Raw genomic sequence first — 57,671 nt, forward strand, 5'->3', positions numbered from 1 at the left:
GGAAGTACCACAAAACAACTGATAGAGAAGGCCCCTTGTCCCGTACTTTCCATTCCCGCAGGAACAAGTTACAGGTTGCCCAAAACTATTGTTTATGCAACGGCTTATGAAGAGGAGGATGTGTATGCGATACGTAAGCTTGCCGAAATGGCCGAACGGTTTAAGGCCGAAATCAAGGTGGTCCATATTGCAGCAAAAGCAGAGAGCAAAGGTGAAACACAGATGGAGTGGTTCAAGGAAATGCTCCAGGAGAAAGTGACCTACGGGGATATGGATTTTGAAGTCCTTTATTCCGAGAATATTTTTGAATCCCTTAGAATTTACCTCGGAAAAACCAATGCCGATTTGGTGGTGATGCTAGAGAGGGAAAAGGTAGGTTTTGTTAAAAAATGGTTCGGTCAGGACTTGGTTAAAAAAATGGAATCTTATGGTAAGGTACCTCTATTGAGTATGAGGGGGAGCAACCATCAACTATTTTATTTTAAAAAAGCATTGTAAAATTCATCACCATGTTTAAAAGGGTTTATAGTATTTTGATCATAGTGGCTTTAGGGTTGGGATTTTATCTTTACGGTATTAGGGAAACACAGACCAATGTGTTTTTGATTATTTCCTCTGGGTTGATTTTTACTTTTTTAAGTATGGGAATCCACGGTTTAATCGCACATTCACTTAACCCGAAAGTTAAAGGTGGTATTATTTTGTATCCGCTTTTAATGGGGGTACTTTGGGCATTCCTGTTCTTCTTGTTCGTGTTTTTCATATTGCCCATATTTTGTCCGGACTTTATGCTGGGCTAGGAATGTAAAATGGTTTTCTGTTAAGATTATCATATTTCCACTTTTTTTTTCACAAGAATGACGTAGGTCATTTTCATGGATAACCTGCTATGTTATATTGTTTTTGAACCCTAAAAACATATCAATGAAAGCTTTGGCAAATATCAAAAACCTAAAATGTGAGAAAGGTAAAAACACAATCTTAAGAAATCTTAGTAGGATAATGGACATCTGTGTTATCGATATAGATGTAGAAAATGGGATGTTGAATTTTCTATATATAGATTCCATGGGATTGAACAATGTAAAACAAGAAATGGCCCGTATAGGGTTCCCTATTCAATCCTTTACTGCACCGACTTCACCTCCTTTGAGGAGCGAGCAAGATTCTATGTACACCACGGCGTTTTAAAGAACTAGCTACTTTGCGGAAATACCATAAATGGGACTTCTGTATTGAATACGATCTTGCGAATTACCGGTTCGCTCAATAATTTATGTAGGAAACCGTGTTTTGTCTTTAGTAAGGCCACCATATCCATTTTTGAATGCTCTTTTTCGAACCTGACCAAAGAGGATGTAACAGAGACATCCATTTGAACCTCATGGAAAACCGTTTTTATTTCCTTCAAGATGTTTATTAGCACTTCTTTGTTCAGTTTTTGGTCTTCATCGAGTTCTTTCTTCGAGTATATATGGATAATGGATACTGTAGCATTCCATAGTTTCGCCATTTTTATTAAGGGAGATAATTCCTCAGGGATAAAGCGATGTCTAAAATTGTTCGCAAAAGCTATTTGTTTTGGCGTGGTATTATCAAAATCTAAAGGAATGGCTATGATCGGGCAGGCGTGTACCTGTTTAATGGCCCTAACGGTATTACTTCCCATGAAAACATTCATAAGGGAAGTTGAACCTTTGGTGCCCATAAAAATATAATCAATGGCGTTGTCGATCGCAGTAACGTTCAAGGCGTTCACAACGGAGTCGACCATAAAAACAGATTTAAAACGGTGTTTCGGATGCTGTTCGTTTATACGCATGTTCTCGACCAATTGCTCCAGTTCCTTTTCCAGGTCGGTTCGGCTTTTAGGGGCCGATGGGGCATCATGATAGGCATGCAGCACGTAAAATGTACATTCTTCCTTTTTGAATAACTGAAACGCATAGTCAATCGCCTTTTGGGCATTGGCAGAGAAGTCGGTGGGAAGTAGGATTTTCAACATCTATCAATCTATTTATTCATCAAAATTAATGGGAATGCCATTCAATTTACATGATGTATGTCAGGTTCAATAAGACCGATTGTTTTTTGCCATGCACTTTGGTGTTCGATATAGCATAAGATCTAGTCCAATAAACCAAATAATGTAAAGGACGAATGTTATTTTTTGGATAACCGGTAGCCAAGAAATATATCTGCCGGACTCATAAATGTAGTAGTTCGTAAGAAAGACAAAAAGACAAATTAGGCCTAGAAAGAAAATTTTGCCGTAACCCGCCTTAAAAAGTTCGATTAAAGTTGAGGTAAAGGCAATAACACCAAAAAAACCGGCTATTCTAACAATGGTATCATGGCTGCCCAAGGCCAAGAAAAATATCGTGGCTAAGGCCAATAGGCCAGATACCTTCATTACTCGTAGGTTCGGGCTTTTTCTTATGAACAACGCAGGTAGACGAATCCATAATGTGAATAAGCCAAGACATAAAGCCAATAAGGCTGATATGGCATAGGGTCTAGCTGAATTTTCTTCGCCATTTATAGCTTGGCTATCCAATAGATCACATAAGTAATTATGCCATATGCTAAAACTTTCATGATCGGGTGAACTCCAATTGCCACCAGGGTAATTTAATGTAGCCAGAACATAACAAATAACGAAAACGCCAATCCCTATCAAAGGGGTCAGTGCCGGTATACCCATCTTTGTTTTATGATTGGTTTTTTGGTTCATTTTTTCACATAAAAAAAGACTGGTATATCGAAACACGCCAGTCCTTTTCTGATATCACTTTATTTTTGGCCGATAGCCTAACTGAAACATAATACATGTCCTTGGGGTTTTAACCCAAGATTTTCAAGTGACATCACTTTATAGCTGCTAAGACATCACTACTTAGCGGTCTTAATGATTAGTGTCAAAGAGAAAAAAACAGGTAAACGTTATGTTTACCTGTTCTTCCATAGAGAACTTGAATTCATCAATACTGTTCTTCAACCTGTTAAATCACTTTATCGCTAAAATGGCCTAAGCGATTGTCAACAGCTCAATTTCATTCTCATCCCTACTATGACCATCTTTATCTTACGATATTGATGATCGTTTTTTTAAAAGAATCCGGAATACCCAAATATCCCGGATTCCTTGAAGATGTTTTTTTGTATCGATTTTTTCCTAACACTGACCTTTACTGAAATTTAAACCTAAATCTTTTCATGGTTCTAATAGTCTATCGCTACGCAAAAAACTCTTCTTTTATGTTGGATTTTCGTATCCCCACGACCCAAAAACCCAAATTTTATTTTCAATGAACTTATTCTTTGACAAAAGTAAACTGTTCAATTACGTTTTGAAATGATCTGTATCAGTTTGATACTTTTTTTTAAGGAAAAAGAACCGGAACACCTAAATGCCCCGGTTCCTCAGAAGATGCTTTCTTATTTGATCTACACTTACACTGACCCTCTTTAAAATTTATTTCTAAACCCCTATTAGGATTCAAATGGTCTATCAAATGTTTTGCCTCTCCTTTTTTTTAAGGGTCTTAAATTCCCCCCGAAAAAGACCCGATTTCCTTGTCAATGAACTAACTCTCTTTTAAACTTGGGGCTAAAGTAAAGTATATGTAACGTGCTGGAAATGACCTAGGTCAGTTTGGGGGTTTTTATTCTTTTTTAACAGAATGGTGTTTTACCCATTCAAAGAGTCGGTCCGCATCTTTTTTGGTACAGAGTTGTGTTCCTGGGTGCAAGGTGGCGGCCGTACCACAGGCTACACCATATTTAATGGCCTCGCTTAGCGGTTTTCCCAAAGTAAGGTAAAGTACCATGCCCGCGACCATACTGTCTCCTGCCCCAATTGTACTTTTTTGTAGTACTGTTGGTGCGGGTATATGTTCAAAACTATCCTTATGGGCCCAAAAAGCCCCTTTGGCACCTAAAGATACCACGAGTATCTTACATTGGAATGTTTTCAGGAATTTTTTGGCAAGGGTTTCAAGTTCAGTGGAAGCTATAGAGGTGATGCCCATAATGGTACTAAGTTCCCCCAAATTGGGTTTCATTAAATATATGTTCGATCGCATACTGGGAAGCAAGGCGGTACCAGAGGTGTCCAGAATGAATTTCGCATTTTTCCTGTCGGTGATTTTAGATATTTCAACATAAAAATCAGGAGGCACATCTTGGGGTAGTTTACCGCTAACGATCATAAAATCATCAGTAGCCAAAGTTTCTTCCAAATAGGTGAGTACCTCTTGTAATTCTTCTTCTTTGACTTTTGGGCCGGGAACCCCGAACCTATATTGTAATTGGGTGTTGGTGTCGGTAACGGATAGGTTTTCGCGTGTCCAACCTTCAATAGGTATAACCTTTTGTGCCATATGTTCCTCGGTAACCAATTGTTGTAAATGGGTGCCTGGAGGTCCGCCCGCCAAATACATGCAAAGCGACTGGCCACCAAGTTTTTTCAAGGCCCGGGAAACATTGATGCCACCTCCACCTGCATAATAGTTGGGGGTGGCACAACGGAGTTTTTTATTGGGTACTATACCGGCGACATGGGTGTCCTTGTCAACAACAGGATTCATCGTCAAGGTGATGGTCTTTTGCATTTGATATAAATTTTAATGTCATTTTTTTATATGAGGATGATAGGGTTAAAAGTTCTTGGGCATGAATCAAAGTTCTAGGCATTTTATGTTTTTCACAATGATGCTTATCAGTTGTTGGGCTCCGAAGGTATTTGATGTCAAGGCCTTGCTAAGTTGTATTGCTGATTCATATCATTCCGGATTTATGGTGATATGGATATCTTAATCCATCTTAAAAAAGGAGAAATGAGAGGAGTATTGAAACTTGGTAAGGTATTCGGTATTAGTATCGTGGTACATTGGACATTTTTGTTCATTCTATTTTGGGTGGCCTTTTTGGAAATCCAGAGAGGAGGGAATATGGAATCCGTTTTGTTCAATATTGCCTATGTGTTGGTTATTTTTATCTGTGTGGTGCTACATGAACTGGGGCATGGTTTAATGGCCAAACGTTTCGGGATAAAGACCAAGAAGATAACCCTGTTGCCTATTGGCGGAGTTGCCAGTTTAGATGAGATTCCGGAAAATCCTAGACAAGAACTAATGGTGGCCATTGCGGGTCCAATGGTGAATTTGATCATAGCCGGGATTCTATATTTTTCAATTCCCGTTCACGGACTATTGAGATTGCATATCGTTGAATTGCTCCAAGAGCTCAGTAAACTAAACTTGGGTAATTTTTTATTCTACCTTTTTTTGGCAAATTCAGCACTGGTGGTCTTTAATCTTATTCCCGCATTTCCTATGGATGGCGGACGTGTACTAAGGGCTTTACTTGCGATGAGGACCGATCGGGTAAAGGCAACTCAGATTGCTGCGGGTATAGGGCAGTCCATCGCTATCGTTTTCTTATTATTGGGTATGCTCTTCAACCCATTCTTGGTTTTGATAGCCTTGTTCATTTTTATCGGGGCTTACGGGGAAAATAAAATGGTGCAACAATCAGAATTGTTAAGAGGGCATATCGTAAAAGAAGCCATGTTGACTGATATTAACCTTTTACATCCCGAGGATACCATGGAAAAGGTGGTTGAGTTGATCCTTTCAGGTACGGAAAAGGATTTCGTTGTTGTCAACGCAGGAAAACCCGTAGGTATTTTGAAAAATGACGATATCATTAAAAATTCCAAAAATAGGACTTTGGAAGTAAGGACAATCATGAAAACTTCCTTCAAGGAAATATATGGGCATACACCACTTAAAGAGGTATTGCGGTCTGTTGAGGTTCACAAGGAATACTTTTTTCCTGTGGTAAACCATAATGGCGTTTTGTTGGGCGCAATTGATATGGCCAATATAAATGAATTTGTTCTGTTGCAATCCAAATTGGAATATTGATTTAGGTTTCGATTCTTTCAATCTTGATAAAAATAAAACGGGTGATGTAGATCATTTGAAATACTATGCTTTCAAAGTACATTGTCAGATGTAATTAATCATAAAATATAAATATCATGGCAGTATTGAAAGTTATCGAGATTTTAGGGAATTCTACAGTTAGTTTTGAAGATGCCGTACAGAAAGTTGTCGAAGAAGCTTCAAAAACGGTAAAGGACATCAAATCTGTTTATATCCAAGATATGCAGGTTTCCGTAAAGGACAATCAAGTCACCGAATATAGGGTGAATACGAAAGTTAGTTTCGGTATTATGCAAGGTTGATGATCCGGTCTTATTTGTACAATTGTTTTTCAAAGGCATGTTTCAGTTCTGAATATGCCTTTTTTCTATCTTCTACTTATTTGTGATTTACATGAGCCTTTACTTGTTTTTTTGGTTTCTGGTTTGTTCTAGCCATTGTATGGCTTGCTTATCCGAAACCTGCGGAAACGTTTCATAGAATTGACCTACTGCCCTAAAATTCATTGGGGCCAAAAGGCAAATGATTTTATCTACACCGGGCGTTGTCTCCAAAACTTTTAGTGTGGAATTCGGGGCAACGGGAATGGCCACAATTATTTTTTTCGGTTTTTGTTTTTTCACCAATGCAATGGTAACCAAAAGGGTGTTACCCGTGGCGATACCATCATCAATGATAATGACGGTCTTGTCCTTTAGGTCGGTCGGCACCTTATTCCTGTAATACTGCTTGTATCTGTCATTAAGTATTTTCCGAATACGGGAGGTTTCATTATCGATGTATTCTTGGGAAATTCCGTTGGTTTCGGTGAGCACTATGTTTTCAAGGCTTACGGCACCAATGGCATATTCTTTCTGGTTGGGGTGTCCTATTTTTTTGGTCAAAACAATATCCAACGGGGCATTCAATGCCTTTGCCACTATGGCTCCAATGGGCAGTCCGCCACGGGGAATGGCCAAAATGACCAAGTTCTCTTTTTTAAATTGCATTAATCTGCTCGCTAATTGAATGGCGGCATCGATTCTATTTTTAAACACTATGTTTCATTTTTTGGGGTACTAGGTATTTGGCAAACCAATTTGTGGTTAAGAGGGCAACTTCCTGTAATTTGCCTGTTTCTTCAAATAAATGTGTGGCCTGCGGAATTATTTCTAATTTTCGTTCACAGGTCAATTTTTCAAATGCTTTTTCATTTTTTTCAATAACCGCTTCATCCCGACCACCAACGATCAAAAGAGTCGGGGCCATAACCTTGCTTAGGTCTTGTATGGCCATATCCGGCCTTCCTCCTCTTGATACAACAGCGGCTATTTTTGGGCCTAAAAATGCAGCGGCCCTTAAGGCAGAGGCAGCTCCCGTACTTGCTCCAAAATACCCTATCGGCAAGTTGCGGGTTTCTTTTTGTTGCCCTACCCATTGGGTTACTTGAACAAGGCGTGTGGTCAGTAATTCAATATTGAACCGGTTTTCATAATCGCGGTCTTCTTCCTCGGTCAAAAGGTCGAAAAGAAGAGTGGCCAAACCTTTTTGCTGAAGTAATACCGATACGAAGTTGTTTCGGGGACTGAGTCGGCTGCTTCCACTGCCATGTGAGAAAATAACCAACCCGATCGCATTTTCCGGTATGGTAAGGTTTCCTTTTAAATTGGTGTCTTTTAACTCGATGGTCACCGATTTGTTTGTTTTGATCTTGTTTAACATTGTGTGTTGTTTTATTACAATGGCTATATGGATTCGGGTAAAATGATCAAGACAATCATATGGGTAAATCCATGATAACCAGGATTCTTTTTTAGAATCAGTCCATGATGTTTTTTTTGTGATAGCTAAGAAGGGGAAAATGGCCTTCCGACCTCATTCTTTTTACCAAATCCCTGTGGGTGAGATTTTTGATAAGACTAAGTCCTTCGCGCTCTAACATCGCTACCAAATCGGGTTCTACTTCATGAACGTACTGTTGTAGTGTTGAGAATACGTCTTCCCCATAGCGCAGGTCAAAATGTATGTTTTCGTGTTTTACCTTATGCCGTAGCATGTTTTTGAACCATTCCAATTGGTTCTCACTGGTTTGAACGTCCCTTGAAGAAACATGAACTAGGTGCAAATCGATATTCAGTGGTTTGGAAAGGTGTATCAGTTTCTCGATGGTGAAAATATCGGCTCCCTCGAAATCTGTCGCGTAGACCATTTTGTTTAAACCATGGAAATCTACATCACTGGGTATGGCCAAGACAGGACAAGGGGCACTGTCGATCAAGGCCGTTGTGGTGCTTCCTAAGAACGTTTCCTTGATCTTATTGCCGCCTTTTGCCCCAACAATAATAAGGTCTGCCTTATATTCTATGGCATTTTTAACGATGATTTCATCCGCAGGTTTTCCTTCGTCTATGCTATAGGTTATATTCAAAGATTCAGATTGCCCCCTTAAATATTCGGAACAAAAGGCAAGTAGCCTTTCGCGTTGGTCTGCAAAAGCCCTTACTTCCCTTCGGGAATAGGTGTGCGAAACCGTACTGGCCAATGTTATCGGCAATTCAAATACATGCAATACCACAAGTTTGGCCTTAAGTTCTTGGCTAAGCGCACTTGCAAAATGTAATGCAGCAACTGAATTTTCAGAATAATCCGTGGCATATAAAAAAGTTTTCATCTGTAATTTATTACGACTCTAAAATAGTATGATCTAAAGGCCAGCGAAATGATATGCATCAGTCAACCTTAAAACCTCAGGATGATCTAGGTCATTTAGCAAATAAGAAGGTCGCGATATATTTGTTCACGGCATGAAAATCATCTCTTTGTGAATATGTATTTGCTAAAAGAAATAACATGCTCCGATTTTGAATAATTAAATCTTGAACGATGAACAATCCACAGAACATACTTACTCGAATTGCTGAATTGACTACAAAAATAGAAACAGACTATCCGGAACTATATCATTTTTTGGATGAGAACCCGGTCACCTTGCCGTCAGAAATACATCCGGAAGTACATATGAAAGAACTTCAGGATTATTTGGAAAGTTTACAACAGCTTTTGGACAAGCATATGAAAACACATACCAAGACTAACTTAATCACGTAATATAATGGGAGAGATAGCCACATCGGAAAGACAGATTACCTTATTCATACATCCACATTCCAGCAGGGCAAAACAGACCATGGCTTTTGCCAAGGCAGAAGGGTTGCCCATTTTAGCCGTTGATATATTGAAAACCCGTTTAACGGGTATGCAAATTGTGGAATTGGCCGATAGGTTGGGTATTATGGTAGAAGAACTGGTGAACCAAGAGCACCCGTCATATAAGGTGAAATTTGAACAACACGATTTTTCCTCCGAAGATTGGATAAAGATGATTGTTAAAAATCCTGAAATAATGAAGCAGCCTATTGCCCTACGAGGTAATATAACAATACTCGTAGAAACTCCATCGGACATTATTAGGATTTAAGCCCAAGTATTTGCCAAATGTCATGAGTAATGAAGTTAAACTTGAAAGGGTATTTACTGATTTAGGTCATTGGGTAAATGAATAATATAACATAGCTTGTTCTGTCAAATTTAATTTAAAACCAGTGATTATGACCATTTTAGAAGCCTATGAATCTGGGGAACATGAAAGTAATATATCGCACTTTGCCGCCATGGTGAAATTAGCAAGTATTGACGGGCCAATTAATGAGGAAGAACATATGGTCTTGAAACGTTTGGCCTTTAAACTCGATGTGTCCGATGAGGAGGTAATGGTTGTTTTGAAATCGCCGATGAACTATCCTTTAATGCCCCCGTATGCTTTGGAAGATCGTATTGAAAGGTTGCAGGATCTGTTCCAGATCATATATGCAGACCATATAATAGATGGGGAAGAGCGCGCGTTGATCTATAAATATGCCATAGGTCTCGGTTTTTCTTCCCAAGATGCGCATGCTGAAATTGAAAAATGTATGTCGTGCTTCACTAATGAGAACGTTGATTGATCTTGTCTTCAACAATTACAGCGTTTTATTCCTTAGATTTTAAAATGCTTATTTTGATGTTACCTATTGGAAGTGTTTTGCACTTTCCTCTTTGATCCTTTTATATCTTTCACTTCGTTATAGATTATAGAATCGGTATTTTTCGTAAGGTGCTTCTACCTATGTGATATACCATTGCCTATTTATATATGGGGTCTTTGGGTAGATAGGTCATGGAATTACTTTGTACGTCAGAAGGAAGTCATGCCTTTTGTATTACTAAAATTTTCGTAAGTCGCATTGTGTATTTGAATACTTTTTGCTTCCAAATACAGGAATAACATAAAAATAGGATTGTTTTTTTTATGATTATGCCATTTAAGGTCTTATTTCTAAATTATTTACGAAATCGCTTTCGAAAATTTTAGTAAGTGGGGGTTAACTTCAAAACCCCAATAAAACGGAGCTTTTCCAAAGTACTTCGCAATTAGTCAAAACTATCGGAAAAGTGTGGTGGAGATTTCAATTTCGAATAGGTTTCGTTTCGAATGTACTTTGTAATACATTTGATAAAAGGAGGTCGTCATTTGCCGTCTTTCTGAAATAAAAACCTCATTAACATAAACTTACTATGTATTATTTAGGATTGGATATCGGTAGTTCTTCGATAAAGGCAGCTTTGGTCAATATGGACACTGGAAAGAGTGTCGGCGTTGTACAGGAGCCCGAAACGGAAATGGGTATGTTGGCCGTAAAAAACGGCTGGGCTGAACAAGAGCCCAATGATTGGTGGAAACACATCTGTGCTGCAATTACAAAACTGAAGGATATTCATAAAATAGCACAATCGGAAATCAAGGGTATCGGGATTTCTTATCAAATGCACGGACTTGTACTGGTAGATGAAAAGGGCAATCCCCTTAGACCTTCGATTATTTGGTGCGATAGTCGTGCCGTGGGGATCGGAAATGATGCTTTTGAATCCATTGGGGAGGATAAATGTAATGCCCATCTCTTGAACTCACCTTCTAATTTTACCGCTTCAAAATTAAAATGGGTCAAGGATAACGAACCGGAAATTTATGAAAAGGTTCATAAGTTCATGCTTCCCGGTGATTATGCCGCCTTTAAGCTTTCCAATAAAATGACCACAACCATATCGGGACTTTCAGAAGGTATTTTCTGGGATTTCAAAAACGATGAAATCGCCGATTTTCTGCTAGGGGAGTACGGTATCGAAAAATCGATGGTTCCTGAAATCGTTGAGACCTTTGGTCTTCAGGGCAGTGTAAGTGAACAGGGAGGTAAGGAAAGTGGCTTGGATGTTGGTACGCCCATTTATTATAGGGCCGGTGACCAACCCAATAATGCACTTTCCTTAAATGTGTTCAACCCAGGGGAAGTAGCGGGGACCGGAGGTACTTCTGGGGTGTTTTATGCGGTAACCGACAGTCTATCGGTAAAGGAAAGTTCACGTGTGAATAATTTCGCCCACGTAAATTATGTAAAAGGAGAGGCCCCTAGGATTGGGAAGTTGTTGTGCATTAACGGTGCAGGTATACAGTATCGTTGGTTGTTGAATAATCTTGCCGTTGGGTCTTATGCTGAAATGAACGACTTGGCATCTGAAATTCCTGTAGGTTCGGACGGCGTTTGTCTAATTCCCTTTGGAAATGGTGCAGAGCGAATGTTGAACAACAAAGAAGTTGGGTCAAGAATCCTGAATATAAATCTTAATAACCACGGTATTGCCCATATGTGTAGGGCCGCTTTGGAAGGAATCGCTTTTTCATTCGTTTATGGCATGGAGATCCTCATATCCGACGGAATAAAAATTGATGTGCTAAGGGTGGGGAACGACAATTTGTTCCGTTCAGAGATTTTTTCCAATACCATAGCTACATTGATAGAGCATGATATTGAAATATACAATACCACTGGGGCGATCGGTGCCGCTAGGGCAGCCGGACTGCATGATGGTGATTTCGAAAAATTCGGGTCTTACATCATGGAGAACGATTATGTAAAGACCTTTAAGCCGGTTAAGGACAAAGCCCCTTATTTAAAGGCATATCAAGAATGGAAAAAAGAATTGGAACTAATAATTAATAAATAAATTAAATAGTATCATGGCGTTGATAGGTAATAAAGAATACTTTAAAGGAATCGGGGAAATCAAATTCGAAGGAAAAGAATCTGATAACCCACTAGCTTTCAAATATTACAATCCTGACCAAGTAGTGGCAGGGAAAACCATGCGCGAGCATTTTAAATTTGCCATTGCATATTGGCATACCTTCTGTGGACAAGGTTCGGATCCCTTTGGTCCAGGAACCCAGAATTTCGCATGGGACCAGTCGAATGACCCCATTCAGGCAGCTAAGGACAAAGCAGATGCGGCTTTCGAATTCATAACCAAAATGGGGTTTGATTACTTCTGTTTCCATGATTTTGATTTGGTTCAAGAAGCACCTACTTTTTCCGAATCGGAAAAAAGATTGGTAACCATAACTGAATATCTTAAAGAAAAGAAAGCGGAATCAGGTGTTAAACTTCTTTGGGGAACGGCGAATTGCTTTTCAAATCCAAGATATATGAACGGTGCATCCACAAATCCTGATTTTGATGTAGTCGCAAGAGCTGGCGGACAAATAAAATTGGCCATGGACGCCACTATTGCCCTAGATGGTGAAAATTACGTATTTTGGGGTGGTCGTGAAGGTTATATGTCTTTGTTGAATACCGATATGGGCCGTGAGTTGGATCATTTGGGACAATTCTTGACCATGGCGAGGGACTATGCACGTAGCCAAGGATTCAAAGGAACGTTCTTTATTGAGCCAAAACCTATGGAGCCAATGAAACACCAATATGATTTTGATTCGGCTACAGCTATCGGTTTTTTAAAGGAATATGGATTGGATAAGGATTTTAAAATCAATATAGAGGTGAACCATGCAACACTTGCGCAACACACTTTTCAACATGAAATGGCAGTGGCCGCAAAAGCTGGTATGTTAGGTAGTTTGGATGCCAACCGAGGTGATTATCAAAACGGATGGGATACCGATCAATTCCCTAACAATGTTCTTGAAACAACTGAGGCTATGTTGGTGTTCCTTGCTGCAGGTGGTTTACAAGGGGGTGGAGTTAATTTTGATGCCAAAATCAGAAGGAATTCTACTGATTTGGATGATGTTTTCCATGCGCATATCGGTGGAGCAGATACCTTTGCCAGGGCACTTATGGCTGCTGACAGGATCATGACTTCCTCTGATTACACAAAACTTCGTCAAGAAAGATATAGCTCTTTTGATGCAGGTAAAGGGAAAGATTTTGAGAATGGTAAATTGAGCCTTACCGATCTTTATGATTTGGCCCAGAAGAATGGAGAGCTTAAATTGCAAAGTGGTAAGCAAGAATTATTAGAGAATATTGTAAATCAGTATATCTAGTTTTCTTGATTCTGGCTACTACCAATGGATTTTTAACTAAATTTTTGTGAATTGAAAAAGATAACCTTAAAAGATATAGCTGCCGAGTTCGGTGTTTCCGTTTCGACAGTTTCGAAGGCGATCCATGATAGTCACGAAATTAGTACGGAAGTAAAAAGTAAGATTCAAAAATTCGCGAAAGCGCATCATTATAGGCCTAATAAAGTAGCCCTGAATCTTCTGAACCGAAGTACAAAATCCATTGGTGTAGTTATACCCGATATACTGAATTATTTCTTCGTTCAAGTCCTATACGGCATTGAAAAGGTGGCCAATGAGCGCGGTTACAGCATAATAAGTTGTGTTACCGATCATTCCCTTAAAAAGGAGGCTATGACCTTGGAAATGCTAAGTAGTGGTTCTGTTGATGGACTTATTATTTCTTCGGTTGCCTCAGAACGGCAAACAAAAAAGCATTTGGAGAACATTAATAATGTTGTCGACTATCAAATTCCCCTGGTCATGTTCGATCGTGTCATGGATGCTATTGAATGCGATAAGGTCATCGTAGATGATTTTGAGGCGGGGTATAAGGCTACCAAATATTTGTTGGATACCGGTTGCAAGACCATTGCTATAATAAATCCTATGAGCAAGACCAAAATTGGTAGGTTGCGAATAGGGGGCTATAAACGGGCCTTAAAAGAAAGGGATATTGATTTTGACGAAAAATTGATTACCCCCATAGAGCCCCAGGATGATCTCGACTTTATCTTGTCGTTCATTTTAAATGATAAGAATATCGATGGAATTTTGGCCTTGGATGAAATTACTGCAGTGAAAACCATGGGAATCATAAAAGCAAGGGGTTACCATGTACCCAATGATATTGCCATTATCGGATTTACGAATGGTCAATTGTCAAAATATGTCACACCGGCTTTGACCATGGTAAGTCAGCATGGTTCCTATATTGGGGAAACCTGTGCCAATCGACTGATCGATCGCATAGAAAGTATCAGTTCCCCTGGTGTTTTCGAGACTAAAGTGGTGAAGACCAGTTTAATAGTTCGTGATTCTACCCGTAAGATACCTTTGGGTTAGATTGACTGTTATTGGGTCAACCGCATAAAATGGCCATATTTTAAAGTTTCCATTGGTCTATTCCATATTTGAATAAGGATTTTGCTCCTTTAAAACCGAACAAAAAAAATCTGGAATGTTCTACGAAGTGTAGGGTATTCCAGATTCTTTTTTTTAAACGACAGTAATGATTAATTACTTTGATTTAATTCCATAATGGGGATTTGTACCCACCTTCTTTGGCCATTTTCTTTAAATCTGCCATGGCTTTTTCTTTATCACTGGCATATGTAATTCCAAACCATTCACCACCTGAAGGAATGACTTTTACACCTATTTTATTGTTTTCCAACATTTCTTGGATAACAAAAGGTAAATAGATTTCACCACTGGCGATATTGGAATCATCTTTAAGGAATGCTTTAAAATCCTCTTCGATACTTGTAAAGATAGAAGGGTTGCATACCCAGAAATTCATGCTGGCAAGCTCATCTCCGGTAAATTCAAGTCCGGAGTCCGCATCTTTGATCGTGTCCGATATTCTTTCTATTTTGGTGCGTTCATTTACCGATAATAAGTTGTTGGCTTCATCCATTTTACAAACCCCTCTAGAGACCGATCCATGCTCCGATAAGGTGTCTTTTAAGGTGTAACCGGCCAAAGCATAATCAGTGGTGTTTGCCTTGATGAAATCAGCAGCTTTTTTATAGGCCGATTTGCCGTAATAGTCATCGGCATTGATAACGACAAAAGAGTCGTCGATAACTTCGCGGGCAGACCAAACGGCATGGGCCGTGCCCCAAGGCTTTTCCCTTTCGCCATTGAAAGTGCTTCCTTTAGGTAGGTCGTTCAATTCTTGGGCAACAACGTCCAATTTAATGTTATTTGGTAGTCTTGTCGAAAGATGGTCGGTCAAGAACCCGACATTGGTTTTTTGGGTAATGACCACAATGTGGTCAAAACCGTTTTCGATAGCATCGTACATACTGAACTCCATTAGGAATTCCCCATTAGGGCCCAATGCATCGAATTGTTTTAGTTTTCCATATCTGCTTCCTCGGCCAGCGGCCATCAATAGTAGTGTCATGATTAAATTTTTAATTGGGATAAAAATAAGTCTTTTGGGTGCGAAATTTGGTCAATTTTCGATATAACCTTGATTTTTAGGGTTTAGTTAATGGCGTAAGGTCCGGTTTGCTTTTGTGTTAAATGTATACTTGAAAATAGGTTGGTCCAGTATTATTCGGTGTTGGATGTTTATGGGATATCGGCCTAGAAAACCTTAAAAAACGACCGTAAGCGCAAGAGCCCGTTCTGATAATTGTCATGTGTTTTTGACCCTATACATCGTATATTTGCGGTACACAAATTTTTCACATGAGCCATTTGATCCAGAAATATAATATTCCAGGGCCGCGATATACCAGCTACCCGACAGTACCTTATTGGGATCAGGAAACCTTTTCCAACGCGGAATGGATGAGTACCCTCAAGAAAAGTTTTGACGAGAGTAACGAAGAGGAGGGGATAAGCCTCTATATTCATTTGCCGTATTGTGAAAGCCTTTGTACGTTTTGTGGATGCCACAAGCGCATAACGAAAAGGCACGATGTAGAATCACCCTATATTAGTGCTGTGTTGAAAGAGTGGGCACTTTATTGCGACCTCTTAGGTTCTAGGCCCAAGATTAAAGAAATGCATTTGGGTGGCGGTACCCCTACATTTTTCTCCCCTCAAAATCTTAAAATATTAATCAACGGAATATTCGAATTGGCCGATAAGGCCGATGCGTACGAATATAGTTTTGAAGGTCACCCGAATAATACGACAAAAGAACATTTGCAGGCATTGTTTGATGTAGGTTTCCGTAGGGTTAGTTACGGGGTGCAGGATTATAATGAAAGGGTTCAAAAGGCAATTCATAGGATTCAACCTTTTGAGAATGTAAAAAAGGCGACCGAAGCTGCGCGGGAAATCGGGTATACATCCGTAAGCCATGATCTAATTTTTGGTCTACCACACCAAACGTTGGAGCATGTTGAGGAAACCATTTTAAAGACCAAATCCTTAAGGCCCGACCGTTTGGCGTTTTATAGTTATGCCCATGTGCCTTGGATAAAAGGGAACGGTCAACGTGGTTTTAAGGACGAGGACTTGCCAAGTCCCAATGCAAAGCGTCAGCAATATGAGGAAGGTAAGAAATTGTTGACCAAAGTCGGCTATAAGGAAATCGGAATGGATCACTTTGCTTTGGAAAGTGATAGTCTTTACCAATCTATGGTATCTGGTAAGCTTCACAGGAATTTTATGGGTTATACGGCTTCCAAAACACAGGTTATGGTCGGTTTGGGCGCATCCAGTATTAGTGATAGTTGGTATAGTTTCGCGCAAAATGTCAAGAGTTTGGAAGAATATGAGCGATTGGTCGGGGATAATGTTATTCCGATATATAGGGGCCATATCCTAACGGAAGAAGATAGGGTCATAAGAAAGCATATATTGAATTTAATGTGTCGATTTAAAACCGCATGGGGGACTGAAGAAAGTTTTTTTCCCGAGATTTCATTGGCCAAGGACAAGCTTGCCGAAATGGAACAGGACGGTTTGGTGGTATTTGGAATAGATGAATTAAGGGTCACAGAAAAAGGCCAGCCCTTTATTCGTAATATTTGTATGGCTTTTGACGTTCTATTACATAGAAAAGAACCTGGAACAAGGTTGTTTTCCATGACAATTTAAAATTTGAACTAAGTTATTAAACCTACATTATGAAAAAAATAGTAGTACCCGTTGATTTTTCCGAACAATCAGAGTATGCTTTAAGAGTGGCAGCATCATTGGCTGAAGAACATGGAGCTGAGATTTTGGCTCTGCATATGTTAGAATTGAACCAAGCTATTGTCACCTCATCAGAAGCTTTTCATCCCGAACAGACCGTTTTTCTAATAAAATTGGCAGAAAAAAGGTTTACTGAATTTCTGGATAAACCGTATCTTGATGGAATAAAGATAACGCCAATCGTAAAGCATTTCAAAGTGTTTAGCGAGGTAAACGATGTGGCTACTTCCAATGAAGCCGATTTGATCGTAATGGGTTCCCATGGGACTGATGGTTTAAAAGAGATTTTTGTCGGTTCCAATGCCGAGCGTGTGGTTCGTAATTCTGACATACCTGTATTGGTGATCAAAAAAGAGCAAATTAATTTCAAGGCACGTAAGTTCTTATTTGCAAGTGGCTTTAAAGAAGAAAGTATTGAAGCCTTTCATAAAGCCAAAAATTTTGCAGGTTTGCTTTCAGCAGAATTGAAATTAGTTTATATCAATACGCCAGGTGATGATTTCTTGAGTACCAGCGATGCGAATGAAAGAATTTCGAAGTTTTTAAGTAAAGCCGGTGTAGATATCAAAGTTGATATTTACAATGATTATAGTGTCGAAAACGGAATCTTGAATTATGGGGATGAAATAGCCGCGGATATCATTGGTATTCCTACACATGGTAGGCAAGGCCTGTCCCATTTCTTTATGGGTAGTATCGGTGAGGATATTGCCAATCACTCCAATGTGCCGGTTGTTACCTTTAAAATATAGAGAATACTTCAATTTATTGAAATAAATACGGGGAAATCAAGTTATTGGTTTCCCTGTATTTGTACCCTAAACACATTGCGGTTATATGGTCAAGAGCCGAAAATAGCATAAATAAAGTACTCTGCGTATCTTCTGATAGCCACAAGTGAGGTACTAAAAGGGGAAGAAGTTACCGATGAAAATGAGGCTAGTAGCCTGTTTTTTGAAATTGAGTTTTAGAAGAAGCATTGAAAAATATGCTATAAAAAAGGGAAGTCCGTAGTGGCTTCCCTTTTTTTAAAACACAATTATGAACAGCAATAAGAATTAAGTAGGTATTGGGGTAATAAAACTGGTTGGTTAATTGGTATTTAAGTTTATTGGTTTATAAAAAAAAGGTTTTTTATACATAATCGTGTTATAATATTTGTGATAAGGCCGTTGGTTTTATTTTTGTTTATTAGTTATTATCGTTGGAAGGTATTACCGAAAAATTTTCTATTTTTTTTCCTTTTTTGATCGTTTTGAATTTTTTGTAAAGAACAGGTGCGAATGATATGGCGACCATCATGGAACCCAATAGAACCAAGTTCAAAGCTGGAAGGAAAAAATCACTGAAAGAGAAAACCCCGATAATGAGCAACGTTGAAAAAGGTAATGAACAAGCCAGTATATTCACGCCAAAGTTAATATCGAAAGTCGGTTCTTTCTGTTCGTCTTTATCCTCCATTGCACTTACCGTACTCATATGGGCATAAGGCCAAAAACTGCATGAGCTCTGTGGAAACACCACCAAGAGTAAAATCATGGCAGGGGCAAGGCTCGGCACTAATAGAACAAAGATTCCTGATAATAAAAATGCGATTCCGGCCCGCCTGACCAATAAAGATAAGATCATACCGAATTCCCCTGGGTTGATGCGCACAGCCATACCAATGAACAATAATACCAAAGGCGTCATCAAAACTTTCATACTCAGTACGGTATTTTGAAGAAAACCGGGTAATGAGGTCAGGTTTAGCCCAAAGCTTAACATTATCAATCCTAAGATGATCACTATGTTGATCGGTTCGTTTATCAAGGACATCACTAAACTTTTAAGTTTACCACCCGTAGACGAATCAGCTTCTTTTATGGATCGTTTATGGTACCAATGCATTGCCAGCAGATACAGGAGAATAAGGCCAAATACCTTATTGCCTACATCTGCAAGGGCAGCCAAAGCAAGGGAGTCTTCCCCAATATAAACAACAAGAAATGGGAAACATGATAATCCGGGTGCTAAGGAGGGCAATAGCATCATTAAAGTTCTTTTTTTGGCATTTTCCTCTGTAGGCAATGTGCTCGCAAGAACATATTTTGAAGCCAGTAACATTAAAAGGTTAAAACAGAGTGCCAATAAAGGAAATACCAATAGTGTTCCCTTTAATTCAATTTTAAGTAAAGCGGCGAAAATTGTTGCAGGTAAGGCAACGCTAAGAACTAGGACTTTAACTCCCTTTAAGTCCTGTTTTGCGACTTTTTTCTGCAAAAATATTCCCAAACCTATTATAATAAGGAGTTCCAGGGTTTTTTGTAAGGCAAAATTCATATCTAATTAAGTTGTGTTTTAAATTTTTTCATCAATTGCCGGTAATAAAGGCCCGAAGCTAGATTTAATGTTCATCTAGCTTCAAGCACTTATGGCTACGAGCATTTTAAACTTAATCTAGACTAGAACTTTGTCCAGCGCAGCTGTAAATAGTTTCATTTCGTCCATGGTACCCATACTTACACGACACCAGGTTTTGTCCATGAATTCGAAAGCCCTGACGCCTACTTTTTCAGCGGTCATTTTTTCTAAAAAGGCCTTGCCTTCCATTTCAATAGGGAAAATCATGAAGCTTGTATAGGATTCAACTGGTTTATGTCCCATTTCCTTCAGTGCTTCAAAGACATATTTTCTAGAAGCGGTATTCAGGTCCCTAGATTTTTTTTGGAATTCAATGTCGTCCATACTGGCCAACGCGGCAAAGATCGAAGTGAACGATATTCCCATACCGCCTCTTGTTATTTTTTCGATTCTTGCCAAGGTTTCAGGTGTTGCCAAACCGTATCCTACCCTAAGGCCGGCCATACCGTGTATTTTTGAGAAGGTTCTTGCTACAATAACATTCTTGCCTTCTTTTACCAGTGGCGCCATGCTATGTACTTTATGTCCGTCTTCCAAAAAGCCTAAATAAGCTTCATCTACGAAAACCGGGACTTTTTCAGAAACCCGAGAACAAAAATCCATTAACTTTTTAGAATCCGTGATGGTTCCTGTTGGGTTGTTGGGGTTACATATATATACCAGTTTGGTGTCTGCGTCAATGGCCTTTTCCATGGCGTCCAAATCGTGGGACCAATCATCTTTTAAGGGAATGGCTTTCCATGTACCGCCTGTCGCCTGAGCAACTTTGATCAACGACATATATGAGGGATCGGCAGAAACCACATTGCCACCATCCTTGAAAAATACCATGGCTGTTTTTTCCAAGATATCCGATGAACCGGGACCCATGATAATGTTCTTGGATTCCAGGCCTTCATACTTGGCTATTTTATCCATAAGGTCGAACAGTTCTTGCCAAGCATAACGATTACCTTTATAGGCCACTTTCTGTAATGCCTCAACGGCCATTGGTGATGGTCCGTATGGATTTTCATTGGCATTCAGTTTTGCGGCAAGATCTACGGAATTGGTTACGTTATAAGGTAGGTACTCTTTGAAAAAAGGAGTGTAGGGAATATTTCCTTCTGCATCTATCGTTATGGGGCGGGAGGAAAATGCACCATGTGATAAGTAAGGTGCGGCCATTACACCGGCTGCGGTTAGCATGCCTTTTTTTAACCATTCTCTTCGGTTCACTGTTGTAGTTTTCATAATATGTGTGTTTTAATTTATTATTCTGTTAATTCGATTCCACGGGATCAGCGTTGCTGCCAATGTCGCCCGCTGCTAAAATCGTACCTGAGCTGTCATATATATTGATATGGGCATCCAACGTCATTAGGGAATCATAAAAAGAATCATCGGTGACCACATAGAATTTACTGTCACTAAGTTCACCCGTACTTCCATCTACATCATAAGTAGAGAATGATACTGAAGATTCATCACCAATTGCCCCGTTGAGTATACTGACGGGAAGCATTTCAGAATCAGGTGTATTGTATAGGGAAACCTGAATAAAGGTTTGTGAAAGGGTTGGTTCGTTCCAGAAAACCACTCGTCCGTATACATCGGAATCGTCATCTACAGAACTAATGGTGTAGGCCATGTAGCTCGTTAAAGTTCCGCCACCTTCGGCAGCTTCCAACTCAGGCTCCAATCTGTCTTGTTCGCAAGAAAAAAGCCCAACACCAAGGAGTATTATAAATATATTTCTTAAGGATATTTTCATAGTTGTGATATTTAAATTCATTTATTGACAAATCTTATAGACTAAAGGTTAACCTTCCAAAGTAGTAGGCTCCGTTAGATCCTTGCTGATAGTTGGAGTATAGATAAAACCCTCTATTTTCATTCCTTTGAATTTCTGGATATTGGTTGAAGATGTTATTTCCACCAACGGTTAAACTAAGTTTGTCCGAAAACGCATAGGTGACACCAAGGTCAACTGTGAACTCAGGTGTATAAAATTGATCGGCATAACCATAGCTGCCATCTGACAAAGTGCCTTCGTAGGAATCGAGGGCGGTAACACCTCCCCAACGAACACCTGTAAGCATGGTAGACCATTTTCCTATTTTATATGTCAAGGTTCCCAAGTATTTGGAACTTGGCGTTCCTTTTTCGAATTGGCCAATGGAACCTCTGGTAATATACTTGTCAATAAGTTCTTCTTCTGTCAATACGGTATTCAATTCAGGAACAACGGCTTGGTCAAACTTATTCTCCCTTAATGTTGCTGATAAAGTAAAATCCAATTTACCGGTCCCTATTTTGGTATCGTAGTTTGCCACTATTTCAACACCTTTGGTGCTAATGTCTCCTCCATTGATCCTGAAACTGGCTTGCCCAGCGCCGATAATCGGTTCTAAAACAGGGGCATCGCTTGAAGTGAATTGGGAGGTTGTGAAAATCCTATCCTTTATCTTGATTGAATAAGCATCGACTGTCAAGTTGAAGTTATTGGTAATCTTTGCGGTAAAACCAACACTGAGGTTTCCTGAGGTTTCTTGATCCAATATGTCCAATCCTATCGCTTTGGCGGCAGCACTACCATTACGATAAAGAACAGCATCGTAGGGGATCTCATCAATAAAATAGGTATAACCTTGAGAGTAGTTCAATTCTTGTAAAGAAGGGGCCCTATAACCAGAGCTATAAGAACCTCTTATAGAAAAGTTATCTCCGATTGAATATCTTGTAGCTATTTTTCCTGTCATTACATTTCCAAAATCAGAGTAGTTTTCTATACGCAACGCGCCACCTACGAAGAAATCTTCGGTAACATCAAGTTCTACATCTAAATAACCGGCAATGACCGAACGCCATGTGTCACTTTCATTTATTGGTGAAAAACCATTGAAACACTGGCATCCCGGAGAATATCCTTTTACTTGGTATTGGCTTATACCGGCGTACTCCAACTCTATCGGGTCACCGTTTACATCAACAATCTGGTTTCCTCCAAGATCTTCCAAAGGAAAACCATCAGGACCGATTAATGCTTGGTTATCTTCAGTTGCAGTGGTAAAACCTGCATCTCCTGAGGTGTAACTTTCAACCTGTCCGGCTTCGATGGCATAGTTTTCAACCCTGAATTCTATTCCTCCGGCAACGTTTAGTCCTTCTAAAACATCATCATAAAACTTTGAAACATCAAAATTGCCCGTATTCTGTAAGAAGCTGTGTTTACCTACGTTCATATCAGTAGGTGAACTATCCCCGAGACTTGCGTTCCAAGTGTTGAACATTCCTATGTTCATAGTGTTCTTTCCGAATGTGTTACTAAAATCAAAATCGTAATCACCTATTTTACCTGAAACCCCTGCGGTTAGGCCTAAGTTGGTCTGGTTGGTGTACATTTGAGGTCTGAAACCATTCGGGTACAAGTAATAACTTGTTCTATCTGATTGGTTGGCCCTTCTGTAGTAGCAACTGAAACCTTCGGTATATTTAAAACCTAAATCACCATAAGAATAGAAATTTACATCATCGTTTACTGGGATTTCAAGATTGAATCCTAGTCCGCCTTGGTTGATCAATGGGTTACCGGCATAGGTTGCAACATCATATTGCTCCAGTCCCCTGGCATCCATTAAACCAGACACGGTTCTGAGCTCATCGGCCAAAGCGGTGTTGCCAGCGGCAAGTGCACTTACCAATTCTGGGTTGGTTATTATTACATTACCATCGGTAGAGGTGGTTTGGTTATTCAAATAATCATCGCTATATAGTGTAAACCTGTCTTCTGGGAGTACACTGGCCCTAATGGTTCTGTCCGCTTGTTTAAACATTCCGGTAATATTCAAGTACCCTCCATTGTCAAAGGAAAATCCGTAATTGCCATCGAATTGGTAATTAAGTCCGTCTGGATCACCCGTACCGGCTTCAATAAGGCCAATTTCTTCTTCTGAAAGATCGGAATAGCTAAAATCTGGAGATTGGTTGGTGTACCCGCCAGCGGTTAAGGTTCCGGTAAATTTGTCGGTTCCTTTCTTAAGGATAATGTTAATAACCCCTGCAATGGCATCGGAGCCATATTGAGCGGAGGCCCCATCCCTTAAGATCTCAACACGTTCGATAGAACCTGAAGGGATAAAACTCATATCTACAGAGTTGGCATCGGTACCTGTTTGTGTACCTGCCAAAAGTGCCGAAGTGTGTCTTCTTTTCCCATTGATCAGTACTAGCATTTGATTTGGTGCAAGTCCCCTTAAAGAAGGAGCTATGACTTGGGAGGCCAAATCCCCACCTTGTGATTGATAGGCCGTGAATGAAGGCGCTGTTTTCGTCAGCATTTGGGAAAGATCCACTTCGGGCATATTTACAGCGTTTTCACTAATGGAAATAACATCTATTGGCACCGCGGTCTTAAGTTTTGTTCTTGGCTGCCCTCTGGAACCGATAACGATGGCCTCGGTCAATTGTTCGGCAGATTCTTTAAGAGTTAAATTAATGGTAGTTTGCCCATCTATGGCTACCTCTTCGGTAGCATAACCTATGTAAGAAAATACCAAAGTGCCTGTACTCGGGGCGTTCGGTATGGTGTAGTTTCCGTCAAAATCGGAGATTACACCTATTGTTGATCCCTTGACTCTTATGTTTACACCAGGAAGGGGGCCTGAACTATCGGATGTTGTTCCTGAAACGGAAATGTCTTGTGCATTTACCAGAAAAACTGAATTTATCAGTAGGAGTGTTAGTAAAAGAATTTTCTTCATAAGTCTTGAGTGTTAGTAGTTAAATGCTCATTTGAACCACACGGTAAAGAGGCACTAGGTATGGGCTAATGCATCTATAACATATGGTAAAGAAAAGTTCCGGACACTTTTTCTGTTGCTTTCAATGGTCGATAATCAACCAATTGTAACAGAAGCAATATTAGTTAGAGTTTGTTTGAAATAAAAACAAGGAAATTGCGAAAAAGATATAAATAATGAGTCTATATAACTAAAAGGCTGAATAAAATGTAGTAAAATAAAAAAACACTAACAATAATGCATAATGTAAAACGGTATATCTTAAAAACCTGCTTTATTGATATTTATCGTTTTTCGGGCATTTTTATCATAACTATAATCCTCCCTTTGTCAAAATGAATTATATGCATCATAAGGCGAATTATATTAATAAAAAAACACCAATAATTAAAAAAGACTAAATTATATTTACTAAAACAGAGTTAATGGTGTATAATATGTAGATATTTAAAGGTCTTGATTAACATTGTTAGGGTCATTTCATCAGAAGAGATAAAGTATAGAATATGAAGAATAAATTAGATCAAATCGATTTTAAAATCATTTCCATTTTAAGTGACGAAGCGCAAATGCCCTATACCGAGGTTGCCAAAAAACTTATCGTATCCCCTGGCACTATTCATGCCCGTGTAAGAAAAATGAAAGAGATGGGATTGATCACCGGGGCCAGCTTAAATTTGGATTATTCAAAAATTGGGTGGAAGTTAACGGTGTTCCTAGGAATCTATTTAAGTAAAAGTTCCCTTTATAAACAAGTAATGGATGATCTGGTAAAAATCAATGAAGTTGTGAAGATTCATCATACCACCGGTAAATTCGATATCTTTATTAAGATGCATACACGGGACAGTATGCATTATAGAGAGGTATATCAAAATCAAGTATTGGCCATAAATGGGATAAAAGGTGTGGAATCTTTTATTTCAGTGGAAGAAAAGCTCATTAGACACATTCAATTCGATTCCTAAAATTTTCTACTTCTTTGATGATTTCCTAGCTTATTTTCTTAATCATACACTGTTTTAAACACTTTTATTTTTAAAGCCGTATTTTCTTCCCCTCATTTTATTGTACAAAACTATAGGCAAGATAGGGTCCTTTTTTAGGAGAGGCTAATGCTTGTAGGCGTGCCAATTTGTGATGTTTGTAACTTTTTGAACAATTTGATACAAAAAAATATGATATCCATGATATTTTGCGTTAAATCAAGTTAAAAAATATCAAGTACACAATATAATAGCTTATATTTGTTATATTAATAAAAATAGATGCCTTTAATTATAAATTTACAGTTATGAAAAAATTCGGTTTACTTCTTGTGGCGATATTGTTTTTGGGCTCAGGTTATATATATGCAAATAACAAACCTATTTCCACTAAAAAATTAACTACGCAGATTTCTAAAATTTTAATGAACAATCCGATTCCGGATGATATCAAAGGTTCTGTAGCTGAATTGCGATTGGCTATCGATAGCTTTGGAGAGATTAAAGTGTTATCGATTAATACTGCAGATCAAGAACTTGAAAGTTACCTAAAGGAAAATATTGAAAATAATATGGTCAATGTAGGTACTTTTAAACCTGGCAAAGTATATCGCATCCCTGTTTTGGTGAGTGCGGATAAAGAATGATTTAATCTGGAGCACCTGATTAAGGAATATATTGAAAATATAGAAAAGCCGATGTTTTACAGCATCGGCTTTTTTTGGTCTTTGATTTAACCGGTAATAAGAATTAACCTTTAGGCTGTTATTATGGCCGTGGTATTTTTCTTGACCTCTATTTTATAAATAATTCAATATAAGTTGTTTTGACTATCAGGGTGTTGAAAGAGAATATACTAATTGGATAAAAAAATGGGCGTGTGTTAATGGCATATATTAGAATGGCAGAAAGGATTTCTCATTCTTTATATCCTTTACCATGTCTTCTATGGTTTTATGTTCAAGGTTATCAAGAAGGTTTTCTCTATAAGATGCTGCGAAATCATGTAAAGGGCATGGGTGATCACTATTGCATCGATTTATACTTAATAAGCAGGCGTTTAAGTTGCTGTCGCCATCAATAATAGTAATAACATTGATCAAAGGGGTTGCCATATTTTTTTCATTAAGGTAAAAACCTCCATTAGGGCCTCGAGTTGAAGATACAACGCCATGTTTTGTAAGGTCTTGTAATAATTTGGAGATATAGGCTTGAGGAACGTTAATGGGTTCACTGAGGTTCTTAGCCATGATTTTATTCGATTCACTGGCGTTTACAGCCAAATAGAGTACCGCCTTCAGGGCGTACTTAGAAGAATTTGAAAACATATATTTACTGGAATTTGTTTTAACAAAGATTAAAAGATATTATTATCCGAAATATGACTTTTATCATTTTAATATTGATTTAAGCACTTTAGTTTTACGGTCTAATTTAATAAAATGTTTAACATGAAAATAGTATTAAAGAGTACAGCGATTCTTTTTTCATTACTAATGCTCAGTTGTGGGGGTAAAGAAGAAAAGAAAAAAGAAGGGTTTAGTGTAAAGCAAAAAAAGGCGACCACTGAGCAGGTTGCAGAAGTTCCGGTCGCTACTGAAGCAAAAGCTTCGGAGCGTATTGATTTGGTTAACAAGGGTGTAGGGCCAATTAAATCGGTAACATTGAATGAAACCGTTGATGAGGCAATGGCTGCAGAAGGTAAAGAGGTTTATGACCAAATGTGCTTGGCTTGTCACCGAATTGGGAAAAAGTTCATAGGTCCCGCACCTAATGGCGTTTTGGAAAGAAGAACACCGGAATGGGTAATGAACATGATTCTTAATCCTCAGGAAATGGTTACAAAAGATCCGTTGGCCAAAGATCTTTTAGCGGAATTCAATGGGTCTCCAATGGCCAATCAAGGATTGACAGAAGAGCAGGCGAGAGCCATTCTTGAATACTTTAGGACACTTTAACCAACAATCATATGAAAACAACAACCAAATTTAAACTATTGTTTAGTTCATTTTCAATGCTACTATTATTTGTAGGCTGCAAAAATGAAGCAAAAACAGAAACCGATACTACTTCTTCATCAACAACTGAAGTAGCAGAGAAACAGGGCCAAGCCTTTATTGAGGACGATGGCTCTACTCCAAATGTACTGCAGATAGCCATCGGTTCGCCCGATCACACCACTTTGGTAGCGGCTGTGCAAGCTGCGGGACTTGAGAATGCACTCGTAAATGCTGGGCCTTTAATGGTTTTTGCTCCAACTAATGAAGCTTTTGAAGCCCTGCCAGAAGGTACGGTAGGGAATTTACTGAAACCTGAAAACAAGGATGCTTTGGCGAATATTCTAAAGCATCATGTTACTGCCGGAAATTATTCCAAGGATTTTTTAAAGAAATTCAAAAAACTGGGGCAAGCAAATGACCAGAATACCACAGTAGAAGTAAAAGGCGAGGATGTGTATGTTGGTGGAGCTAAAATCATAGCTAGTGTAAAAGCTGGGAATGGTATCGTACATGTCGTCGATAAGGTCATAATACCTCCGACAGAAGAATAAACAACTCAATTAAACATAAAAACAATCACAATGAAAAAAATCAATTATTCAATACTTGCCCTTTTAGGTCTTGTAATGGTTTTCACCAGTTGCAACGATTCGGGCAAGAAATCTTCCAATGGGGCACTTGCATCCAACAACGCCGAAAAGGTGTACGTTGCACCAGGAGAGCAAGATGAGTTTTATGCATTTATGTCTGGGGGTTATAGCGGAAACCTTACGGTTTACGGACTGCCGTCAGGTAGAATGTTCAAGGAAATTCCTGTTTTTTCGCAATTCCCTACTTCCGGGTATGGCTATTCCGAAGAGACCAAACCTATGTTGAACACCTCTTTTGGTTTTGTTCCATGGGATGATTCCCACCACCCAGATATTTCACAGACCAATGGTGAATTGGACGGACGATGGATTTTCATCAACGGAAACAACACTCCACGTATCGCAAGGATAAGCCTTTCTACTTTTGAAACTGAGGAAATAATAGAATTGCCAAACAGTGCCGGTAACCATAGTTCTTCTTTCATAACTGAAAACACAGAGTATGTTGTTGCAGGTACCCGTTTTTCCGTGCCGGTACCTCAAAGGGATATGCCTATCAATGAATATAAAGGCAATTTTAAAGGGGCACTTTCCTTTGTAAGTGTGGATCCTGAAGATGGTAGATTGGATCTTAAGTTCCAAATAATGATGCCTGGCTTCAATTATGATCTTTCACATCCGGGTCGTGGAAAATCCCACGGTTGGTTCTTCTTCACTACGTATAATACAGAAGAAGCGAATTCATTGTTAGAGGTAAATGCATCTCAAAACGATAAAGATTTTATCGCGGCTATTAACTGGAAGAAAATCGAAGAGTATGTGAACAATGGTGGTGGCACAAAAATGCCGGCCAATTATGCACATAACGTATATAGTGATGAGACCCACACAGCAACTTCTACCATGGAGAAAGAGGTATTGACAGTTGACCCCACCAAAGTTCCTGGTGCGGTTTATTTCTTACCGACCCCAAAATCACCACACGGTTGTGATGTTGATCCTACCGGGAATTATATTATAGGTAACGGAAAACTATCAGCTGATCTAACCGTTCATTCTTTTGATAAGATGTTGGCCGCTATTGAAGGTAAGAAGTTTGATGGTGAAGCTTACGGAATTCCTATCCTTAAATTTGATGATGTTCTTGCCGGAACGGTAAAAAGCGGAGGTTTAGGCCCCTTGCATACCGAATTTGATGGTAAAGGAAATGCTTACACAACATTCTTTATTTCTTCAGAAGTTGTTAAATGGAAATTGGGGACTTGGGAAGTAATCGACAGGAAACCTACGTATTACTCGGTAGGTCACTTGATGATCCCTGGAGGTAACTCTGCAAAGCCTTTTGGTAAGTATGTTGTTGCCATGAACAAGATCACTAAAGATAGATATCTTCCGACAGGTCCTGAATTGGAGCATTCTGCACAGTTATATGATATTACTGGCGATAAGATGGAGCTCATTTATGATTTTCCAACGCATGGTGAGCCCCATTATGCGGCCGGTATACCAGCGGAGATCCTAGCACCTAAATCCCAAAAAATATATAAGCTTGCAGAAAACAAACACCCTATGGCCACATTAAGTGTTAATGACGCAAGGGTTGAACGTAAAGGAAATGAAGTTCACGTTTATATGGCAATGATACGTAGTCACTTTACCCCGGATAATATTGAGGGTATCAAAGTTGGCGATAAAGTATATTTCCATATCACCAATCACGAACAGGATTTTGATGTGCCACATGGTTTTGCAATGATCGGAGCTAATAATTCAGAGCTTTTGATTATGCCAGGACAAACGAAATCATTGGTTTGGGAGCCTAAGGAAGTAGGGGTATGGCCATTTTATTGTACAGATTTCTGTTCAGCTTTACACCAAGAAATGCAGGGTTATGTTCGGGTGTCACCTGCTAATTCAAATATTGACCTTTCTTGGTCTTTAGGCGAATAATCTACACCGAAATTTAATATTTGATTCGATTGAAAGCGGGCAGTGAATATGATTTGCCCGCTTTTTTTTCAAAATGCCAGCAACCTTTTCAAAACCAAACACAATATAAACCATCAAATAATTTTAGTGATGAAAAAAGCAAGTGTGTTAATGATCATCGGTCCATTATTGCTATTAGGACTGTATTTTTTTCCATTATGGAATATTATGTTGGGTGCGCCCCAATATCCCGAACCCTTAGGTATGAACATTCATATTACTGGAATTCAGGGGGTTTCGGAATTTGATCTTCAAAATATAGACGGACTCAATCACTACATTGGTATGAAGGTGATTCCAAAACCGGAAGATATGTGGGAGTTCACGGTTTTTCCTTACGTAATCGGTGGTATGGTTGCATTAGGTGTAATCATAGGCATATTTGGTCTTATGCACAAGGTTAGCTATAAATGGTTTTTAGGCTGGTTTATCTTAATGAGTATTTTAGGTATCTTGGGAATGTATGATTTTAATGCTTGGCTTCTTGACTATGGCTCAAACCTTGACCCTCATGCAATTATAAAGGTGGTCAACCCGGACGGTACACCAATGACGTATAAACCGCCATTGTTGGGATATCAGAAAATGTTGAATTTCGACGTTACCTCCCTACCCCATACAGGGGCGTATATGATGTTCATAGGTATGATGTTGACGGTCGTTGCATTTTTTGTTGGGAAAAAAGCCATAAAGCCTAAAACACCCTTAAGTTAATCAGTGTAACCCAATAAAATATAAACCCATGTTAAGTAGATTCTTTCTTTTTGTCGTAGTAATTGTTAGTATGGTATCTTGTACGGTAGGTCCAAAACCTATTGATTATGGTGCTGATGGATGCCATTTTTGTTCCATGACCATTGTAGATCGGCAGCATGCCGCTGAGATAGTAACTAAAAAAGGTAAAGCTTATAAGTTCGATGCTGCAGAATGTATGATGAATCATCTCAAGGATGTTGATGTAGCTACGATCGAACTTTTTTTGGTCAATGATTATCAAGATCCCGGAGAGTTGATCAATGCACAAGAGGCTACTTTTTTAATCAGTAAAAGTATTCCAAGCCCTATGGGCGAATACCTGTCAGCTTTTAGTTCAAGAAAGGCAGCGGAGCAGATTGAAACTGAAAATAAAGGACAGTTGTATTCTTGGGAAGAATTGAAAGCAAGATTCAAAATAGAATAATGGTACTTAATTAAGGGTTGTTCGTAAGGGCAAATCACGTCCTTTTATTTCGATTGCCTTAGTATTAACAATAGATCATTCAAGATGTACGAGATAAACAGTCAAATAGCTGAACAAGGCTTTAATAAATTCCAATTACAAAAATTGGTAAAAGCTACCCATTATGAAGTCCTTAATATAAGTTTGGAAAAAGGTGAAGTTTTTCCGGAACACACCTCACCTACCCACGCCCATTTAATAGTACTTCAAGGTGAAATAATATTTCATATCAACGGAGAGAACTTTCGCTTAAAAGAACAGCAATATTTTAATTTTCCCAAAGAACAAAAACATTGGGTCGAAGCAGTGGTAGATTCTAAATTTTTGGTCGTCAGGTAATGAAGCATTTCAGTAAGCTACTCGTTTTTATATTATTGCTTATGGGAACTTCCCTTTGGGCCAAAACCATTGTGGTATGTCAGGACTGCGAGTTGGGATCCATAAAGGAAGGAATTGCGGTGGCCGTTGATTTTGATACACTTCTCATCAAAAAAGGTACTTATAAGGAATACAATATCCTCATAGATAAACCTCTGACCTTGTTGGGTGAGAATTATCCGGTTATCGATGGTGGGAAAAGAGGGGAGATCATTCGTATCGTTTCCGATAATGTTACTGTAGACGGACTTTTTCTGATCAACGTCGGTACCAGTTATACAACTGATTATGCGGCCATAAGGGTGGTTAAAAGTGAAAATTTCATCATACAGAATGTAGTGTTGGAAAAACTTTTTTTCGGTATCTATTTAGAAAAATCGAACCATGGCAAGGTGTATCATAACAAAATAATCGGTGATGCCGTAGATGAGTATAATTCCGGAAACGGAATTCAATTATGGTATTCCCACAATGTAGTGGTGGATCGCAACATTGTACAAGGGGTACGGGATGGTATTTATCTGGAATTTTCCGATCATATAACCATCAATAACAACCAAAGTACCAACAACCTAAGGTATGGCCTGCATTTTATGTTTTCCAATGATGATACGTATACCAATAACACTTTTCAAAACAATGGGGCAGGGGTTGCCGTCATGTTTTCTAAACGTATTTTAATGAAAGGCAATACATTTAGACAAAATTGGGGTTCGGCCGCTTTCGGTATGTTACTGAAAGAAATAAACGATGCCGAGATAATTGATAATACCTTTGAGGAAAACACCATAGGAATAAACATAGAGGGCTCCAATCGTATTACTTATGAAGGTAATGACTTTATTAATAACGGATGGGCGGTAAAAGTACTGGGGGCCTGCTACACCAATTCATTTGTGAAGAATAATTTCTTATATAACTCTTTTGATATTTCGTATAACAGTAAATTGAACGACAATAAGTTCGAGAACAATTATTGGAGCAATTATACGGGATATGACTTGGATAAGGATGGTATTGGGGATGTGCCTTACAGACCGGTGAAATTGTTCTCTTACATCGTGAACCGAACTCCGGAAACTATAGTTTTGTTGCGAAGCCTCTTTATGGATATTATCGATTTTTCCGAAAAAGTATCCCCGGTCTTTACTCCTGATAATCTTATGGATGCAATGCCTTTAATGAAAAAAACAGAATGATACAGATAGAGAATCTACATAAGAAATTTGGCAAGAACCAAGTACTTTCCCATTTGGATCTACGTATTGATGAAGGGGGTATTTTTGCCGTTTTGGGACCCAATGGATCGGGAAAGACCACATTGATCAAAAGTATTTTGGGAATGGTCGTTCCCAATAAAGGGAATCTTTCCGTACTTGGGGCATCCATTCGAAAAAACTGGAAATACCGGCAAGAAATCGATTATTTGCCACAAATAGCCAATTTTCCGGGAAACCTCAAAGTCAAGGAATTGATCCGGATGATAAAGGATCTACGCCAAAAACCCAGTAATGAGCAAGAGCTAATTACACTTTTAGGCCTTGAGCCTTTTTTGGATAAAAAACTAGGTACCCTTTCAGGGGGCACCAAGCAAAAAGTAAATATCGTTTTGACCTTTATGTTCGATAGTCCATTGATCATCCTTGATGAGCCTACCACAGGTCTGGATCCTGCTTCCTTACTTAAATTAAAGGATCTGATCCAAAAAGAAAAGTCAAAAGGGAAAACGATCTTGATTACGACCCATATAATGCAATTCGTTGAAGAAATGGCCGATGAAATCGTGTATCTGTTAGAGGGTAATATTTACTTTAAAGGCACTATCGACGAATTGATGGCCAAGACCGAACAAAATGATTTTGAACATGCCATAGCGGCAATATCAACCCATACAACAAATGCTTAAGATCCTTAAATATAGTTTTTACGATTTAATGCGAAGTCGATGGAGTTATGTGTACTTCTTGTTTTACTTGGCATTAGGATTCGTGCTTCTTTTTTTGAACCACGACCTTTCTAAAGCTGTGATCACCCTAATGAACGTGATCATTGTTCTTGTACCTTTGATCAGTACGATCTTTGGGGTAATGTATTTTTATAATTCTAAGGAATTTACAGAGCTACTTTTGGCACAACCGTTAAAACGATCCTCGATTTTCTTGGGACAATATTATGGGGTTGCAGGTTCCTTGACCCTTAGTCTTATATTAGGATTGGGGATACCGTTTATCCTATACGGACTTTTTCAGAGCGATGCCATCTGGGACTTTTCATTGCTATTGGTTACAGGGGCATTTTTAACCTTGATTTTTACGGCTTTGGCATTCAATATAGCTTTATCTAATGAGAATAAGATAAAGGGCTTTGGTTATGCGGTTCTTATGTGGTTGTTCTTGGCGGTTATTTATGACGGATTATTTTTGTTGTCACTGATAATTTTTGAAGAGTACCCCTTAGATTCTTTTTCTTTGGCCGCTACCACCTTTAATCCTATCGATTTGTCACGGACCTTGATATTGTTGAAATTGGATATTTCTGCTTTGTTAGGGTACACGGGAGCCGTGTTCAAATCTTATTTCGGCACTAATTTAGGATTGTTCATCTCTTTGGGTATGTTGGTACTGTGGACCGTTCTTCCTATTTGGCGATTGGCCTACAAATCCAAGCGAAAGGATTTTTAGACTATTTTCGTACTGATAAATAGAGGCTGGTCGTAATTATGAACCTGAGAAACCATATACATTTAGCGCTGGGTTATTTTATTACGGCGGCATTTCTTGGGTTGTTATTGCGGTCATTCCAAATTTTTGAGTTTCCCTTTAATTATAAATTCATAGTTCACGGGCATTCCCATATAGCGCTTTTGGGTTGGGTTTATGTGGGGTTAACTACTTTATTGTTCAAGTTGTTCTTGGTCCAAGAAGGGCTCAATCGGGAATATCGACGTATTTTTTGGTTTACCCAGATAACCTTGGTCGGTATGTTGGTGACCTTCCCCTTTCAGGGGTATGCGTTTTTTTCCATTGTTTTTTCAACCTTGTTCCTTATTGCTTCCTATTGGTTTACTTGGTTTTTCGTTAAGAATGTACCAGTTGGTTTAAAAAGGGCAAGTTCATACCAATGTATTCGTTTTTCCCTCATGTATATGGTGCTTTCCAGCATTGGTCCTTGGTTATTGGGTATTATCATGAACACTCTGGGACCAGGGTCTGTTTGGTATCGGTTGGCCATTTATTTTTACCTACATTTTCAGTATAACGGATGGATGGTGCTAGCCTTAATGGGTTTATTTTTTTATGTGCTGGAACAGCGTAATATTATTATACCCAAGAAAATGTTCACGACCTTTTTTTGGAGTATGAACTTAGGAATCGTGTTCACTTTTTTTCTATCCACCTTATGGACAAATCCCCCTGTCATTATGTTTGCTATGGGAGGGCTTGGAGCCTTTTTTCAAATTATCGCTTTTGGTATTCTTATTGGTGTCGGGTTGAAGTCAGATAAGAAACTGATTGAGGTTTTTTCTCCATTCCAAAAGAATGTCTTCCTAATGGCAACCATTTTTATAGGGATTAAAATATTACTACAGTTAATGACTGCATTCCCTTATTTTTCTAATCTGGCGGCCACAATAATTGATTTTACGATTGGGTATTTACATTGGACGTTCTTGGGTGTTGTGTCCATTTCCTTATTTCTGTTTTTCGATTATTTTAAATTGTTGAAATTACCTGTGATAGGTTATTTTATATACCTCTTGGGCTTTATAACGACCGAAGTTTTTATTTTTTATAAGGGGATTATGGCATGGCAAAGGTGGCCGTTGTTTGAAGACTATAATAGGGCCTTGGCCTTAGTGAGCTTATTGCTCCCTATGGGGCTAATTGCGATATTGGGATTTAATTTAAGGATTAAAAAAAACGAAATCTAATAATGTACGGGAATCGAAATTTATTTGGATCTATGCTGATACATGTGCATAAATAACATGGTGCTCATTTTTTGGGCCCTGTTTTTTGCAATCCATGCCGTTTCCCCTTCAAACAATTCGTCCAATGTTTGGAACCAAAGGTTCAGCCAAAACCCAAAGTGTTCCGGTGTAATGCTCTGGTTCGTTTTTTCATCAACTTCTTCATGGGCGGTTACAGGGTTTCCAAAGTATTTTCTTTTTAAAAATAGCTGAGTCTCCCAGAAATCTGTCAACAGTTCTAAATGGGCATCCCAATCGTTTATGATATTATTGAAGATTGGGCCAAGTACTTTGTCTTTTCTGACTTTTGCGTAAAACGTATTGACCAATAAAGAAACATCTTTTCTGTCTTTAATATCTGTCTTGGTAGCCATTGATTCTTGTTTTGGGATAAAGCTAAGTGAATTTTTTGTAACTCATTACGGCCAGCCCGTTCATGGCGACCGCATAGAGCAAAGTCTTTGCCAATTGGGGTAAAATATCTGTAAATCCTGCACCTTTAAGCATTACCATACGCATTACCTGAACAAAATACTTGATCGGGTTGAACTCGGTCAATAGCTGTGCCCATTGGGGCATACTTTCAATCGGGGTGAATAAACCGCTCATTAAAATAAAGATGACCATAAAGAACCAAGCGATGAACATGGCCTGTTGTTGCGTGTCGGTGTAATTGGAGATAAACAAACCTATTCCCAGTATAACAAGAATATAAACAACCGTATAACCGTACATAAGAAAGATACTGCCTATAATAGGTACATTGAACAGTAATTTTGCAATGATCAATCCTACGGTCAATAAAACCAACCCCAAAACAAGGAAAGGAAAAAGCTTGCCAATAATGAACTGGAATTTTTTGATCGGGGTTACGTTTATCTGTTCCAAGGTGCCTATTTCCTTTTCCCTGACCACATTCATCCCAGAAAGGAAAAGGGTGATCATCGTAACCAATAACACTAGGATTCCGGGTACCATGAACGTTTTATAATTCAAGGTTTCGTTGTACCAAAACAACGGAATGGTCTCTATGGTCTGTGGTCGGTCATTTACCGTGTCGTAGAGCATTAAGTCTACCTGTACGTTTTTATTGAATTGTTGTATGATCTGTGTAACATACACGTTTTCAACTCCGGCCGCAGCACCGTCAATGGCATTGATTGTTACGGATAAATCAGTTTTCTTTTCCCTTACAAGGTTACGGTCAAAATATTGGGGAATCTCCAGTATTACATCAACATCACCGTTTAACATGGCTGATTTCGCCATTTTTGCCGAAGGAAAATCTGAAAGCACGTTAAAATAGGTTGAGGCATTGAATTTCTCCACCAATTCCCTGGAATAGGGGGTTTTGTCATTGTCGATATACCCGAATTTGATGTTTTTGATTTCAAACGTTGCCGCATTGGAGAGTATGATCAGTTGTATCAATGGCATCATAAAAATGATAGGTAGCATGGCCTTATTCCTGAAAATCTGCCTGAATTCCTTTTGTATGATATATCGAATGATGTTCATGTTCCTTTTAGATGCTAGAATCTAGAGACTAGACCATAGATTTATTTTATTATATGTTTTCGCCTCCCCTGTTTTTAACTTAGTGTCCCGTACTGTCCTCTTCATTCCAATCTGATTTTATACTTTTTTATACTTATGGTTATGAAGAACAAGGTCATTCCTATTAAGATCAATGTTTCTTTCCAAATAAAGTTCAAGCCTACACCTTTTAGCATTATTCCCTTTATGATGATTATAAACCATTTGGCCGGAATGATATTACTTAAGATCTGTAAGGGTAGGGGCATGCTGCTAAGGGGAAAAATAAATCCCGATAAAAGAATCACGGGTAACATTAAGCCCATTAGGGAAGCCATCATGGCGGTCTGTTGGGAAGAGGCGATCGTAGAGATCAGTATTCCTAAAGAAAGGGCATTAATGATGAAAAGGATACTTTCGGCCCCCAATAGCATAAAACTACCTTGAACCGGCATTTTGAATACGAAAAGGCTCAATAAGATGATGACGATCGCATTAATAACGGCAAGTAGTATATAGGGCACCACTTTTCCAATGATTACTTGAAATGGTTTTAAAGGCGAGACCAATAATATTTCCATAGTACCGAGTTCTTTTTCCCGGGTAATCGATATGGAGGTCATCATGGCCGAAACCAGCATTAGGATAACCGTCATGACTCCTGGAACGAACATAAAAACACTCTTAAGTTCCGGGTTATAGGCCAACCGTACCTTAGGTTCTATTTGATAGGATAACTGAATTCCCTGATTTAGGTCTTGTTGATAGTTTTTTAAGATAGAAGTCGTGTAATTACTGATGGTGTTGGCGGTATTGGGGTCGGTAGCATCTGTTAAGATCTGGATGGTCGCCTTGTTATCGGTTATCAGTTTTTTGCTAAAATCCTTTTCAAAATTCAAGACCGCTTTGATCTTCCCTTTTTTAAATACGTTTTCGATCGATGCCTCATTGTCTATGACCTGTTTGATGCTGAAATATTTTGATGCTGAAATTTTGGCGATTATTTCTTTTGTGGTCGCATCTTTAGATTGGTCCAGGATCGCAATATCAACATTGTTTATCTCATTGGTGATGGCAAATCCGAAAAGTAAGACCTGTACAATGGGCATACCGAATAGGATGAACAGCGAGCGTCTGTCCCTCAGGATGTGGTAAAACTCTTTTTGTATGAATCCTATGAATCGTTTCATGCTGTTATTCTATGTTTCTTGCCAATTTCAGGAATACCTGGTTCATTGAATCTACTTTGTATTGGGTTTTTAGGTTTTTTGGAGAGTCCAAGGCCTCGATTTTACCCTCGACCATTATCGATACACGATCACAATATTCGGCTTCATCCATATAATGTGTGGTTACGAAGATCGTTTTGCCTTTATGGGCTTCACGATATATCATTTCCCAAAATTGCCTTCGGGTAATGGGATCTACACCACCGGTGGGCTCATCTAAAAAAATAATCTGTGGATCGTGCAGTAGTGATACCGAAAAGGCGACTTTCTGTTTCCAGCCGAGAGGTAATGAGCCCACCAATTTATTGGCTTCGTCATGTAGGCCCAGATCATTGATCAATGCTTGGGTCTTTGTTTTTATGGTTGCTTTTTTAAGTCCGTAGATACCCCCGAAGAAAGTAATGTTCTCCTTTATGGTAAGATCATTGTACAAAGAGAACCTTTGACTCATATACCCTATGTTTTTCTTTACATCATTGGCATGGCTGGTTATATCGTAATTAGCTACTTGGGCTTTGCCAGAAGTAGGTTTTAAAATACCGATGAGCATCTTCATCGCTGTGGTTTTTCCCGCGCCATTTGCTCCAAGAAAACCGAACACCTCTCCTTTGCCCACATGGAACGATATGTTGTTCACGGCAGTAAATTCACCAAAGGTTTTGGTCAGGTTTTTTACTTGTATGGCATTTGCTGCTTTCATTCTTCTTCTGGGGTCAATTGTTTAATACTTTATTCCCGTTTTAGTTTTATTTGGACAGTTCCATGAACGTATCTTCGATCGTGGCATTCGTTTCAAGGACCTCGATTTGGGTATGTTTATTTGCTTTTAGGTAATCGATTAATTCACTAGGCTGAAAATCGGATTGGGTGCTCGTAAAATGTATGTATTCCCCAAACGGATATGCACTATGTGTCTTATTATAGGTGCCTAAGTCTTGGATCAGTTTAAAGGTTTCCGAGGATCTTACCTTATAGATTTTCTTTGGGAAAGAAGCCTTTATGGCCTCTGGGGTATTGATTTGTAAAATCTTCCCGTCGGTAATCAAAGCTATCTTATCGCACAGTTCGGCTTCATCCATATAAGGGGTGGAAACGAAAATCGTGATATTCTGTTTTTGCAAGCGCTTCAACATTTCCCAAAATTCCTTCCGGGAAACGGGATCCACCCCAGTTGTCGGTTCATCTAAAAACAGTACCTTGGGTTTATGGATCAAGGCACATGAGAGGGCCAATTTTTGTTTCATACCGCCTGATAGCCTTCCGGCCCTTCTGTTTTTAAAAGGTTCTATCTGTACATAGATGTCACGGATGAGATCATAATTCTCTTTTATGGTAGTGCCGAATATGGTGGCGAAGAACCTTAGGTTTTCTTCTACGGTAAGATCTTGGTACAAAGAGAACCTTCCTGGCATATAACCAACATTGTTGCGGATGGATTTGTAATCCTTTACTATATCGAACCCGTTTACAGAAGCCGTGCCTTCATTAGGTAATAACAAGGTGGTCAAAATCCGGAATAAAGTGGTTTTTCCGGCACCATCAGGACCGATCAATCCGAACAATTCCCCAGAAGGTACCTCTAAGGAAATATTGTCCAAGGCTTTGACTTGCTTGTAGGATTTGCTTATGTTTTTTACGATGATCGACATGGGCGTAATAGACTTATTCTTTGTTGTTCAAAATCCAGATTTCGGCAGGCATGCCTATTTTTAGACTTCCATCATTTTTGACCAAGACCTTTACGGCATACACCAAGTTTACCCGTTCTTCTTTGGTTTGAATGATTTTTGGAGTGAATTCTGCCGTGTCCGAAACCCATGAAACTTCTCCTTTATATGATTTCATACAATCATTGGCATCTATCTTCACGGTTACCTCGTTTCCTATTTCTATATCTGCCAATTGGGTTTCACTTAAATACACCCTTAGTTCCATAACATCAAGATTTGCAATTTTATAGAGGGGTTTTCCGAATGCGGTTATTTCATGGGGTTCGGCATACTTTGTTAGTACCGTTCCCTTTAAGGGATTCTGAATGATGCTTTTTTTTATTTGATCTTCGATCTGCTGAATTTGCACTTCAATACTTTTAACTTCGGTCACTATTGGGGTGTTTTGGGTCTCAACACTGATCATTTGTTGTTTTAAAATTTCTATTTGGCCATTGATATCATCTAACTGTTTTTGGGTAGCCGCATTTTCTTTGATGAGGTTTTCTATTCTTTTGTGGTCGTTTTGGGCCACTTTCAATTGTTCTTTAATGACTTCACGTTGTGAAAGTACGTTTCGGGATTTTGAAAAGACACTCTTTTTATTTGCTAGAAGTTGAGCCTTTTTCAATGATAATTGAATCGTATCGACAACACCTACTATGTCATCTTTCTTGAGTAATTGCCCTTCTTCCACAGAAAAGAAAAGGAGTTTGCCATTTGCTTCGGAAGATATTGTTGTTTCGGTGGCTTCAAAGTTGCCGTAACCATCCGCTTTTTCCCCGTTTCCATTACAAGAAGTAAATAAGATTCCTGTAAGTAGTGCTAATATAAAAATGGATTTTTTCATTGTTCTGGTCTGTTTACTTATTGAGGAATTAATTGGTTCCATAGGTTCCATTAGTAATTTGGAATTTGATTTGTTGTAGTAATAATTGAATGCGGTGTAAGTTTAAATTGCTCTTAGCTTCATATAAATCGGTGAATTCCGACATATAAGCTGATGATGTAATTACCCCGTTTTTTAATTGGGATGCGGCCGATTTGACCATGTTTTCCCGGATTGGTATAATCTCCTGATCAATGGTTAGATACTCATTTAATTTATCTATTTCAGATTGTATCTGAACAAGTTCCAAGTTGTTGTTAAGTTCAAAAGTCTTTTCCTGTGAATCTATAATGTCCTTGTTTATGGCTAATGATTGCCTTTCGGTTTTGTTCTTGTTCCAATCAAAAACATTCCAGTTAAGGCGCAATCCGGTATAATAATAGGTAGTAAAGGTATTGTCGAGCATGTTTAATCCTGGGTTGCCATAACCTCCTTGTACAAAGGCATTTAATTTGGGTAACTTGGATTTTGATAATTGTTGGATGGACTTTTCTATTTGATTTTTTTGAAGACCGAACAGAGTAAGTTCTGGCCGCTGGGATAAGGGGTTGTTCGTTATTTTTACCGTTGGGGTTTGTAAAACTATATTATTATTGATTTCATTCCCGATTAGGAAAGATAAACGTTTAAGTAAACTTGATTTCGAATGGTCCAGTTCAGCATAGTTTTGTTTTATTTTTAAAAGCTCTACAACTAGGGCATCTGCAGATGTTGGGAGTAAAGTGCCGTATTCCACACCCGCCTTTACTTCTTTTAGCCGTGTTTGTAACTGTTTTTCCTTTGCTTCTAGTAATGATCGGTTTTCCTGAATAAGAAGAATGGAGAGGTATAATTCATTAATGCTCGATTTTAAGGCGTATAAATTCACTTCTACTTCTTGTAAGCCCACACTGGTATTACTTTCTTCTAATCTTGCTTTAGCATCTATCAAGCCTCCGTTATAGATAGGTAGGCTGGCATCCAAAGTGGCTTTGTATTGGTCTTTATTTGCGTAGTTGACCGTTATGTTCGGTAAGGCCACGGGTAAATGGGTCACATCCGATTGGTAGGTGGCTTGGGCATTTATGTCTAGTTGAGGTAATTTTTCTTTGTTTATCGCTTCAAGATCTAAGTTGGATTTAGTGCGTAATAGTGCGATTTGTTCCGCTATGGGGTGATTTTTGGTGACACGGTCGAAACATTCATCCAAGGTTAGGGTCTGCTGGGCAATAAGGACGAACGGGAAGAATAGTAAAAGCAGGAAACTGTTTATGGTGCCGTATTTATTTTTTGATGTGTTCATAATTTAATAGGTTTAGTGCATTATTATTTATGCGCTTATACTACTGATGAGTTGTTCTGCTATCAATGTTTTACGTTCCTTGAGCATTCGTTTGTATTCTTTGTCATTTATATCCAAAACTAATTTTAACAATGCTTCGCCAACAAAGGGAAATATTGTGAGTGACAATAAATTGAGCAATATCTGTTTTGGTGGAATGTTTTTGATTCTACCCGCTTTGATTTCTTTTTCAAATTGAATTATAAGTGGTTTTGGGTCGGGTTTGTTCGGATGTAACATAATCTTTTTGACAAAATCTGGATTGTGTTTTAACTCATGTATAATGAACAATGGTAAATAAGGATTCTCTAACATAAAGTCTATATACCCAGCGGTAAACTTTCTGATTTTTTCAAAAACATCAATTTCTGAGGCGAAAATAATGTTCATTTGGGGTGCTAATTTTTGAAAGGCGGACATTAATACGGCTTCGAACAATTGTTGTTTATTTCGAAAATAATAATGTAACATCGCCTTGTTAATATGGGCTTCATCTGCAATTTCCTGCATTCTCGCACCTGCCATACCCTTTTTTTGGAAAATGGTTATGGCTGCATTTAATATTGCTTGTTCGGTATTAATGTCTTTCATTAACTGTATGGTTTAACCAAATGGTTAACAAATGTACATAATTAATTTTTATGAAGAATGAATTTCATGTAATTCCTTAAGAATTGTGGTGCGTTCTGCTATAGGAATTTTGGCATTCGGATAAATTAAAATGGAAAATATGAGACTAAGGAGTCTATAATTATGGTTGGCACTCCATGGTGCTTGTCGTTACGTTCGTAACCGGTTTTGGCGATATATAGGGTATGCCCAGGCCCATTCCCCTTAAAATGAAAAGTACACCGATGACTACAACAAAAACAGGAATCAATTGTTGTATTCTTTGTTTCACCGAACGCTTAAGAAAACCACTCATATAAATGGCAGTGGTCATCAATGGTACGGTACCTAAACCGAAAAGAACCATGTAAAGTCCGCCCTCCAATGCATTGCCCATAGCTATTGCTCCGAAAAGGGCCATATAGACTAGTCCGCAAGGTAAAAAGCCGTTAAGAAAACCAATGGTCAAGAATGTATCAGGGGATTTTTTCTTCAATTCCTTGCCTAATCTACTTTTGATTCTTGATATGATCCTGAACAGTGGTTTTGAAAAATTGTACTTACTGAAAGTTTTATAGGGTATCAGTACAACTACGATCATCAAAATACCTATTATGATCGATAGTTTTTGTTGCATTCCAAAGACATACAGTCCTTTTCCCAGAAGTCCGAAAACCAAACCAATTAGTCCGTAAGCCAATAGGCGCCCGGTATGGTAAAGGGTAATCTGAAAGATTTTCTTTAGGTTATTGTTTCTATCAACAGGTAGCATAAAGGCAATTGGGCCGCACATGCCAACGCAGTGCAGACTTCCCATAAGACCCAATACCAATGCTGATAATAACATATTGTTCCGATATAATAGGCTAGAAGCTATTTGCCGATTATTTGTTTAATCTTACTTTTCTTTAAATGTCAATTGAGGTTCCCTTTTAATTACCCTAAATTGACTAAGGGCATTATATATCTTGCCCCTTCTTGGTTCTAATTGCTTTACCTTTTTTCTTAATAGGTAAAGCTTTTTTTGTATAAATAAGGCTTATCGAGGTATTCCCATGCGATTTTAATGTCCCAGCGACCATCCAACAAACGTTCGTCAGGTATGAGCAAATGTGTATTGGATAAACTTATGGGTAAGTCAAAATCCAAGTGTTTATTGGATGGCCTATATAGGGACACTGTGCCTTTGATTTTATTTATATCTTGTTCTTTTGGAAATTCAATTATTATTCCTTCAGGGGTTTTACGTGTACTGAGTTTGGTTGTTAGATTATTCGCATTGGTTTCTGCATCTATTTCTTTTTGATAGCCTAATTCTTGTTGGTAATATTCTTCGGTGACCAGATCATGATTGGCATGGTCGTCCATGTTCATTCGAATGACGAAAAACAATATAAAGCTTATGAACCCTATGAATGCCAATACTATTCCTGTTCCCCAATTAATTTTCATAACACGTTTTTTTCACTGTTCAATTATAGCTCCTTGGCGCTAAAAATCTTGCTGTAGTAGTTTCGATTAATTTATCGCCACTATAGACGCCGATTTTCAATTTGTCCTTATCGCCATTAAGAGCCGAATTGTTGATTTCTATAAACAAAGTGCCTTCGGCCAAATCCTGTGCGGGCACTGTAAAGTTGTCCGTGGTCACTAATTTGATGGTGCCATTATGGGATAAAAGTTTAAAGCTGACATCTTCAACTTCTTTTGTTGTCTTATTGATCAATTTATAGGTATATACATTACTGATTATATTCCCTTCTTTGTGTTCGTATAATTGACCCGGAAGCCTAAGGATGTTCGCTTCAAGATCATTACGTAAGAACAACATGCCGATAAGTACACCGGTCAAAATGAACAAAACGGCAGAGTAGCCTTTTAATCTTGGTGTAAATTTAAACTTCTCTTTTTTGGTAATTTCGTCTTCACTGGCATAACGGATCAAACCTTTTGGAAGGTTTATTTTTTCCATTACCGTATCGCATTCATCAATACAGGCGGTGCAGTTGATACATTCGAGTTGCGTTCCGTTCCTAATGTCGATGTTCGTAGGACATACATGTACACATTGTTTACAATCAATGCAATCACCATGTCCCAAGGCTTCACGATCTTCGTTTTTCCGAAATTTTTTACGTCCATTTTCGGCTTCACCCCGTTTATGGTCGTAGGCAACTATAATAGATTTATTGTCAAGCAGAACCCCTTGCATTCTTCCGTAAGGACAGGCAATGATACAGACCTGTTCCCTGAACCAAGCGAATATAAAGTAGAATACACCCGTAAATACCAATAGGGCCACCAATGTGCTCAAATGTGCCATTGGGCCATCGGTGATGTACTGTATCAATCTATCGCTTCCTATTAAATAAGCAAGGAATACATTGGCTATAATAAACGATATAAGGAAGAAGATAATCCATTTGATTACCCTTTTTCTGATTTTTTCTGCATTCCAGGGTTGTTTGGCCAAACGCATTTGAGCAGGGCGATCACCATCTATCCAAAACTCGATTCGTCTGAAGACCATTTCCATGAATATGGTCTGTGGGCAGATCCATCCACAGAAAATACGGCCAAAGGCGACAGTAAAAAGGGCAATGAAAATAACCCCGATGATCATAGATATTACGAACAGGTGAAAATCTTGCGGCCAAAATGGGAATCCAAAAATATTGAAACGGCGTTCCAATACATTGAACATTAAAAATTGGTTGCCGTTTACCTTTATAAATGGCGAGAATATAAGAAATGCCAATAAGAAATAACTTACTAACTTCCTGTACTTATAAAACCTGCCACTCGGTTTTTTAGGAAATACCCAAGCGCGTTTACCTTCTTTGCTAATAGTACCTATGGAATCCCTAAAATTCTCTTTGTCCTGTTCTGCCATTGTCTATTATCCTTTTGTAAAGAATATTATTCATTCACGGCCACTGTAACTGAATCGGTCGCTTGTTCTGGTGTTTGTTCTAATGTTTCTTCTTTTGCGGGTGCATTCTCGTCTACCCATACATCACCTTCCGGTGCTTTGGGATTGGCAGGTGTTGTTCCTTGAAAACTCAGTACATAACTTGCTATCTGGGCTATTTCTGCTGGTTTAAAGTTCGATTTCCATGCTACCATACCCTTGCCGTCACGACCTCCTTCAGAAATGGTATTGAAGACGTTTTTGATGCCACCACCCAAAATCCAATGATCATCGGTCAGGTTTGGCCCAATTCCACCACCGCCATCTGCCATGTGGCAAGCTACGCATGTAGTTTCGAATATGGCCTTTCCTGCTTTTAAATCGGAAGCGTCTGTCAATAACTCTACCGTATTGGCATCTACAAGGTCTTTAGCTGTTCTCTTGTATTCCTCAATGGCCAAATTAGCGGCAGCAACTTCCTGTTCATATTCCAATTCTTGGTCATAATCACCGTAAATCTCAAAACGTACGAGATAAATAACGGCAAATACAGCTGTTGCGTAGAACATCCAGACCCACCAAGGCGGTAAATCGTTGTCCAATTCCTTAATACCGTCATAATTATGGTCTAGAATAATCTCGCCTTCTTGTTCTATAGGTTTATTGGCCGTCATCTTGGCCCATACTTTTTTGCCCCAAGCCCATTCCCATTGTTTTGCTTTTTCGGCCAGGTATCGTTCTTTGCCTTCTTCGCTAAGTGTTTGGAACATTACACTTTCGATTGACCTCAAAATCACTTCCATGGCGATTAAGATCAATAACACCATTAACATGAAAAACTGTGTTATGGGGTATGCAAAAATTGCCAATTGCTCTCCAGAGTCTATAAAGTACTCCATCAATCCGAAAATGATGAAGAAGGTTACGGGGATCCTGATCCACCAGGGTGACATATTTTTCATAATTCTTGTTTATTGTTTTGGTTGTTATCTTCTAATGGGAGTGAGCTTACTTCGTCAATATATGCTTTACGTGCTGTGAAAACCCACCAAAAAAGCAATGCAAAGAAGACAAAGAATATAATTAACGATACCATGGGGTAGGTTGTTACCCCATCTATACTTTCTAAGTGACCTTTTATGAATTTTAGCATGGTTTACTATTTTTCAGTTAAAATCTCTCCGGTTTCCTTCACTTTGATATCGGTTCCCAAACGTTGTAAGTAAGCGATTAAGGAAACGATCTCACGATCCTTCATTTCAACAAAATCCAATCCGTTCTCTTGGGCATATGTTTTATCGGCCTCATACGATTTAACGAAATCTGGATCGGAATAGAGGTTTTTCTCTATTTTGGTGGCTTGCGCATCCATTGACTCAAAAGCATTGGCTATTTCCTCTTCTGTGTAGGGTACGCCCAAGGTTACCATGGCTTCCATTTTGTCCTGTATGTCGCTACGGTCGTGTTCGCTAAGTACCAGCCATTGATAAGCGGGCATTATGGATCCTGATGATGTACTTTGAGGATCGTACATATGGTTTAAGTGCCAACTATCGGAATATTTACCACCAACCCTTAACAAATCGGGTCCGGTACGTTTACTTCCCCAAAGAAATGGATGGTCGTATACGAATTCCCCAGCTTTTGCATATTCACCGTAACGTTCCACTTCGCTTCGGAAAGGACGAACCATTTGCGAATGGCAACTAACACAACCTTCACGTATGTAAAGATCTCTACCTTCCAGCTCTAAAGGAGTGTATGGTTTTACACTTGATATGGTAGGTATGTTGGATTTTACCATAATAGTAGGTACGATCTCGATCATACCACCAATTAAAATGGCCACTGTTGCCCAAATAGTCATTTGAACAGGCTTACGCTCTAACCAGGTGTGTAGGGTCTCACCTGCAGTTCTTCTACTGGATACACGGGCTAAGGCAGGAGCTTCGGCCAATTCATTTTCAACTTTGCTACCTGATCTTATGGTAACGATTACGTTATAGACCAGTGTGAACATACCAAGAATGTAAAGGCTACCACCTATGGCGCGCATCCAATACATAGGAATTATTTCATGTACGGTTTCCAAGAAGTTACCGTAGGCCAAGGTTCCGTCAGGGTTAAAGTCTTTCCACATTAAAGCTTGTGTGAACCCGGCAACGTACATAGGCAATGCATAGAGAATAATACCCAATGTGCCGATCCAGAAGTGGAAATTGGCCATACCTACGGAATGTAATTTGGTTTTGAACATTTTAGGAACCAACCAATAAATCATACCAAAGGTCAAGAAACCGTTCCATGCTAAAGCACCAACATGAACGTGGGCAATGATCCAATCACTGAAGTGGGCAATCGCATTAACGTTCTTAAGGGAAAGCATTGGGCCTTCGAAAGTTGCCATACCGTAACCTGTAATCGCAACAACCATAAATTTAAGCGTAGGGTCTACTCGAACCTTGTCCCAAGCACCACGTAAGGTCAATAGACCGTTGATCATACCACCCCAAGAAGGAGCGATCAACATTACTGAAAAGGCTACACCTAAGTTTTGTGCCCAGTCAGGTAGTGCCGAATATAATAAATGGTGAGGTCCTGCCCAGATATATATGAATATCAAGGACCAAAAGTGAACTATCGATAATCTGTAGGAATATACAGGTCTGTTGGCCGCTTTGGGAACAAAATAGTACATAAGCCCCAAAAATGGTGTCGTTAGGAAGAATGCAACGGCATTGTGACCGTACCACCATTGTACCAAGGCATCTTGAACTCCGGCATAAACCGAGTAACTTTTCATGAAACTAACAGGAAGTTCCAAACTATTGAATATATGTAGTACGGCGACGGTAACAAAAGTGGCCAGATAAAACCAAATAGCCACATATAAGTGTCGTTGTCTCCTTTTGAACATGGTGCCGATCAGGTTGACCCCAAAGGCTACCCATACCACTGCAATGGCAATATCAATGGGCCATTCCAATTCTGCATATTCCTTGGTTGAAGTATACCCTAATGGAAGTGTTATCGCTGCGGCCACTATGATCAATTGCCATCCCCAAAAGTTGAATTTACTTAGGAAATCGCTGAACATACGGGCTTTCAACAATCGCTGGGTAGAATAATAGACCCCGGCAAATATGGCGTTGCCCACAAACGCAAAAATCACCGCGTTGGTGTGTAAAGGTCTAAGGCGACCGAAACTTAACCATGGGATACCATCGGTTACATTAGGGAAAAGAAACATGAAGGCCAGTAATAGCCCCACGGACATTCCCACAACTCCCCAGAACATGGTAGCATAGAGGAAATTTTTTACGATTTTGTTATCGTAATAGAATTGTTGTACTTCCATAATTACAGTTTTTGACTTTGTTTTAGTTGGATTGATTTATTCTTCTTCTCTGTTTTTGTGGATTTTGCGGACGAGGTATCCTTTACTATCTCATCTTCAAATAGCATACGAACGGATGGCGTATACGAATCATCGTACTGCCCGCTACGAACGGAAATAATAAAAATGGTGAAAAAGACTATAGCCACAACAAGGCTAATAGCCAATAACACATAAATAACACTCATACCTTACCTGAAATTCGGCCCAAACATATATAATTGCCATGAGGTAAAACATGATATATGTCAGGTTTTTAAATTAATTTACTTTTTTTCCTAAAAAATTTGTTGCCAAGGTCGTGAAACCAACCACGCTAATAGAACTCAAAGGCATTAGGATTGCCGCAATAACCGGCTCTAATTGCCCGGTTACTGCAAAATACAAACCAACAACATTATAAACAAGTGATAACAGAAAACTTAGCTTAATGATTTTCATTGCTTTTTTTGATGCGATGATATATTGGTTCAGTTCCTTGAATTTGGAAGCATCGAGTATGCCGTCACAAGCAGGTGAAAAAACGTTCACGTTTTCAGAAATGGCGATTCCTACATTACTTTGCGCCAGTGCCCCGGCATCATTGAGTCCGTCGCCGACCATCATTACTTTTTTGCCTTGTTCCTGAAGTGATTTTATAAAATTGAGCTTGTCCTTGGGTTTTTGGTTAAAATACATTGGGGTAAGCGGAGGCAGTATTTTTTCTAGCCTAACTTTTTCCCCTTCATTGTCACCGGATAATATCGCCAGGTGCAGATGTTCGCCCATAGCTTTGAAAACTTCCGAAACCCCGTCCCGATAATGGTTGTGGAAAACAAAACGGCCTTTATAGGTGTTGTTGGTGCTTATGTGAACCGAGGTTGTTTCTATGTCTTGGTCCGTGGCATTCCCTACAAAATCAGCCGAGCCTACTTTTATGTGGCCTTCATCCTTTTGTCCTTCAATTCCTTTTCCCAAGTGTTCTTGGTAGTCGTCCAATGGTACAATATTATGTTCGGCCAACATGTCGTACAATGTTCTGCTCAATGGGTGGTTCGAGGCCCGTAATGTATTTTTCAATAAGGATTCTTCTGCTAATGTCAATTGCATGCCTTCATAGGTGGCACTGCTTTTTTGTGTAGTCGTAATCGTTCCTGTCTTATCGAAAATCGCAGTATCGATTTGGGCCAATTGCTCTATGGTCTGGGTGTTTTTCAGGTAAAATTTCTTACGCCCAAATATCCGTAGCATATTCCCAAGGGTAAAAGGGGCCGCTAAAGCTATGGCGCAGGGGCAGGCTATAATGAGTACCGCTGTAAAAACGTTCATGGCCTTACTGCTGTCGTAAAAAAGCCAAAAGGCCGTAGTTACGAATGCGATGGTCAAAACGGCCCATGTAAAACGTTTGCCGATACTATCGGTCAATGTTTGGAACTTACTTTCCTTGTCTTCACTAAAGACCGTACTGCTCCATAATTGGGTCAGATAACTTTGAGAAACTGATTTAAGCACGTCCATTTCTATGGCACCGTCCAATTGTTTGCCACCTGCATAGATCTTGTCGCCCGATTCTTTGAAAACAGGTTCGGATTCACCGGTGACAAAACTATAATCAATTTGGGCCCTTCCATTGATCAATATACCGTCGACGGGAATCAGTTCTTCGTTTCGGATAAGTAACCGGTCTCCTTTCTTGATATCATAGACTTGAACGGTCTCTTCCTTGTTGTTTTGGCCTATTTTTGTAACTGCAATGGGGAAGTAAGATTTATAATCCCGCTCAAAAGATAGGAATGAATATGTTTTCTGTTGGAAGAACTTTCCTAACAAGAGAAAGAAAATCAACCCCGTTAAGCTGTCGAAAAAACCGGATCCCCAGTCAAAGATGATCTCTGCCGTACTTCGTAGGAACAACACTAAAATTCCCAAGGCAATGGGAACATCAATATTCAATATTTTGGATCGTAGACCTTTAAAGGCCGAAATCAAGTAATCTTGACCTGCATAAAACACTACCGGAAGGGAAAATGCGAACATTAACCATCGGAACAGGATTTTATATTGGTCGAGCCAAAACTCCTGAACCTCAAAATATTCAGGGAATGACAAGAACATAACGTTGCCAAAAGCGAAACCCGCCACTCCCAATTTGTAGATAAGCCCACGGTCTACCTTTTTTTTGCCTTTACCAAAGTCTTCCAATGAAATGTAAGGTTCGTAACCTATTCTTGCCAATAAGACCACCAAGTCTTTAAGCCCTATCGTTTCCGGGTTAAAAACAATACGAACCGTTTTTTTGGGAAAATCTACTTGTGAGCTACTGATTGCCGGGTTCAGCTTGTTCAGGTTTTCCAAAATCCAAATACAGGAACTGCAATGGATATGGGGAATATAAAGGTTCACGATTTGAAGGTTGTCCTCATTGAATTCCAACAGCTTGTCAATAATCTCGGGGTCGTCCAGAAAATCATATTTGCTGATTACTACATTGGGGGTCGCCCCTGCGGAGGATTGTAAATCGTAATAATGGGAAAGGTCGTTGCTAGAGAAAATCTCGTAAACGGTCTTGCAGCCATTGCAACAAAAATTCTTCCCATCGTACACAACGGGATTCTTGCCACAATCGTCACCACAGTGATAACAATGTACCTTATCCATTTACTTTTGCTTATACCTATAACAAATATCCTGAACTTTCCTGAAATAATACATGATAATTGTCATCTTTTCAATATTTTTATGCGATATTTAAAGAAGTCCTAAGAGCGTAATTTATGGAGGAGGCAAATCATAACAGATGTGAAAACTGTATTATTAGACAGTTCAACTCTTTACGTGCCATGAGCAAGGCCGAATTGAAAAAGGTTTCGGACTCAAAAATCACTAAAAAAGTCAAGAAAGGTGAAGCCCTTTTCGAAGAAGGGGATAAGCTAGATGGGGTCTTCTGCGTTAGGGAAGGTATTTCCAAACTTTCAAAATTAAGTGCAAACGGAAAAGACCAGATCGTGAAACTTGCCAGTAAAGGAGAGGTAATGGGGCAAAGATCTGTAATTGCGGAGGAATATACCAATTTAAGTGCCGTTGCCGTGAGCGATATGGAAGTTTGCTTCATACCAAAGGACAGTATAGTACATACCTTGAGCAGAAACCCGGATTATGCCATTGAGATTTTACGTCATATGGCCCATGACCTTAAAGAAGCCGATGATGTAATCGTAAATATGTCCCAGAAAACCGTAAAACAGCGTATAGCTGAAGCTTTCCTATATCTAAAGAATAATTATGGGGAAGATGATCAAGGCTTCTTGGTCCTTACTCTTTCCAGGGAAGATATTGCCAATGTCGTAGGTACGGCCACGGAATCTGCAATAAGGATCATTTCTGAATTTAAGAAAAAAGGAATGATCAGGACTTCAGGTAAAAAAATTGGTGTTCTGAACGAGAAACTGCTCCAAGATTTGATAGAAGGCTTCTGATTTCTTCATTTTCCTCAATAATAATTAAGTAAATATTCCATTATAAATCCTTTGTTTTTAAGGGTTTACAGCATTTTGTAAAAACTGATATAAATCATAGTTTACGCCCTCGCCTTCAGATAATTTTACACATTATAAAACTGAATGGAATGAGAAATGTATTATTGCCCACTGACTTTTCAGAGAATGCTTGGAATGCTACCAAGTATGCTATTGAATTGTTCAAGGATGAGGAATGTGTTTTTCATTTGCTCAATACATATACACCTGCTATTGTAAGTAGCAGATTCATGGCAACCAACGTAGGGCATGTTCAGGAAAGTGCCGTTCGTGATAATTCGGAACGTGGGTTGGAAGAATTGGTGGCTATGATCAAAAAACACTATAACTATCCAAAGCATAATTATAAAACCATATCCTCATTTAGCCTTTTGGTTGATGAAATAAAGGATATAGTTGAAAGCGTGGGAATCGATATTATAATAACGGGAACCAAAGGTGCTTCTGGTTTGGATGAGGTGTTTATGGGTAGTAATACCGTTCGTATCATAAAATCCGTGAAGAATTGCCCGGTTTTGGCGATTCCGCAATATTTCGATTATGTCAGCCCTACCGAAATCGCTTTTGCAACCGATTTCAATAGGTTTTACTCCCTTTCAGAACTGCAACCGATAATAGATTTGGCCAAAGCTTTTAAAGCGGTTATTCGTATAGTCCATGTGCAGTATGAGATTAAGGCTTTGACCGAGATTCAGATGTTCAATCTTAATATGTTACGAAAGTACCTTAATGAAGTTGAGCATTACGTGCATACGGTTTCCGAGCTCAATTCGGTTTCCAAAACATTGGATGTATTCACCAAAGAACTGGATATCCATTTATTGGCGATGCTTAACTATCAGCATAGTTATATGGAGAAGATGACGCGCGAAGCGGTTGTGAAACGCATGGCTTTCCATACGCAGATACCTTTATTGGTTATTCCGGAACTAGGAATGAACATGCCTGCAAAATCTTCAATGAACAGAAAAAATGCAGTAATGGATTAATTGGATTCACCTATTGGGTGGTCCTCATAAAAATCCTTGAATGTTTTTTTGGTGGTGTAATTGTCCGTTAAAACCTTATAAACCATATAAACGACCATTGATTGGCCCAATACGGTAACGTAAAAAACCCAATTGAAAGAGAAATTCATAGCGGCCATTATCGTTACGATGACTAGGGTTATGGTGGTGTTGGCCACCCAGAACATTGCGGAGTTTTTCATGTTTTTATTTACAAAATACGAAAAAAGGGTTTTTCTTTGGGTTAAGAAAAACTAAAAAGAGGCCTTTTTTGTCTTTTATTTGGTTGTAGGTTTATATTTTATCCATAAAATTTCATATTTCTGACAGATTTTGTAACGGAATTAAACACGGGTATTATTCTCGATTAGGAATGCTTAATTTTGCATAAAAAAGCATGAATATTCCTAAGACAGAGAAGAAAAGGGTGGTGGTGATCGGAGGTGGTTTTGCCGGAATTTCATTGGCCAAACGATTAAAGGACCTCGATGTTCAATTGGTGCTGATCGATAAACAGAACTACCACACTTTCCAACCTTTGTTGTATCAAGTGTCCACTAGTGGTTTAGAACCGGATTCAATTGCCTATCCCTTGCGTAAGGTGCTGAAAAAGTTGAATAATTTTTACTTCAGGTGGGCTACGGTAACCCATGTTGATCCAAAGAAGCAGATAGTGTTTACCACAAAAGGAAGCCTTTCCTATGATTATTTGGTCATGGCAACCGGTACTAAGACCAATTATTTTGGCAATGCCGATATTGAGAAATATGCCATGCCCATGAAGAATATTCCGCAGGCACTGAATATCCGTAGTCTAATGCTCCAGAATTTTGAAAAGGCAGATGATTGCACCGATAGTGAGGAGCGTAAGGCGTTATTGAATTTTTGTATTATAGGGGCCGGACCCACAGGTGTGGAGCTTGCTGGGGCTTTTGCCGAACTTAAGAATAATGTTTTTCCTAAGGATTATCGACATTTGAACATGGCAGAAATGCAAATTCATTTATATGAAGGCGGTGGACGCGTTTTGCCTCCCATGAGCTCTAAAGCTTCTGATAAAGCATTACGGTTTTTACAAAAGTTGGGGGTAAATGTGCATTTGAATACCATTGTTCAAGATTATGATGGTGAAACCTTAACCTTGAACAACAAGGAAACCATAGCAACCAAGAACTGTATTTGGACCGCAGGGGTTACAGGTGCCGCAATCGAAGGATTCGGGAATGACGCACTTGTCGATCGCGTGAATAGGTATAAGGTAAATGAATTCAACCAAGTTGAAGGGTATACGAATATTTTCGCCATAGGTGATATAGCATTGATGCAAACAAAGGAATATCCCAAAGGACATCCGCAAGTTGCACAACCTGCCATTCAACAAGGAGAACTTTTGGCCAAAAACCTTAGGGGCCTTCTTACGGGCAATAAAATGAAACCATTTAACTATTATGACAAGGGTACAATGGCCACGGTAGGTAGGAATAAGGCGGTGGTGGATTTGAAAAAGGCGAAATTCGGTGGGTTCTTGGCTTGGTATATTTGGATGTTCGTACATTTAATGGCACTGGTCGGCTTCCGAAATAGGGTAATCGTTTTTTTCAACTGGATGTACAATTACATTAATTTTGATAAAGCTGCCCGTTTGATCGTTAGACCATTTACGCCAAAAGAATAGCTTATCGAATTGTCTGCTTCTGTAAGAGGAATTTGAAAAACCTTTGTATATTTGCCATGTTGTGTTGAGCTTCGATTTTGGTCGGGGCTATGGTGAAAATGCCTTTTGGCATAAACCAATGAAAGGCTTTCCTATACTGGGAGGCTTTTTTTATGCCCTAATGTGAATAATAAAGTCCTTTTGTATATTGGGTGCCAAACTTGTAAAATTGCCGTCGTATTTTCTTCACTAGATGGATTATCGTATTTTTAAGAGGTACAATTAAATCGTGTAACTATGCCTTTATACCATAAATTGGGAAAAATACCGCCAAAGCGACATACCATTTTTAAAAAGGCCGATGGTTCTTTGCATTATGAGCAGCTCTTCGGCACTATTGGGTTCGATGGCATGTCGTCACTGCTCTATCATTTGTACCGCCCTACAATGGTCAAAGAAGTTAAATCCGCGAAGGATGTCTCCCCAAAAGCGGCAGTGACACATAATATAAAGTCGAGATTGTTGAAAGGATTCCAAGTTAGGCCGGAAGAGGATTACCTGGAAAGTAGAAAGATAGTACTTTTCAATTCCGATGTGAATGTTGCCCTGGCCGCACCTAAGAAATCGATGATCGATTATTTTTATAAAAATGCAGATGCGGATGAACTGTTGTTCGTTCATCAAGGTTCCGGTACTTTAAAGACATTTCTAGGTGAGATAAAATTTGAATATGGTGATTATCTACTGATTCCAAGGGGAATGATCTATCAGGTGGAATTTGATTCGGAAGACAACAGGTTATTGGTGACCGAGTCGTACAGTCCCATTTATACCCCGAAGAGATATCGAAATTGGTTTGGGCAGCATTTAGAACATTCACCATATTGTGAACGCGATTTTAAATTGCCCCAAAATTTACAGACCCATGATGAAAAGGGTGGGTTTGTAATGAAAATAAAAAAGCAGGGGCATTTACATGAGCTTGTATATGCTTCCCATCCTTTTGATGTTGTTGGTTGGGATGGTTATAATTTCCCATACGGTTTTTCAATCCATAATTTTGAACCGATTACAGGAAGGGTTCACCAACCGCCACCGGTGCATCAGACTTTTGAAACAAATGCCTTTGTGGTCTGTTCCTTTGTACCGCGTTTGTATGACTATCATCCAAAAGCCATTCCGGCCCCTTACAATCATTCCAACATAGATTCTGATGAGGTTCTGTACTATGTTGATGGGGACTTTATGAGTAGAAAAAATATTGATAAAGGATATATATCGTTACATCCGGCCGGCATTCCCCATGGCCCACACCCGGGCACTTATGAAGCAAGTATCGGTAAGGCCAAAACGGAAGAATTGGCTGTTATGATAGATACCTTTAAGCCTTTACAGCTTACACAGGCCGCATTGGATATTGATGATGGAAACTACTATAGGTCCTGGATGGAGTAAGGTCTAAACCATCGGTTGTTTTTTGGGGTAAATAAATAAACCATTGGGATTTTGAGGTTTATCGGAGCTTTACAAGTACAATTATTCTATTTTTTTCGACTATTTGTGATTTTGGTTAAAACTTATTCAAATCTTGCTTTTTACAAGGTAAGAATTGTTTAAAAACCAATTATCTTTGTCATTTTGGTTTTGCATTTATTTTTCGAGTGAAATTTTTTTGTGAATATTTAATGTTGCACTGTAAAGTAAGTTGCATAAAATTTATAGTTGTAAAAGCTGTAGGGATACATTCCCTTTCTAGAATTTCGTTCAGATGAACGGTTTAAATTAAAACACCAATGACGAATAATATACTTATTGAAAATCAATATAACCGGACAAGTTTATTTGAAAAAGAGAATGTGAATTATCTGGTTCGCGTTTTAAAAAGATTCAATACGGTACCCAAAATAAACAATATTAATATCATTACCTCTACCCGTGAGCCAAATGTATTTAAGATTGTACCCAATAAGTCTATTGTCATTGGTTCCTTGTTTTTGGAAAAGCCGGTTCTTGCATTGGTTTATTTGCGATATGGTATAGAGTGGCAACTTTGGTACAAGGCCTTAAGTGGGGAAAAACAGGATACTGTTTTGTGTGATGTGGCTGCGTTGGAGGTTACTAAGATATTCTATAGGCTATTACCAAAAGATGACAAGGAAAAACTAAAATCCCTTGATTATTTTTTAATCGATCTTATAAAAAGTGAACAAGTTTATGATGCTGAAGAAATATTAAAGAACGAAGCATTACAGGCTTTTCATGGCTTAAAGAACCCGAACAATAAATTTAAGGACTCTTGGAAGCCTATAA

Annotated in this window: 59 protein-coding genes (2 of these 59 cut by a window edge); 31 read left to right on the plus strand and 28 right to left on the minus strand. The window is 38.9% G+C overall.

The window, feature by feature from the left end:
* From R3X28_RS13045 to R3X28_RS13055, 3 genes are all read left to right on the plus strand, one after another.
* On the plus strand, window positions 1-498 hold the 3' portion of the coding sequence (locus R3X28_RS13045; protein ID WP_154364441.1) for a universal stress protein. 378 nt of this gene lie to the left of the window's left edge; only the last 498 of its 876 coding nucleotides appear in the window; its start codon lies off the left edge, out of view; it ends in the stop codon at window positions 496-498.
* Between the two features lie 11 nt (window positions 499-509).
* Entirely contained in the window at window positions 510-800 is a 291-nt protein-coding gene (locus R3X28_RS13050; protein WP_317664824.1) for a hypothetical protein, read from the plus strand.
* Window positions 801-924: 124 nt separating this feature from the next.
* On the plus strand, window positions 925-1,191 hold the full coding sequence (locus R3X28_RS13055) for a hypothetical protein (protein WP_154364437.1): 267 nt from the start codon (window positions 925-927) through the stop codon (window positions 1,189-1,191).
* A 4-nt stretch (window positions 1,192-1,195) separates the two neighbouring features.
* Here the strand turns inward: R3X28_RS13055 and R3X28_RS13060 are convergent, their stop codons facing one another.
* Window positions 1,196-2,005, minus strand: a complete 810-nt coding sequence (locus R3X28_RS13060) for a universal stress protein (protein ID WP_154364434.1) — start codon at window positions 2,003-2,005, stop codon at window positions 1,196-1,198.
* Window positions 2,006-2,345: 340 nt separating this feature from the next.
* Here R3X28_RS13060 and R3X28_RS13065 point away from each other — a divergent pair, with 340 nt between their 5' ends.
* Window positions 2,346-2,513 (plus strand): hypothetical protein, encoded by a 168-nt coding sequence (locus R3X28_RS13065; RefSeq protein ID WP_317664827.1) that lies wholly within the window; start codon window positions 2,346-2,348, stop codon window positions 2,511-2,513.
* A 1,152-nt stretch (window positions 2,514-3,665) separates the two neighbouring features.
* On the opposite strand, the gene R3X28_RS13070 is transcribed toward R3X28_RS13065, so the two are convergent.
* Window positions 3,666-4,613, minus strand: a complete 948-nt coding sequence (locus tag R3X28_RS13070) for a 1-phosphofructokinase family hexose kinase (RefSeq protein WP_282055376.1) — start codon at window positions 4,611-4,613, stop codon at window positions 3,666-3,668.
* A gap of 225 nt (window positions 4,614-4,838) precedes the next feature.
* On the opposite strand from R3X28_RS13070, the gene R3X28_RS13075 reads away from it, so the two are divergent.
* Window positions 4,839-5,930, plus strand: coding sequence for a site-2 protease family protein (locus R3X28_RS13075; protein ID WP_317664829.1), 1,092 nt, complete (start codon window positions 4,839-4,841; stop codon window positions 5,928-5,930).
* A gap of 116 nt (window positions 5,931-6,046) precedes the next feature.
* The gene (locus R3X28_RS13080) at window positions 6,047-6,253 is read left to right on the plus strand and encodes a dodecin family protein (RefSeq protein WP_317664831.1); all 207 of its coding nucleotides are present in this window, start codon (window positions 6,047-6,049) and stop codon (window positions 6,251-6,253) included.
* A 99-nt stretch (window positions 6,254-6,352) separates the two neighbouring features.
* Here the strand turns inward: R3X28_RS13080 and R3X28_RS13085 are convergent, their stop codons facing one another.
* The 3 genes from R3X28_RS13085 to R3X28_RS13095 form a co-directional block, all read right to left on the minus strand.
* Window positions 6,353-6,988: a phosphoribosyltransferase gene (locus R3X28_RS13085; protein WP_179955030.1), complete on the minus strand. Its 636-nt coding sequence runs from the start codon at window positions 6,986-6,988 to the stop codon at window positions 6,353-6,355.
* Complete coding sequence (locus R3X28_RS13090; protein ID WP_282055374.1) at window positions 6,981-7,652, minus strand: dienelactone hydrolase family protein; 672 nt, start codon at window positions 7,650-7,652, stop codon at window positions 6,981-6,983. Before R3X28_RS13090 ends, R3X28_RS13085 begins: the two co-directional genes overlap by 8 nt.
* A 97-nt stretch (window positions 7,653-7,749) precedes the next feature.
* Window positions 7,750-8,601, minus strand: a complete 852-nt coding sequence (locus R3X28_RS13095; protein WP_154364422.1) for a universal stress protein — start codon at window positions 8,599-8,601, stop codon at window positions 7,750-7,752.
* Window positions 8,602-8,813: 212 nt separating this feature from the next.
* On the opposite strand from R3X28_RS13095, the gene R3X28_RS13100 reads away from it, so the two are divergent.
* The 6 genes from R3X28_RS13100 to R3X28_RS13125 all read left to right on the plus strand — a co-directional run bounded on the left by R3X28_RS13100 (window position 8,814) and on the right by R3X28_RS13125 (window position 14,451).
* Window positions 8,814-9,038: a hypothetical protein gene (locus R3X28_RS13100; RefSeq protein ID WP_282055373.1), complete on the plus strand. Its 225-nt coding sequence runs from the start codon at window positions 8,814-8,816 to the stop codon at window positions 9,036-9,038.
* 4 nt (window positions 9,039-9,042) lie between these two features.
* Window positions 9,043-9,408 (plus strand): arsenate reductase family protein, encoded by a 366-nt coding sequence (locus R3X28_RS13105; protein WP_154364418.1) that lies wholly within the window; start codon window positions 9,043-9,045, stop codon window positions 9,406-9,408.
* Window positions 9,409-9,538: 130 nt separating this feature from the next.
* On the plus strand, window positions 9,539-9,934 hold the full coding sequence (locus R3X28_RS13110; RefSeq protein ID WP_317664834.1) for a TerB family tellurite resistance protein: 396 nt from the start codon (window positions 9,539-9,541) through the stop codon (window positions 9,932-9,934).
* A gap of 610 nt (window positions 9,935-10,544) precedes the next feature.
* On the plus strand, window positions 10,545-12,029 hold the full coding sequence (locus R3X28_RS13115) for a xylulokinase (protein WP_154364414.1): 1,485 nt from the start codon (window positions 10,545-10,547) through the stop codon (window positions 12,027-12,029).
* A 13-nt stretch (window positions 12,030-12,042) separates the two neighbouring features.
* Complete coding sequence (gene xylA / locus R3X28_RS13120) at window positions 12,043-13,368, plus strand: xylose isomerase (RefSeq protein WP_282055370.1); 1,326 nt, start codon at window positions 12,043-12,045, stop codon at window positions 13,366-13,368.
* 51 nt (window positions 13,369-13,419) lie between these two features.
* On the plus strand, window positions 13,420-14,451 hold the full coding sequence (locus R3X28_RS13125) for a LacI family DNA-binding transcriptional regulator (RefSeq protein ID WP_317664837.1): 1,032 nt from the start codon (window positions 13,420-13,422) through the stop codon (window positions 14,449-14,451).
* 184 nt (window positions 14,452-14,635) lie between these two features.
* Here the strand turns inward: R3X28_RS13125 and R3X28_RS13130 are convergent, their stop codons facing one another.
* Window positions 14,636-15,517: an NDP-sugar synthase gene (locus tag R3X28_RS13130; protein WP_317664839.1), complete on the minus strand. Its 882-nt coding sequence runs from the start codon at window positions 15,515-15,517 to the stop codon at window positions 14,636-14,638.
* Window positions 15,518-15,807: 290 nt separating this feature from the next.
* On the opposite strand from R3X28_RS13130, the gene hemN reads away from it, so the two are divergent.
* Together hemN and R3X28_RS13140 are read left to right on the plus strand one after the other, a co-directional pair.
* A complete protein-coding gene (gene hemN / locus R3X28_RS13135) occupies window positions 15,808-17,169 on the plus strand; it encodes an oxygen-independent coproporphyrinogen III oxidase (protein ID WP_317664841.1) in 1,362 nt (453 codons plus the stop codon).
* Between the two features lie 29 nt (window positions 17,170-17,198).
* Window positions 17,199-18,020: a universal stress protein gene (locus R3X28_RS13140; protein ID WP_154364407.1), complete on the plus strand. Its 822-nt coding sequence runs from the start codon at window positions 17,199-17,201 to the stop codon at window positions 18,018-18,020.
* A gap of 439 nt (window positions 18,021-18,459) precedes the next feature.
* Here the strand turns inward: R3X28_RS13140 and R3X28_RS13145 are convergent, their stop codons facing one another.
* The 4 genes from R3X28_RS13145 to R3X28_RS13160 all read right to left on the minus strand — a co-directional run bounded on the left by R3X28_RS13145 (window position 18,460) and on the right by R3X28_RS13160 (window position 24,413).
* Window positions 18,460-19,590 carry a permease gene (locus R3X28_RS13145; protein ID WP_317664843.1) on the minus strand — a complete coding sequence of 377 codons (1,131 nt, stop codon included), beginning with the start codon at window positions 19,588-19,590 and terminating at the stop codon, window positions 18,460-18,462.
* Between the two features lie 117 nt (window positions 19,591-19,707).
* Window positions 19,708-20,904, minus strand: a complete 1,197-nt coding sequence (locus tag R3X28_RS13150; protein WP_154364400.1) for a pyridoxal phosphate-dependent aminotransferase — start codon at window positions 20,902-20,904, stop codon at window positions 19,708-19,710.
* A 28-nt stretch (window positions 20,905-20,932) separates the two neighbouring features.
* Window positions 20,933-21,424 (minus strand): hypothetical protein, encoded by a 492-nt coding sequence (locus R3X28_RS13155; protein ID WP_317664845.1) that lies wholly within the window; start codon window positions 21,422-21,424, stop codon window positions 20,933-20,935.
* A gap of 34 nt (window positions 21,425-21,458) precedes the next feature.
* A complete protein-coding gene (locus R3X28_RS13160) occupies window positions 21,459-24,413 on the minus strand; it encodes a TonB-dependent receptor (protein ID WP_317664847.1) in 2,955 nt (984 codons plus the stop codon).
* A gap of 545 nt (window positions 24,414-24,958) precedes the next feature.
* Between R3X28_RS13160 and R3X28_RS13165 the strand changes: the two genes are divergently transcribed.
* Window positions 24,959-25,420: an Lrp/AsnC family transcriptional regulator gene (locus tag R3X28_RS13165; protein WP_154364394.1), complete on the plus strand. Its 462-nt coding sequence runs from the start codon at window positions 24,959-24,961 to the stop codon at window positions 25,418-25,420.
* 326 nt (window positions 25,421-25,746) lie between these two features.
* Window positions 25,747-26,085, plus strand: coding sequence for a hypothetical protein (locus tag R3X28_RS13170; protein ID WP_282055361.1), 339 nt, complete (start codon window positions 25,747-25,749; stop codon window positions 26,083-26,085).
* 249 nt (window positions 26,086-26,334) lie between these two features.
* Here the strand turns inward: R3X28_RS13170 and R3X28_RS13175 are convergent, their stop codons facing one another.
* A complete protein-coding gene (locus R3X28_RS13175; RefSeq protein WP_154364390.1) occupies window positions 26,335-26,766 on the minus strand; it encodes an RrF2 family transcriptional regulator in 432 nt (143 codons plus the stop codon).
* A gap of 123 nt (window positions 26,767-26,889) precedes the next feature.
* Here R3X28_RS13175 and R3X28_RS13180 point away from each other — a divergent pair, with 123 nt between their 5' ends.
* The 10 genes from R3X28_RS13180 (at window position 26,890) to R3X28_RS13225 (ending at window position 35,545) form a co-directional block, all read left to right on the plus strand.
* Complete coding sequence (locus R3X28_RS13180) at window positions 26,890-27,396, plus strand: cytochrome c (protein WP_317664850.1); 507 nt, start codon at window positions 26,890-26,892, stop codon at window positions 27,394-27,396.
* 11 nt (window positions 27,397-27,407) lie between these two features.
* On the plus strand, window positions 27,408-27,989 hold the full coding sequence (locus R3X28_RS13185) for a fasciclin domain-containing protein (protein ID WP_317664852.1): 582 nt from the start codon (window positions 27,408-27,410) through the stop codon (window positions 27,987-27,989).
* A gap of 30 nt (window positions 27,990-28,019) precedes the next feature.
* On the plus strand, window positions 28,020-29,978 hold the full coding sequence (nosZ, locus tag R3X28_RS13190; protein ID WP_282055359.1) for a Sec-dependent nitrous-oxide reductase: 1,959 nt from the start codon (window positions 28,020-28,022) through the stop codon (window positions 29,976-29,978).
* A gap of 129 nt (window positions 29,979-30,107) precedes the next feature.
* Entirely contained in the window at window positions 30,108-30,731 is a 624-nt protein-coding gene (locus R3X28_RS13195) for a hypothetical protein (protein ID WP_154364383.1), read from the plus strand.
* Window positions 30,732-30,759: 28 nt separating this feature from the next.
* Window positions 30,760-31,197: a nitrous oxide reductase accessory protein NosL gene (locus R3X28_RS13200; RefSeq protein WP_154364381.1), complete on the plus strand. Its 438-nt coding sequence runs from the start codon at window positions 30,760-30,762 to the stop codon at window positions 31,195-31,197.
* Between the two features lie 84 nt (window positions 31,198-31,281).
* Complete coding sequence (locus R3X28_RS13205) at window positions 31,282-31,575, plus strand: cupin domain-containing protein (protein WP_154364379.1); 294 nt, start codon at window positions 31,282-31,284, stop codon at window positions 31,573-31,575.
* 41 nt (window positions 31,576-31,616) lie between these two features.
* Window positions 31,617-32,813 carry a nitrous oxide reductase family maturation protein NosD gene (locus R3X28_RS13210; protein ID WP_317664858.1) on the plus strand — a complete coding sequence of 399 codons (1,197 nt, stop codon included), beginning with the start codon at window positions 31,617-31,619 and terminating at the stop codon, window positions 32,811-32,813.
* Window positions 32,810-33,520, plus strand: a complete 711-nt coding sequence (locus tag R3X28_RS13215) for an ABC transporter ATP-binding protein (RefSeq protein WP_154364375.1) — start codon at window positions 32,810-32,812, stop codon at window positions 33,518-33,520. The genes R3X28_RS13210 and R3X28_RS13215 overlap by 4 nt, the downstream gene beginning before the upstream one ends.
* On the plus strand, window positions 33,513-34,295 hold the full coding sequence (locus R3X28_RS13220) for an ABC transporter permease (protein WP_154364373.1): 783 nt from the start codon (window positions 33,513-33,515) through the stop codon (window positions 34,293-34,295). The genes R3X28_RS13215 and R3X28_RS13220 overlap by 8 nt, the downstream gene beginning before the upstream one ends.
* Window positions 34,296-34,333: 38 nt before the next feature.
* The gene (locus tag R3X28_RS13225) at window positions 34,334-35,545 is read left to right on the plus strand and encodes a hypothetical protein (RefSeq protein ID WP_317664861.1); all 1,212 of its coding nucleotides are present in this window, start codon (window positions 34,334-34,336) and stop codon (window positions 35,543-35,545) included.
* Between the two features lie 20 nt (window positions 35,546-35,565).
* Here R3X28_RS13225 and R3X28_RS13230 read toward each other — a convergent pair whose 3' ends face one another.
* The 16 genes from R3X28_RS13230 to R3X28_RS13305 form a co-directional block, all read right to left on the minus strand.
* On the minus strand, window positions 35,566-35,958 hold the full coding sequence (locus tag R3X28_RS13230; RefSeq protein ID WP_282055350.1) for a group III truncated hemoglobin: 393 nt from the start codon (window positions 35,956-35,958) through the stop codon (window positions 35,566-35,568).
* 22 nt (window positions 35,959-35,980) lie between these two features.
* On the minus strand, window positions 35,981-37,102 hold the full coding sequence (locus R3X28_RS13235) for an ABC transporter permease (protein WP_317664864.1): 1,122 nt from the start codon (window positions 37,100-37,102) through the stop codon (window positions 35,981-35,983).
* A 101-nt stretch (window positions 37,103-37,203) separates the two neighbouring features.
* A complete protein-coding gene (locus tag R3X28_RS13240) occupies window positions 37,204-38,310 on the minus strand; it encodes an ABC transporter permease (RefSeq protein ID WP_317664866.1) in 1,107 nt (368 codons plus the stop codon).
* 4 nt (window positions 38,311-38,314) lie between these two features.
* A complete protein-coding gene (locus tag R3X28_RS13245; RefSeq protein ID WP_154364334.1) occupies window positions 38,315-39,049 on the minus strand; it encodes an ABC transporter ATP-binding protein in 735 nt (244 codons plus the stop codon).
* A 46-nt stretch (window positions 39,050-39,095) separates the two neighbouring features.
* Complete coding sequence (locus tag R3X28_RS13250; RefSeq protein ID WP_317664868.1) at window positions 39,096-39,998, minus strand: ABC transporter ATP-binding protein; 903 nt, start codon at window positions 39,996-39,998, stop codon at window positions 39,096-39,098.
* A gap of 13 nt (window positions 39,999-40,011) precedes the next feature.
* Window positions 40,012-40,908, minus strand: a complete 897-nt coding sequence (locus tag R3X28_RS13255; RefSeq protein ID WP_317664870.1) for an HlyD family secretion protein — start codon at window positions 40,906-40,908, stop codon at window positions 40,012-40,014.
* 28 nt (window positions 40,909-40,936) lie between these two features.
* Window positions 40,937-42,229 carry a TolC family protein gene (locus R3X28_RS13260; protein ID WP_317664872.1) on the minus strand — a complete coding sequence of 431 codons (1,293 nt, stop codon included), beginning with the start codon at window positions 42,227-42,229 and terminating at the stop codon, window positions 40,937-40,939.
* Window positions 42,230-42,256: 27 nt separating this feature from the next.
* Window positions 42,257-42,859, minus strand: coding sequence for a TetR/AcrR family transcriptional regulator (locus R3X28_RS13265; protein ID WP_282055343.1), 603 nt, complete (start codon window positions 42,857-42,859; stop codon window positions 42,257-42,259).
* A gap of 160 nt (window positions 42,860-43,019) precedes the next feature.
* On the minus strand, window positions 43,020-43,724 hold the full coding sequence (locus tag R3X28_RS13270; RefSeq protein ID WP_282055342.1) for a sulfite exporter TauE/SafE family protein: 705 nt from the start codon (window positions 43,722-43,724) through the stop codon (window positions 43,020-43,022).
* 158 nt (window positions 43,725-43,882) lie between these two features.
* The gene (locus R3X28_RS13275; protein ID WP_317664875.1) at window positions 43,883-44,329 is read right to left on the minus strand and encodes a FixH family protein; all 447 of its coding nucleotides are present in this window, start codon (window positions 44,327-44,329) and stop codon (window positions 43,883-43,885) included.
* 19 nt (window positions 44,330-44,348) lie between these two features.
* Window positions 44,349-45,770, minus strand: a complete 1,422-nt coding sequence (gene ccoG / locus R3X28_RS13280; RefSeq protein ID WP_154364306.1) for a cytochrome c oxidase accessory protein CcoG — start codon at window positions 45,768-45,770, stop codon at window positions 44,349-44,351.
* A gap of 26 nt (window positions 45,771-45,796) precedes the next feature.
* Window positions 45,797-46,750: a cbb3-type cytochrome c oxidase N-terminal domain-containing protein gene (locus R3X28_RS13285; RefSeq protein ID WP_154364304.1), complete on the minus strand. Its 954-nt coding sequence runs from the start codon at window positions 46,748-46,750 to the stop codon at window positions 45,797-45,799.
* Complete coding sequence (locus tag R3X28_RS13290; RefSeq protein ID WP_246200116.1) at window positions 46,747-46,941, minus strand: CcoQ/FixQ family Cbb3-type cytochrome c oxidase assembly chaperone; 195 nt, start codon at window positions 46,939-46,941, stop codon at window positions 46,747-46,749. Before R3X28_RS13290 ends, R3X28_RS13285 begins: the two co-directional genes overlap by 4 nt.
* Before the next feature lie 6 nt (window positions 46,942-46,947).
* The gene (ccoN, locus tag R3X28_RS13295; protein ID WP_154364302.1) at window positions 46,948-49,146 is read right to left on the minus strand and encodes a cytochrome-c oxidase, cbb3-type subunit I; all 2,199 of its coding nucleotides are present in this window, start codon (window positions 49,144-49,146) and stop codon (window positions 46,948-46,950) included.
* 2 nt (window positions 49,147-49,148) lie between these two features.
* Window positions 49,149-49,373 carry a cbb3-type cytochrome oxidase assembly protein CcoS gene (ccoS, locus tag R3X28_RS13300; protein WP_154364300.1) on the minus strand — a complete coding sequence of 75 codons (225 nt, stop codon included), beginning with the start codon at window positions 49,371-49,373 and terminating at the stop codon, window positions 49,149-49,151.
* Window positions 49,374-49,446: 73 nt separating this feature from the next.
* Window positions 49,447-51,822: a heavy metal translocating P-type ATPase gene (locus tag R3X28_RS13305; RefSeq protein ID WP_317664881.1), complete on the minus strand. Its 2,376-nt coding sequence runs from the start codon at window positions 51,820-51,822 to the stop codon at window positions 49,447-49,449.
* 116 nt (window positions 51,823-51,938) lie between these two features.
* Between R3X28_RS13305 and R3X28_RS13310 the strand changes: the two genes are divergently transcribed.
* Entirely contained in the window at window positions 51,939-52,640 is a 702-nt protein-coding gene (locus R3X28_RS13310) for a Crp/Fnr family transcriptional regulator (RefSeq protein WP_154364296.1), read from the plus strand.
* Between the two features lie 149 nt (window positions 52,641-52,789).
* Window positions 52,790-53,689: a universal stress protein gene (locus R3X28_RS13315; protein WP_154364294.1), complete on the plus strand. Its 900-nt coding sequence runs from the start codon at window positions 52,790-52,792 to the stop codon at window positions 53,687-53,689.
* On the opposite strand, the gene R3X28_RS13320 is transcribed toward R3X28_RS13315, so the two are convergent.
* Entirely contained in the window at window positions 53,686-53,910 is a 225-nt protein-coding gene (locus R3X28_RS13320; RefSeq protein ID WP_154364280.1) for a hypothetical protein, read from the minus strand. The two genes, R3X28_RS13315 and R3X28_RS13320, sit on opposite strands and share 4 nt — an antisense overlap.
* 194 nt (window positions 53,911-54,104) lie before the next feature.
* Between R3X28_RS13320 and R3X28_RS13325 the strand changes: the two genes are divergently transcribed.
* From R3X28_RS13325 to R3X28_RS13335, 3 genes are all read left to right on the plus strand, one after another.
* Entirely contained in the window at window positions 54,105-55,382 is a 1,278-nt protein-coding gene (locus R3X28_RS13325; RefSeq protein WP_317664885.1) for an NAD(P)/FAD-dependent oxidoreductase, read from the plus strand.
* 276 nt (window positions 55,383-55,658) lie between these two features.
* On the plus strand, window positions 55,659-56,816 hold the full coding sequence (locus tag R3X28_RS13330; protein WP_317664887.1) for a homogentisate 1,2-dioxygenase: 1,158 nt from the start codon (window positions 55,659-55,661) through the stop codon (window positions 56,814-56,816).
* A 338-nt stretch (window positions 56,817-57,154) separates the two neighbouring features.
* A protein-coding gene (locus R3X28_RS13335) for a hypothetical protein (protein WP_317664889.1) crosses the window boundary here: on the plus strand, window positions 57,155-57,671 show its start. 1,556 nt of this gene lie beyond the right edge of the window; 517 of the gene's 2,073 nt are visible here — the first part of the coding sequence; the start codon lies at window positions 57,155-57,157; its stop codon lies off the right edge, out of view.

The sequence above is a fragment of the Maribacter sp. TH_r10 genome (genome assembly GCF_033101095.1).
GTDB lineage: Bacteria > Bacteroidota > Bacteroidia > Flavobacteriales > Flavobacteriaceae > Maribacter_A > Maribacter_A luteus.

Excerpts from the sequence above, each read along its gene's own strand:
- R3X28_RS13050 (WP_317664824.1), top strand. The coding sequence starts at position 510 with ATGTTTAAAAGGGTTTATAGTATTTTGATCATAGTGGCTTTAGGGTTG.
- R3X28_RS13055 (WP_154364437.1), top strand. The coding sequence starts at position 925 with ATGAAAGCTTTGGCAAATATCAAAAACCTAAAATGTGAGAAAGGTAAA.
- R3X28_RS13060 (WP_154364434.1), bottom strand. The coding sequence starts at position 2,005 with ATGTTGAAAATCCTACTTCCCACCGACTTCTCTGCCAATGCCCAAAAG.
- R3X28_RS13065 (WP_317664827.1), top strand. The coding sequence starts at position 2,346 with ATGGTATCATGGCTGCCCAAGGCCAAGAAAAATATCGTGGCTAAGGCC.
- R3X28_RS13070 (WP_282055376.1), bottom strand. The coding sequence starts at position 4,613 with ATGCAAAAGACCATCACCTTGACGATGAATCCTGTTGTTGACAAGGAC.
- R3X28_RS13075 (WP_317664829.1), top strand. The coding sequence starts at position 4,839 with ATGAGAGGAGTATTGAAACTTGGTAAGGTATTCGGTATTAGTATCGTG.
- R3X28_RS13080 (WP_317664831.1), top strand. The coding sequence starts at position 6,047 with ATGGCAGTATTGAAAGTTATCGAGATTTTAGGGAATTCTACAGTTAGT.
- R3X28_RS13090 (WP_282055374.1), bottom strand. The coding sequence starts at position 7,652 with ATGTTAAACAAGATCAAAACAAACAAATCGGTGACCATCGAGTTAAAA.
- R3X28_RS13095 (WP_154364422.1), bottom strand. The coding sequence starts at position 8,601 with ATGAAAACTTTTTTATATGCCACGGATTATTCTGAAAATTCAGTTGCT.
- R3X28_RS13100 (WP_282055373.1), top strand. The coding sequence starts at position 8,814 with ATGAACAATCCACAGAACATACTTACTCGAATTGCTGAATTGACTACA.
- R3X28_RS13105 (WP_154364418.1), top strand. The coding sequence starts at position 9,043 with ATGGGAGAGATAGCCACATCGGAAAGACAGATTACCTTATTCATACAT.
- R3X28_RS13110 (WP_317664834.1), top strand. The coding sequence starts at position 9,539 with ATGACCATTTTAGAAGCCTATGAATCTGGGGAACATGAAAGTAATATA.
- R3X28_RS13115 (WP_154364414.1), top strand. The coding sequence starts at position 10,545 with ATGTATTATTTAGGATTGGATATCGGTAGTTCTTCGATAAAGGCAGCT.
- xylA (WP_282055370.1), top strand. The coding sequence starts at position 12,043 with ATGGCGTTGATAGGTAATAAAGAATACTTTAAAGGAATCGGGGAAATC.
- R3X28_RS13130 (WP_317664839.1), bottom strand. The coding sequence starts at position 15,517 with ATGACACTACTATTGATGGCCGCTGGCCGAGGAAGCAGATATGGAAAA.
- hemN (WP_317664841.1), top strand. The coding sequence starts at position 15,808 with ATGAGCCATTTGATCCAGAAATATAATATTCCAGGGCCGCGATATACC.
- R3X28_RS13140 (WP_154364407.1), top strand. The coding sequence starts at position 17,199 with ATGAAAAAAATAGTAGTACCCGTTGATTTTTCCGAACAATCAGAGTAT.
- R3X28_RS13145 (WP_317664843.1), bottom strand. The coding sequence starts at position 19,590 with ATGAATTTTGCCTTACAAAAAACCCTGGAACTCCTTATTATAATAGGT.
- R3X28_RS13150 (WP_154364400.1), bottom strand. The coding sequence starts at position 20,904 with ATGAAAACTACAACAGTGAACCGAAGAGAATGGTTAAAAAAAGGCATG.
- R3X28_RS13155 (WP_317664845.1), bottom strand. The coding sequence starts at position 21,424 with ATGAAAATATCCTTAAGAAATATATTTATAATACTCCTTGGTGTTGGG.
- R3X28_RS13160 (WP_317664847.1), bottom strand. The coding sequence starts at position 24,413 with ATGAAGAAAATTCTTTTACTAACACTCCTACTGATAAATTCAGTTTTT.
- R3X28_RS13165 (WP_154364394.1), top strand. The coding sequence starts at position 24,959 with ATGAAGAATAAATTAGATCAAATCGATTTTAAAATCATTTCCATTTTA.
- R3X28_RS13170 (WP_282055361.1), top strand. The coding sequence starts at position 25,747 with ATGAAAAAATTCGGTTTACTTCTTGTGGCGATATTGTTTTTGGGCTCA.
- R3X28_RS13175 (WP_154364390.1), bottom strand. The coding sequence starts at position 26,766 with ATGTTTTCAAATTCTTCTAAGTACGCCCTGAAGGCGGTACTCTATTTG.
- R3X28_RS13180 (WP_317664850.1), top strand. The coding sequence starts at position 26,890 with ATGAAAATAGTATTAAAGAGTACAGCGATTCTTTTTTCATTACTAATG.
- R3X28_RS13185 (WP_317664852.1), top strand. The coding sequence starts at position 27,408 with ATGAAAACAACAACCAAATTTAAACTATTGTTTAGTTCATTTTCAATG.
- nosZ (WP_282055359.1), top strand. The coding sequence starts at position 28,020 with ATGAAAAAAATCAATTATTCAATACTTGCCCTTTTAGGTCTTGTAATG.
- R3X28_RS13195 (WP_154364383.1), top strand. The coding sequence starts at position 30,108 with ATGAAAAAAGCAAGTGTGTTAATGATCATCGGTCCATTATTGCTATTA.
- R3X28_RS13200 (WP_154364381.1), top strand. The coding sequence starts at position 30,760 with ATGTTAAGTAGATTCTTTCTTTTTGTCGTAGTAATTGTTAGTATGGTA.
- R3X28_RS13205 (WP_154364379.1), top strand. The coding sequence starts at position 31,282 with ATGTACGAGATAAACAGTCAAATAGCTGAACAAGGCTTTAATAAATTC.
- R3X28_RS13210 (WP_317664858.1), top strand. The coding sequence starts at position 31,617 with ATGGGAACTTCCCTTTGGGCCAAAACCATTGTGGTATGTCAGGACTGC.
- R3X28_RS13215 (WP_154364375.1), top strand. The coding sequence starts at position 32,810 with ATGATACAGATAGAGAATCTACATAAGAAATTTGGCAAGAACCAAGTA.
- R3X28_RS13220 (WP_154364373.1), top strand. The coding sequence starts at position 33,513 with ATGCTTAAGATCCTTAAATATAGTTTTTACGATTTAATGCGAAGTCGA.
- R3X28_RS13225 (WP_317664861.1), top strand. The coding sequence starts at position 34,334 with ATGAACCTGAGAAACCATATACATTTAGCGCTGGGTTATTTTATTACG.
- R3X28_RS13230 (WP_282055350.1), bottom strand. The coding sequence starts at position 35,958 with ATGGCTACCAAGACAGATATTAAAGACAGAAAAGATGTTTCTTTATTG.
- R3X28_RS13235 (WP_317664864.1), bottom strand. The coding sequence starts at position 37,102 with ATGAACATCATTCGATATATCATACAAAAGGAATTCAGGCAGATTTTC.
- R3X28_RS13240 (WP_317664866.1), bottom strand. The coding sequence starts at position 38,310 with ATGAAACGATTCATAGGATTCATACAAAAAGAGTTTTACCACATCCTG.
- R3X28_RS13245 (WP_154364334.1), bottom strand. The coding sequence starts at position 39,049 with ATGAAAGCAGCAAATGCCATACAAGTAAAAAACCTGACCAAAACCTTT.
- R3X28_RS13250 (WP_317664868.1), bottom strand. The coding sequence starts at position 39,998 with ATGTCGATCATCGTAAAAAACATAAGCAAATCCTACAAGCAAGTCAAA.
- R3X28_RS13255 (WP_317664870.1), bottom strand. The coding sequence starts at position 40,908 with ATGAAAAAATCCATTTTTATATTAGCACTACTTACAGGAATCTTATTT.
- R3X28_RS13260 (WP_317664872.1), bottom strand. The coding sequence starts at position 42,229 with ATGAACACATCAAAAAATAAATACGGCACCATAAACAGTTTCCTGCTT.
- R3X28_RS13265 (WP_282055343.1), bottom strand. The coding sequence starts at position 42,859 with ATGAAAGACATTAATACCGAACAAGCAATATTAAATGCAGCCATAACC.
- R3X28_RS13270 (WP_282055342.1), bottom strand. The coding sequence starts at position 43,724 with ATGTTATTATCAGCATTGGTATTGGGTCTTATGGGAAGTCTGCACTGC.
- R3X28_RS13275 (WP_317664875.1), bottom strand. The coding sequence starts at position 44,329 with ATGAAAATTAATTGGGGAACAGGAATAGTATTGGCATTCATAGGGTTC.
- ccoG (WP_154364306.1), bottom strand. The coding sequence starts at position 45,770 with ATGGCAGAACAGGACAAAGAGAATTTTAGGGATTCCATAGGTACTATT.
- R3X28_RS13285 (WP_154364304.1), bottom strand. The coding sequence starts at position 46,750 with ATGAAAAATATGTCACCCTGGTGGATCAGGATCCCCGTAACCTTCTTC.
- R3X28_RS13290 (WP_246200116.1), bottom strand. The coding sequence starts at position 46,941 with ATGCTAAAATTCATAAAAGGTCACTTAGAAAGTATAGATGGGGTAACA.
- ccoN (WP_154364302.1), bottom strand. The coding sequence starts at position 49,146 with ATGGAAGTACAACAATTCTATTACGATAACAAAATCGTAAAAAATTTC.
- ccoS (WP_154364300.1), bottom strand. The coding sequence starts at position 49,373 with ATGAGTGTTATTTATGTGTTATTGGCTATTAGCCTTGTTGTGGCTATA.
- R3X28_RS13305 (WP_317664881.1), bottom strand. The coding sequence starts at position 51,822 with ATGGATAAGGTACATTGTTATCACTGTGGTGACGATTGTGGCAAGAAT.
- R3X28_RS13310 (WP_154364296.1), top strand. The coding sequence starts at position 51,939 with ATGGAGGAGGCAAATCATAACAGATGTGAAAACTGTATTATTAGACAG.
- R3X28_RS13315 (WP_154364294.1), top strand. The coding sequence starts at position 52,790 with ATGAGAAATGTATTATTGCCCACTGACTTTTCAGAGAATGCTTGGAAT.
- R3X28_RS13320 (WP_154364280.1), bottom strand. The coding sequence starts at position 53,910 with ATGAAAAACTCCGCAATGTTCTGGGTGGCCAACACCACCATAACCCTA.
- R3X28_RS13325 (WP_317664885.1), top strand. The coding sequence starts at position 54,105 with ATGAATATTCCTAAGACAGAGAAGAAAAGGGTGGTGGTGATCGGAGGT.
- R3X28_RS13330 (WP_317664887.1), top strand. The coding sequence starts at position 55,659 with ATGCCTTTATACCATAAATTGGGAAAAATACCGCCAAAGCGACATACC.